Here is a 43,101-nt window from a genome sequence, read left to right on the forward strand (position 1 = left end):
CGGCCGACCCCAACCGCCCGTTGTCATACCGTCTGACCCTCACGAATCGAAGACAAACGAGGGCCGGCGTGTGTTTTTGCCCGAAGACCTCCCGCCACGGGAGGTCTTCGGTATGCAAAAACCATGACGGCCCGGCAGGCGGGATTTAAACCCCCGCCGCTCAACGTATGCCTCTCGCTAGAAATCCGTCGCGCTGGTGAAGTGGAAGTCATTGATCTTGACCGGCGGCACCCGGATGGCCGAGAAGTCGCCGGTGATCAGCTCGGTGTCGGCGCCGATGGCTTCCATTCGGCTGAAGGCCCGCACCATCGACTCGGTGAAGCGCAGGTTCTTGACCGGGCGCGAGATCTTGCCGTCCTCGATCAGGAAGGTTCCGTCCCGGGTCATCCCGGTGAAGACCAGCTCGAGGGGGTTGAGGAAGGGGTTGATGTAGTGGAAGTGGGTGACGAGCAATCCGCGCTTCGTCGAGGTGATCATCTCCTCGAGGGTGCTCGAGCCGGGGGCCATGAACAGGTTCAGCGGGATGGAGCCGAAGGTGGCTCCGGCGGGCAGGCCGTGGCCCGTCGACTCGCCGTCGACCAGCTTGGCGCTCACCAGATCGTGCACGACGTTCTTGAAGACGCCGTTCTCGACCAGAACCACCCGCTGCTTGGGCATCCCCTGGAAATCGAAGGGGGTGGGTTTGCCCGCGGGATCGTGGGCGTCATCGACGAGGGTGAAGTTATCGCCGAAGATCTTCTGGCCCAGCTTCTGGGCGGCGATCGAACGCCCCTCGGCGTAGGCCAGGCCGTTGAAGGCCATGAAGGAAATGGTCCGGATCAGGTCGGCGACCCCGTGGGGCTCGACGACGATGTCGTAGGCCCCGGGCTCCAGCTCACTGGGATGTTGGCCACGGAAGGCCTTGTCCACGGCGCGACGTCCGACGGCGGCGGCGTCGAGCTTGCCGGCGTCCTTGTCGTCGGCGGCGGCGAAACCCGCCGAAGTCTCACTGAGAATGGTGGTGTTGACCGCGGCGTGGGTGTAGCTGTGGTAGGCCCGCAGCCCATGGGAGTTGGCCAGGCCGAACTCGCCGGTGGTCGTGGAGTAGGCGCCCGAGGCGTCGAAGCCGTGCTCGTCGGCGGCGGCGATGATCCGCCCGACAGCGGCGGCCCGCTCCAGGGGCTCGCAGCGGTGGGTCCGCTCGACGAAGGCCTCGACCTCCGGATACTCCCGGGGTCCGGGCATCCCCGGGTAGCGTTCGCTCTTGGGGATCAGGCGTGAAGCGGCAACGGCATCCTCGACGGCGCGCTCCAGCCCCTCCGAAGACAGGTCGTTGGTCGTCGCCAGGCCGATGCGGCTGTCGTCGGTAACGGCGCGCACGGTCAGCGCGACCTCGTCCTTGTTGATGCTCTGATGGATGTAGGAGTTGGCGAAGCGGGTGAGGTTGGTCGAGTTCGAGAACAGGGTGGCCTCGAGCTCGTCGGCGCCACCGTGGGAGACGACGCGCTCCATCAGTGCCAGCGCTTTGTCCTTGCCGATCATCATTTGGCAACACCTACCTTGACGCCGCGGAAGCGGGCCGGCGGGGTTCCGTGGCTGATGCGCATCACCTGCATCGGCTCGCCCTTGCCGCAGTTGGGGGTGCCCCAGAGCTTCCAGCTCGCTGCGTTGCCGATACCGTCGCAGGAGCCCCAGAAGCGCGGGGTCTTGTCGGCGTAGAAGATGTTCTTGACCACGGCGCCCAGCTTGCCGTTCTCGATCCGCCGGGCGTACTCGACGCCGAACTGGAAGTTGAGCCGCTTGTCGTCGATCGACCAGCTCTTGTTGGTCACCAGGTAATAGCCCTTGTCGACACCGGCGATCAGCTCCTCGGGTGAGTGCTCGCCCGGCTCCAGACAGATGTTGGTCATCCGGCAGATGGGGAAGTCGCTCCAGCTCTGCGCCCGGGCGGCGCCGTGGGAGCGCCCGCCGTAGACGTGCGCCGTGTCCCTGGTCGACAGGTAGTCGCAGAAGACGCCGTCCTTGACAACGTAGAACTTCTGCGCCGGGACGCCCTCGTCGTCGAAGGCGCAGTAGCCCAGGGAGTGGGGGATGCTGGCGTCGGCGTAGATATTGACCAGGGGCGAGCCGTAGATGAAACTGCCGCGCTTGTCCGTGGTCAGGAAGCTGGTGCCGGCGAAGCTGGCCTCCTGGCCCAGCACCCGGTCGAGCTCGACGGCGTGGCCGCAGCTCTCGTGGATCTGCAGCATCATCTGCGAGCCGTCGATGACCAGGTCCGCCTCGCCCTCGTCGGGCTCATCGGCGTCCAGCAGCTCCAGGACCTCCTTGGCGCACCGGGGCGCGTTCTCGACCAGCTTCATCTCCAGAACGTGCTCCCAGCCGCGGGACTGGTGGAAGCCGCGGGCCGAGTCCGGGTAGCTGCGGCGTTGCATCTCGTTGCCGCGTACCGCCGTACAACTGATCCCGGCGCCGCATTCGACCTTGCGCTGCTCGATCTCCGAACCGATCGAACTGACGAATACCTTGTGCGTCTCTCTGGCGTGAATAAAACCCTCAGCGATCTTGATCTCGTCGGCGATGCGCAGGGCCTCGGTGGCCTCCAGCAACAGGTCGACCTTCTTGTCGAGGGGGACGTCGAAGGGCTGGATCTCGTAGGGCGCCGGCCAGTAACCGACGTAGGCCTCGAGCTCATCGAGGATCAGCCCGCCGCGCTGCACCGTGGACGCCGCCTTGGCGATTCCCAGGGCCCGGGCCGCCGTGCGGCGCAGCTCCTCGGGCGTCAGCAGGTTCGTCGAGGCGAAGCCGTAGGCTCCATCCCAGACCACCCGCACGCCGACGCCGCGGTCACGGCCGCGGTCCGCGTTGTTGACCGCGCCGTTCTTGACCGAGACGTCCTCGGTGCGCAGGTCCTGGTAACGGGCCTCCGCGTACGGGGCGCCGAAGCGGACCGCATGGTCCACCGCGACCTTCAACAGGGCCTTGATCAAGGCGCCTCCTTTCCGTGGGATGATGATTGCCAAACCGCCGCCGATGATAGGACGGCGGACGGGGGTTGTCAATGATAGAGTATCTTAGAGATACATAAAAGGCCGACACACCGTCGACCCTGGATGGGCTGGTCTGGGGGAACCCGGGGCGGCTTCGCTAAGCCGTGTGCTCGATAGACGCCCCTATAATCTTGCTTCTTAGCTCGTTACGCCATTGATGTCTTAGCAGTTTTTCGTGCTGCAACCTGCCGACAACAATCCCGGGGTGAACGTTAATCATACCCGCAAACGCTCTGATCTCGGTAGCTGAGTAATACTCGGTCTGCTCGGTGAACGAACTGTACTCCTCCGGCGGGATCAAGGTGTCGGCGGCAAACCGATCCGCTTCGTGTTCCAACTCCGCGGAGTGCGAGACCTCCTGTTCGAAATCCAGATAGGTCTCCCGGGACTGATGAAGCACCAAATGCCCCAGCTCATGCAACAGGCTGAACCATAAAATATCAGCCCAGCGATAACGCAGCGAGAGCATGACGATTCTCTTCGCGGATGACAGGGCAAATGTCGCCCCCTGGACGTAGGTTTTCGGTAGGTGGGGGACGATCACCAGCACAACGCCGACCTCGGCCAGTAGCTCTTTTAACTGTGGTAAGAAAGAGTCGGGAGTTTGTCTGGAGAGGGGGGGCAGCTTGGGTATCAGACGCTCCAGCTTGCGCTTATTGTATGACGGTGTATCAACTCCTTCGGCTTGCAATACTCCCAGTTGAAGCCAGGCGGCGGTCGCCTCAGCTGAGCGTTTCCCTCCCGATGCGCCAAGGCGGAAAGCCGGCGCATAGCGGTCGATTGAAGATACCAGCATCAGTGAGCTGACATTGAAGAAACGGCGCAGGGCCTTGACTTTGTCTATCGCCCTGGTCACCTTATCAAGCACTCCGCGCTTGAGCAGTTCGGCATAGCAGAAGCGTGTAATGAGCTTTTGTTCCTGTTCAAGCTGTGCTCTTTCCGCATTCCGTGCGAGAACGAGACGATACTCATCTTCGAGCCTCAACCATATGTGAGCGGGCACGCCGACGACATCTTCCAGTTGAAGAGCAGTCTGCGGAGTAATTGCCTTCTTGCCGTTGAATATCTGGCTCAGTTTGGGTGCCGGTCGTTCGAGGCGCTGCGACAACTCCTTCTTCGTCCAACCCAGCTCTTCCAGGACCTCTTCGAGGTACTCGCCGGGCGGGACAGCCAAATCGGAATGCAGCTCATTGCTAATCCCCATAATGCTTGCTCACCTCCTCGATACGGACGATCTCTAGTCCTTCTCCCTGCAAAGTGAAAACAAGACGATAGCGGCCGATCAGGGTTATGGCCCACTGGCCTTGTCGATCACCCTTGAGTTGATGGCAGTGGAGAACCGGCATCCTTTTCAACTCTTCGATGTCCTTGGCGACCTTAATGATATTGATGCGTAAGACATACCTTCCGGCAGCCTTCTCTCCATAGGCACGTATTGCTTTTTTTGATTGCTGGTATTGTTTTTGAAGTTTCTTCGTCCTGAACTCTACCTGCACTTCATAAGCCTCCTTTGCTTGTTTGCTCAATCTTATACTGCCATCATAATGTAAAACTCCCGACCTGTCAAGAATGTTTTACCCAAAGGGTAAATTATATCCTGCGCCCAGTTGTTGGTTGCCCCGTCGTTAACAGCATCGGCGGTGGCGCGGTTCTTGCCCGAGGTTTTCGCTCCCCGAAAACCTCGGCTCGCAAGAACCGTGACGCCGCCGGGGGCGGAGACACAGCGCACCCGCCGGACCCGGCACGGTTCTTGCATTCGCGGCGGACCTGTCGGTCCGCCGCGGCAAGAACGCGCGCCGGGCCCGTCCCATGTCCGCGCGTGCACGGACGGTTGCCGGTGGTATGCAAAGGGGCCGCCCCGCGGGTCGGCCCCTTTTTGGGGTGGGTTCGCAGCTGGGGCGTTCGCCGGCGACTAGTGCCGGCGGTTCGTTACAGCGGTTAGTCCTCGAAGCTGGGCCAGTCGTCGTCGGACATCGAGCCCTCGAGGTAGTCGTGGATGCCCCGGGCGGCCACCTTACCGGCGCCCATGGCTTCGATGACGGTGGCGGCGCCGGTGACGATGTCCCCGCCGGCGAAGACGCCGGGGATGCTGGTGCGCCCGGCCTGGTCGGCCTTGATGTTGCCCCATTTGTTGACCCTGAGCTCCGGGGTGGCGTCGGGCAGCAGGGGGTTTGGTCCGTTGCCGATGGCCACGATGAAGCAATCGATGTCGAGGACGAATTCGGAGCCCTCGATGGGCACGGGGCGGCGGCGGCCCGAGGAGTCGGGTTCGCCGAGCTCCATCTTGATGCACTTGAGGCCCTTGACCCAGCCCTTGTCGTCTCCGAGGATGGCGATCGGGTTCTGCAGGAGGCGGAAATCGACGCCCTCTTCCTTGGCGTGCTCCATCTCCTCGTCGCGGGCGGGCATCTGTTCCCAGGAGCGGCGGTAGACGATGTAGACGTTGTCGGCGCCGAGGCGCAGGGCGGTGCGGGCCGAGTCCATGGCCACGTTACCGCCGCCGACGACGGCGGTGTTGGTGCCGACCCAGGTCGGGGTGTCGTAGTGGTCGGGATCGTAGGCGCGCATCAGGTTGGCCCGGGTGAGGAACTCATTGGCGGAGTAGACGCCGTTGAGGTTCTCGCCCTCGATCTTCATGAACCAGGGCAGCCCGGCGCCGGTGCCGATGTAGAAGGCTTCGAAGTCTTCCTCTTCGCGCATCTCGGCCAGTGTCCAGACGTTGCCGATAACCATGTTGTAGTGGAAGTGGACGCCCAGCTTCTCGAGGTAGCGGGTCTCGCGATCGAGGATGGCTTTGGGCAGGCGGAACTCGGGGATGCCGTAGCGCAGCACGCCGCCGGAGGCGTGGAAGGCCTCGTAGACGTGGACCTCATAGCCCAGCAGGGCCAGGTCTCCGGCGCAGGTCATCCCGCCGGGGCCGCAGCCGATGACGGCGACCTTGTGGCCGTTGGGCGGGGCGGTCTGGGGGATCGGTGGTTCACCCTGTTCGGCCTCCCAGTCGGCGACGAAGCGCTCGAGGCGGCCGATGGCCACGGGTTGGCCCTTCTTGCTGCGGACGCAGAGCTCCTCGCACTGGGTTTCCTGGGGGCAGACGCGGCCGCAGACCGCGGGCAGGGCGTTGGTTTTCTTGATGGTGCTGACAGCGGTCTGGAAGTCGTTCTCCTGGACGGCCTTGATGAACCCTGGGATATCGATCTCGACGGGGCAGCCCTTGACGCAGGGAGCGGTCTTGCACTGCAGACAGCGCCAGGCTTCCTTGACGGCCATCTCGGCGGTGTAGCCGTAGGGGACTTCCTTGAAGTTGCGGGCGCGCTCCTCGGGCTCCTGCTCGGGCATGGGCGTCTTATCGAGCTGCTTGACGCCGGCGAGTTTGCGTTGTTTGCGTTCCTCGTCGGTCATTTTCCGGCCTCCTCCTTGAGGTAACGCTCGAGGGCGCATTGCTCTTCCTCGACGTAGCGGCGTTGCCGCGCCATCATCTCGTTGAAGTCGATCTCTTCACCGCGCATCTCGGGGCCGTCGACGCAGGCGAACTTGACCTCGTCGCCGACGCTGACCCGGCAGGAACCGCACATCCCGGTGCCGTCGACCATGATCGTGTTGAGGCTGACGTAGCAGGGGACGCCGTAGGGTTTGACGAGGTCGCGGCAGACTTTCATCATGATCGGCGGACCGATGGCCAGCACCAGGTCGTAGTCGGTGGATTCGTCGAGGACCTGCGTGAGGACGTCGGAGACGAAGCCGTGGTGCCCGTAGGAGCCGTCGTCGGTGCAGATGTGCAGCTTGTCCGAGGCCTGGCGGATCTCGTCCTCGAGGATCAGGATGTCCTTGGAGCGGGCGCCGATGATGCTGGTGACCTCGAGGCCGGCGTCGTGGAATTCGCGCACCTTGGGCAGCAGCGGCGCGTTGCCGATCCCGCCGCCGACGCCGATCACGCGGCCGTGCCCGCCGTCGGTCATCTCGTTGTGATAGGCGCCCAGGGGGCCGATGAAGTCGATCAGCTCGTCGCCCTCTTTGAGCTTACCGAGCTGGATGGTGGTCTTGCCCACCTCCTCGAAGATGATAGTCACGGTGCCGGCCTCGGCGTCGTGATCGACCATCGTCAAGGGGATGCGCTCGCCGGTCTCGTCGATGCGCAACATGATGAACTGACCGGGTTTGATTTTACGGGCCACCAGCGGCGCCTCGATGACGTAGCGCTTGATGTCCGGTCCCAGGACCTCGGTACTGACGATCTTGAACAAGGTCTACCCCCGGGGGTTGGGTTGGTGGAAGTCCGGCGACGGGACCTAGGTGGGGTCCTCGCCGAAGATGATCTCGATCTCGCGGATGGCCGACTCCTCGGAGTCACTGCCGTGGACGGTGTTGCGGCGGATGGTCTCGCCGTAGGCGAAGCGGATGGTTCCCGGGGCGGCCTCGTTGGGGTCTGTGTCTCCCATCACGCGGCGGGAGCGGCGGATGGCGCCGACGCCCTCCAGGATCCCGGCGACGATGGGCCCCGAGGTGATGTAGGTGATCAGTTCGTTGTAGAAGGGCCGCTCGTGGTGGACAGCGTAGAACACCTCGGCCAGCTCCCGGCTCATGGTCATCATCTTCAGGGCGGTGATGTGCAGACCGGCCTTCTCGAAGGAGGCCAGGCACTCACCGACGAGATTGCGCGCCACGCCGTCGGGCTTGATCAGGATCAGGGTCCGGTGCACGGGATCCTCCAGTGCGGGGCGGGAGCCCGCCGGAACGGCGGCCCCGGAGATTATCGACTTACGTGCGTTGCGATGGAGGCGGGGCAAGCTCGACGGCGGCCGGGTCGCCCGGACCGTCAAAGGACGCCCCCGTGGCGGCGGGCGTCGTTTTCGCCGGGAAGCCCATTGCCGCGGCATCGTCGTCGGGGTTGTGCAGGGCGTGGAGGCCCGTGGGCACCTCCCCGCGAATGTGCGGCTATTCTAACATCCACCGCGGCCGTCGGCAACGGAGCCCCTTCTTGGCGGTTTCACCAGCCGCGGCCGTCGGCAACGGAGCCCCTTCTTGGCGGCTTCGCCAGCCGCGGCCGTCGGCAACGGAGCCCCTTCTTGGCGGCTTCGCCAGCCGCGGCCGTCGGCCATGCAACTGCGGCGAACCCCTAGAGGGTCGGACTGATGAAACCGTCGCGGCGGCGATGCTCCTCCAGAGCCGCCCGGCCCTCCTCGTAACCCATCTTGAGTGCCCGCTCGTTGAGCCGCAGGAAGCGCCGGGGCAGGTTCTCCTCGACGGCGGTCTCCAGGGCCTTGCGCTCGATGATTTCGGTCACCGCGACCATATAGGCCAGGGCCATGATATTGGCGACGACGGGATTGCCCAGCTTGTCGCGGCAGGCGAAGGTGAAGGGCAGGCTGTAGAAATCATCGGTGGGGCGCTCGTTGACGTAGCTGGAATCGACGATCAGCGTGCCCTCGGGCTTGAGGTCCGGGAAGTATTTGTCGCAGGAGTCCTGATTGAGAGCCACCAACACGTCGATGCGCTGGGGCTTGAGATTGTTGATCGGCTCGTCGGCGATGCAGACCTGGCTGCGGGCCGAGCCGCCGCGGGCCTCGGGACCGTAGCTTTGGGTCTGGAGGACGATCTTGTCCTCGTAGACACCGGCGGCCAGGGCCAGGATGCGACCCGAGGTCATCAGCCCCTGACCGCCCGAACCGGCGAAACGGATGACGGTCATCTGGGTGCCGTGGGTGATGGTGCCGTTGCCGTACATGAAGGTCTCCTCTTCCTGAAACGCTTACTCGGCGGAACCGACGCGGCGCTGAAGGTCGGCATAGACAGCGCTGAACTCGGGTCGCTCGTCGTCGACGAACAGGCCGGTGAGGAACTGGCCTTCCTCGAGCTCGTGGGCCGGATCGGCGGCTTTCTTCTTCTCGTAACCCGCCAGGGGAACGGAAAGCTCCTTCTCCCGGCGCATCATCTCGACGGGGCCCTTGAAGCCGTTGCGCCGTCCGGCGGTGGTGTAGCAGTGGCTGACCACCTCGACGACGCTGAAGCCCGGCTTCTCGATGGCCCGGGTGAAATACTTGGTCATCTGGGCGGCGTGGTAGCTGGTGGTGCGGGCCACGTAGGTCGCCCCGGCTCCCCGGGAGAGTTCGCAGATGTCGAAGGGCGGCTCGACCATGCCGTAGGGCGCCGTGGTGGCCTTCATCCCGGGATGGGTAGTCGGCGAATACTGGCCGCCGGTCATGCCGTAGATGTTGTTGTTGGCGATGACCGCCGTGATGTCCAGGTTGCGTCGGGCGGTGTGGATGAAGTGGTTGCCGCCGATGGCCGTGGCGTCACCGTCGCCCATCGCCGCGATCACGTGGAGCTCGGGGTTGGCCAGCTTGATCCCCGTGGCGAAGGCCAGGGCGCGGCCGTGGGTGCCGTGGAGGGTGTTGAAATCGGCATAGACCGGCATCCGCCCCGTACAGCCGATGCCGGAGACCAGGACCACCTCGTCCTGGTCCAGACCGAGCTGATCGACGGCGCGGATCAGCGAGCCCATGATGATCCCCAGGCTGCACCCCGGGCACCAGACGCTGGGGAATTTCTTCCTGGTTCGCAGGTAGGACAGGGTCTGTGCTTTGCGAGGCATGGAATCGGCTCCGCTGTTATCCCGACGGCGGTCCTGACGCGAGGCGCACGGTTCGGGGTTGGCTGAAATGTCACTGCACGCACGGGGTTCGGTGGCGGCCTTGAGGGCTCCCGCCGGCGGGCTAGATGATCAACTGATCGTCGTCGTCCTTCAAGTCCAGGCTGTGGGCGATGATCTGCTCGGCCACCCGGTAGGGGTTGAACAGCTCACCGTCGATGCGGTTGATGGGGAAGACGTTGGCCCGTCCGCGGTTGACCCGCTCGACCTCCCGGCCGATCTGGCCCATGTTCAGTTCGGGGACGACGACGAGGTCGGCCTGGTCGCAGACCTCGTCGATGGTCTTGACGGGCAGGGGCCAGAGGGTCTTGAGGCGCAGCATGCCGCAGCGGATACCCTCCTGGCGCACGGCGTAGAGGGTGCGCTTGCAGACCCGGGCGGTGCAGCCGTAGGCGATGATGACCACTTCGGCGTCTTCGAGATAGATACTCTCGGTCAGGCAGACGTCGTCGGCGTGGAGCAGTTTGGTGCCCAGGTGGGTGAGCATCTTCTCGCTCTCGTCGGTCCGGCTGGTGGGGAAGCCGCTCTCGTCGTGGGTCAGCCCGGTGACGTGGTAGCGGTAGCCGCGGCCGAAGGGTATCAGCGGGGCGAAGTTGTGGACGCCGAAGTCGTAGGGCTTGTACCAGTCGGGGGGGATCTCGGCGACCTCCTCCCGGGCGATCACGGGCAGATCGCCGGGCAGGGGCAGCTCGATGACCTCGTGCATGTGGCCGATGGTCTCGTCGGAGAGCAGCACCACGGGGGTGCGGTACTTCTCGGACAGGTTGAAGGCCTCGATGGTCAGCAGGAAGCACTCCTGGACCGAGTCCGGCGAGAGGACGATGATCGGATGGTCGCCGTGGGTGCCCCAGCGGGCCTGCATGACGTCGGCCTGGGAGACCTTGGTGGGCAGACCGGTGGAGGGTCCGCCGCGCATGACGTCGGCGATGACGCAGGGGATCTCGGTGATGGCGGCGTAGCCCAGGTTCTCCTGCATCAGGGAAAAGCCGGGTCCCGAGGTGGCGGTCATCGACTTGGCGCCGGCGATGGAGGCGCCGATGATCGAAGCCATCGAGGCGATCTCGTCCTCCATCTGGATGAAGGTTCCGCCGCGCTTGGGCAGCTCCCGGGACATCAGCTCGGCGATCTCCGTAGACGGGGTGATCGGGTAGCCGCCGAAGAAGTTGCAACCGGCGTAGAGCGCGCCGTGGGCCACGGCCTCGTTGCCCGAGGTGAACAGCAGACGCTCGTTGTTAGCCTTGGTCTTCTTGTTGGCCACGGTCGGACTCCTTGTCGGCGTTGGCGGCTTCTTTCTTCTCGTCGGGGTCGGGTTTCCCGTCGGCCGGGGGACTGTCGGCCGCGCCATCCTCGGCGGGTTTGCGCTCCTTGTCCTTCCCGCCCTGCTTAGCCTTCTCCTTGGGCTTGACCGAGACGGCGAAGTCGGGGCAGAGCTGCTCGCACAATCGGCACTGGATGCAGCGCTGCGGGTGGGCGACGTAGGCCTTGCCGTGGTGGCTTAGGGCCAGAACGTCCTTGGGGCAGAAGCTGACGCAGATGCCGCAGCCCTTGCACCACTCTTCGAAAACGCGAACGGGACGGGTCTCCAGTTCCTGTTTGGTCATCTCAACCCTTCCGGCGGTAGCCGAACTCGCGCAGGGCGTTCTCGTCCTTGCGCCACTTCGGTTTGACCTTGACACGCAGGTCCAGATAGACTTTGGTGTCCAGCAGCTTTTCCAGGCGCTTGCGGGCCTGGAAGCCGATCTTGCGCAACTGCGCCCCGCCACGGCCGACGACGATGCCGACCTGGCTGGCCCGCTCGACGTAGAGCCGGGCGGAGATGTAGGTCAGCTCGGGGCTGCGGGGCTTGAAGTTCTCGATAACGGCCTCCAGGGCGTAGGGCACCTCCTGGTGCAGCAGCCCCAGGGCGGCCTCGCGGATGAACTCGGCGGCCAGCTCGCGCAGGGGTTCGGCGGTGACCTGCTCGGCGTCGTAATACAGCGGCCCCGCGGGCATCAGCTCGGCCAAGCGCTTGACGAACTCGGCCAGGCCGCTGCCGGTCAGGGCGCTGGTGAACAGGTAGCCGCCGCCTTCGAGCTCGGGCAGGCCGCTGGGCGGTGCGGCGCCGGCGGCGAGGAGATCCGCCTTGTTGAGCAGGCCCAGGGCCGGCTTGCCGGCTTCACGGACGGTCTCCAGCAGCTCGAGATCGACGGGTCGCAGGTCACCGGCGTCGAGAATGACCACGACGGCGTCGGCCTGGGCCACGGCACCCTTGGCCGTCTGGACCAGGTAACGGCCCAGGTTGTCCTTGGGAACGTGGTAGCCCGGGGTGTCGATGAACACGAGCTGATAGCTCTGGGTGGTGAGGATGCCGCGCAGCCGGCGACGGGTGGTCTGGGGCTTGGGATTGGTGGGGGCGACCCGCTCGCCCAACAGGGCGTTGAGCAGGGTGGATTTGCCAACGTTCGGCCGACCCAGCAAAGCGGCGAAGCCGCTGCGGAAGACGTCGGAGGGCGCCTGTTCACCTGGGGCTGGAGCCTGTTCCATGCCTGATAGCCGGCAGCGCCGTAGGGATGCGCGGGCGTTGGACGCCCGCGTTGCGGAGGCGGGGCGGTTAAAATAAAGGAACGGCGGGGTACCCACCGGCTGTCCGACGGGTTCCCGTGCCGCGCTGGGGCCGAGCCTGAGCAAGACGCTTCGCCCGGTTGTTATGCCTGCCTTCCGGCCTGACTTTTCGGTTTGGACAATAGCAGCGAAAAGGTCGTCGCAGTGGAGGGGGCGGCGAGTGCGCCGGACGCGCATCACCTTCGGTGTAATCCGCCGGTTCAATCCGCCGGTTCAATCCGCCGGTTTAATCCGCCCCGTCCCGCTGGTTCGGTAGGCGCCAAACCGCCGGGAAGTGTAGCATCACGCCTTGTTTTAGTCAACCCGGAGCGGGATTGACTGGACGACGGCCGCAGTGTAGAGTTGCCGAGACCCCGCTCGCCCGGAGCCGTCGATGAGCGACTATCCACCCAGTGTCGACACCGTGCGCCGCCGCCTGCTCGGGCGCCTCGGTCACCTCGCCGACCAATTGAGACCCGGTTTCCTTACCGGGGTGTGCCGCTTATCACTGCGTCCGGGCGCCGTGGACGAGATCGCCGCCGCCGCTGAGTCCTGGTGCCGCGCCTTCATCGAAGATCCCGCCGACGACGAACTCACCCCCCTGCTGGAGCTGTCGGCCGCCGAGCTTTACGGCTCGGGCGTCGACGACTGGCACCCCGCCGCCGACCCCCCGGCGGCCCTGGCGCGCCGCCTGCGCGAAACCGGCGCCCGACGGGTCTGGCTCTGCCGCGGCCAGACGCTGACCCTGAGCGACGGCCGCCGCCTGGTCGAGGTGCTGTCCGCGGCGGGGCTCGAAGCCCGACCCTACGGCACCACCAACCGCTGCCGACCGGCCGAGATCCGCGCCGGTTTCCAGCGCGGCGACGCCCTGCTCTGGGCCGCCGCCGGCGACTTCGCCCTGGGCGGCTTCGTCCACCACCCCGACCCCGGCGAACTCGCCGCCCTGGCCGCCGAACTGCAGGCGCCTCTCGGTCTGCTCTACGACGCCTGGAAGCACCCGCTACCCGGCATCGTCGACGCCCCGACGGCCCTCAATCCGGCCGCCGGGCCCGGCCTGATCAGCGGCTGCGCGGCCCCGCCGCCGGAGACGACCGACCTGCGCCGCCTGTTCATCCACCTCAGACAGCGCCTCGCCGACCTGGAGATGCCGTGAACGATTTCCTGCTCCAGTTGCTGTTCCTGGTGATCATCATCAACCCGGTCAGCCAGGTGATGCTGATCGTCGGCATCGCCGACGAGCACCCGGAACGCGATGTCTCGCGGTTGATCTACTTCGGCAATCTATGGGCCTTCCTGATTACCGCCCTGATAGCCGTCTCCGGAGCCTTTCTCTTTCGCAGCATCTTCCAGGTGGAACTGGCCACCCTGCGCCTGGTCGGAGGGTTGATCCTGGCCGGCATCGGTTACAACCGCATCTCCAAGGGCGTCACCTTCCAGATGTCCAAAGAGCAAAGCCTGCGCGAGGTCGGCGTCGTTCCCTTCGCCGTACCCATGGTCGTCGGTCCGGCCGCCTTCTCCCACGCCGTCACCGTCTCCGCTGAGTTCGGGACCTGGATCGCTCTGGCCGTGGTCTTCGCCGCACTGGCCCTCAACCTCGGCCTGATGCGCCTGACCCTGTTGCTCAAGCGCTGGATCAGCCGCAACGTCGTCAGCGTCAGCATCCGCCTCTCCGGTCTGGTGACGATGACCGTCGGTTTGCAGATGGTCTACGAATCCGTTGTCCAACTGGTGAAAATGGCCCGCTAGGGTTGCCTAAGCCCCTTGTTTTAGCTAAAATATAGAATGGTAGCATTCATTGACGCCCCCGATCCTTCTCCGGCCGTTTTAGGGACGGCAACCCGGCCATCGAGCGACGCCCGACAAGCACACACGAATCGCAACCTGTTAAGCGTGCCCGGAACGGTCGTCTCTCGTCTCCCTGGAGGACCAGATGCTCGAGGGTTCACTCAGCTCCATCGCCCTGGGCTCCGTGTTCCAGCACATCATCGATCAGGGCCTCACCGGCCGCCTGACCATCGAGGCGCCCGACGAGACGCTGAACTACTATTTCGACCGCGGCAAACTGCTCAACGCCACCGAAGACCCCGAAGAAAACGACTCCCGGGGCCTCTTCGACCGCATCAAAGGCTCCTTTCACTTCGACAGCGCCCAGGACGTCGACGTCAAGAACAAAGCCGAGCTGAGCACCTTCCGCTGGGTGATGGATCGCGCCGGTGAAACCACCAACGTCCGGGCCATGCAGTGGGTCCTGCTCTCGCCCTTCGCCATCCCCGTGAACACCGCCGTACCGATCGCCGAACTCAACGACGAGGAGATGCAGATCTCCGCCCTGATCGATGACGAACGCACCATCGCCGACATCATCAAGGTCTCACCCCGCGACGAACTCAGCACCCTGCGCATCCTCTTCGGCTTCACCGTTGCCAACACCATCCGCCTGATCCGCACCTTCGAGGTCGTACGCATCCTCTGCGGGATAATCGACGATTTCGTCACCGCCCTGGGCGGAACACGGATGACCGTCAACGGGGCCGAACGGATGTTCGGCAAGGTCTTGAGCGAAATGATCGTCGTCCACCCCCAACTCGAGTACCTTGAACTCGGCGGCAGCGAAGAAGCCCTCGGCCGCCTGCGCAGCCAGTTCAACCGCGCCGCCGTGGCGATGAAGATCATGGGCGACCTCCTCGAACGCTATTACAAGGCGATCATCGTCTTCCTCGACCCGCGCAAAGTCGAGGACATCCTGCGCAATATCGCCGATAACTACTTCTCCAAGCACCGCAGCCTGGTCAGCGAACTGCGACTCGACGACATGCTCGACCACATTATCAGCGAAAGCACTGAACGCGACCGCGAACAGCTCTGGGCCGATATCGACATGGCAGAGAACCGCAGCACGCTGATCCGCTGGAGCTAGACCCAAGCGACAGCCCGAGCTGAGCGGATTATGGGGAAGGAAGTCCAAACCAGCAGTCAATCCCAACCGGCCGAGGGCCGGTTGTTCTGTTAACCTCGCCCGGGCCGACCGTTGAAAAATACCGGCCGCCGACGAGCCTACCGCCGACGACAGGCCGGAACCGGCACGGTTTTTGCGGAGGCGAACCGTTGCCCGTGCTCCAAGGGTCGCCGAGATGCAAAAACCGTGCCGGTTCCGGCCGCCGAGCCCCCGGGACGGGCCAAACCGCCGTTGACCTTTTTCAACGGTCGGCCGACCCGGACCCACCCGCCCGTCTGCAAAAAAAGGGAACGACACCACGATGACCCCGACCGACCCATCCCGCCTCAGCGGCCCCCTCAATCAGGCCGAGCTGCGCCGCCTGCTGACCGCCGAGCCGCCCCTGGTCGAGGGTCTCCTCGATCCCGAGCGTCAACTGACCCCCAACGGCGTCGACCTCTCCATCACCGAGGTCGCTTGGCCGGCCGACGACGCGCCCGCCGTACTGGACTTCACCAACGCCGAGCGGCGCCTGCCCACCGGCGAGATCATCCCCTGGCGCGAGGACCGCCTGCTGCTGCCGCCGGGACCCTACCTCGTACGCTACGCCGAGCGGGTCAACCTGCCCGACGACGTCATCGCCCTGGGCAAGCCGCGCTCCAGCCTCTTCCGCTGCGGGGCCGAGCTGGTCAGCGCCGTCTGGGACGCCGGCTACTCCGGCCGCGGCCAGGGCCTGCTCATCGTTCACTACCCCGGCGGTCTGATCCTGACCCGACGGGCCCGGGTGCTGCAACTGGTCTTCTTCCGCCTGACCGGCCGAACAACGGGCTACGACGGTGAATATCAGAACGAGGATTCCTCGCACGCATAAACGGTGTAGACAACATCGTGAGCGATCAGCACTTCCAGCCCCACACCTCGCGCACTCTGCGCGTTTTGCTCATCGTCGCCGGTGCGCTCAGCCTGGGCCTGGGCATCCTCGGCGTTTTCCTGCCCGTTTTACCCACCACCCCCTTCCTGCTGCTCAGCGCGGCCTGTTGGCTGCAATCCTCACGCCGCCTCTACGATTGGCTGCTCAACACCCGCTTCCCCGGCAACTACATCCGCGACTGGCGCGCCGGTCGCGGCCTGCCCCGGGCGCTCAAGTGGAGCATGCTGGCCCTGCTCGTCATCACCATCGGCATTTCCGGCGTCTTCTTTGTCGAGGCCCTCTGGGCGCGGATCCTCCTCGGCGTGGTCCTCGTCGCCGTCGGGACCCACATCGTGTGCCTGCCCACGCGCCGCTCCGATCCGCCTCCCAGCCCCGGCGATACCGTCAAAGCGACCGACATAGCGACCGAGGATTAGCCCCTCACCGCCCGGCGGCGTCACGGTTCTTGCAGGCCGAGTTTGACGGGTCAAACTCGGCGCAAGAACCGCGCCCCCGCCTGGCGCCGAGCCGGCGCGGCCGCACCTTTTCCGGCGGAGGCTCGGCCGCTTATCGATGTCGTTCAAAAGGCGTATCGCCATTGGCTTCGATGCACTCATGGCGCTCAACCGCAGCCCCCACTCATCCAACACCGTTGACCCGAGAACTACGCGAACGAACAAAACCGGCGCCGCGGCGCCGGTTTTGTGAACAGCGGAACTGGTCGGGGCGAGAGGATTTGAACCTCCGGCTTCCTGCTCCCAAAGCAGGCGCGCTACCAAGCTGCGCCACGCCCCGTGGCTACTCGCAGAGGCTGACCCAGTTGGCCAGACCGCGCTCCCCGGGCTCGAACTCGACCTTGGCGCCGATGAAGACGCCCCTGTAGTGGGGTCCGGCCAGCTGGGAGCGGTGAAAGAAGAACTCACCCAAGGGCCGAGTGATACGCCGGGCTTCCCCGCCGTCGCACTCGGTGACCACGGGCTCCTCGCCGGCGGCCTCCATCAGGGGCCGGACGAAGGCGTAGCCCTTGTTCGCATCGTAATAGGTAACCACACCGAGCAGTTTCATGGCGGTTCCGGTAGTCCTTGGCGTCGTGGATCGCTTCCAGGGTGGGAATGATACGCCGGGGGTCGGCGACTGTCAAGGCGGCGGGGCGCTGTGGTACAATTATCATCCCGTTTTGGAGCAGCAAGGAGAGGCATGGATCAACGCACCACCAGGCACATCGCCCGCCTGGCGCGTCTCGGCCTGAGCGCCGAGGAGCTGGAGCGCTTCGGCGAGCAGTTGACCGATATCCTGGAGTACGTCGAAGCACTGAAGGCGGTGGACGTCGCGGGCGTCCCCCCCTTCAACGCCCTGGAGCCGCCCCGGGTTCCCCGGCGCCGGGACGAGGTGACCAACGCGCCCAGCGACCACGGCGAGCTGGAGCAGGCCCCGGAGGTTCGCGGGCGGCAGATCGCGGCGCCCAGCCCCCTGGCGGAGGTAGAGTGAGGGAACTCGTCGGCCGGCGCGCCTTGGTGATGGGCCTCGGATTATTCGGCGGCGGCGTCGGCCTGACCCGCTACCTGGCGGCCCACGGCGCCCGGGTGACGGTGACCGATCTCCGGCCGGCCGCGGAGCTCAAGCCCTCGCTGGAGCTGATCGCCGACCTGGACGTCGAGCTGCACCTGGGCGGCCACCTGGAGGAGGATTTCCGCTCCGCCGACGTCGTCTACGTCAACCCCGCCGTGCCGAAGAGCTCGCCGTATCTGGAGTTCGCCCGTGAAGCCGGTGTCGAGCTTTCCTCGGAGATCAACCTGTTTCTGGAGCGTTTCCGCGGACCGGTCCTCGGGGTGACGGGCTCCAACGGCAAGACAACGACGACGGAGATGCTGGGCGCCGTGGTGCGGGCCTACGACATGCGGGCCCTGGTCGGCGGCAACATGGGCGTCAGCCTGCTGGACCGGGTGGACGACTCTCGCCCCGAGCACCCGGCGGTACTCGAGCTGTCGAGCTTCCAGCTCGAGGATCTGGGCCTCGTCGGCTGGTCGCCGCACATCGCCGTGGTGACCAACCTGACGCCCAACCATCTGGACCGCCACGGCACCTTCGCCGCCTACATCGAGGCCAAGAGTCAGATCCTGCGTCACCAAACGCCGCGGGACGTCACCGTGCTCAATTGCGGGGACCCCCAGGTGGAGAAACTGGCCGAGTTGACGGCGGGAACGGTACTGCGCTTCGGCCTGGAGGACACGCCGGACTGCAACTTCTTCCTGCGCCGCAACCCCGACCGCCTGGCGCTGCGCTTCGGCCCGGCGGCGGAAGACTTCTTCTCCCTGGCGGAATTCGGCCTGCGCGGCGAGCACAACGTGGCCAACGCCCTGGCGGCGGCGGGGGCCGCCTACGCCTTCGGCATCCCGACGGAGATAATCGCCCGGGAGCTGGCCCGTTTCCGGGCCCTGCCCCACCGGCTGGAGCTGCTGGGCGAGGTCGGCGGCGTCGAGTACTACAACGATTCGATCGCCACCACGCCGGAATCGACCATCGCCGCCCTGCGCAGCTTCGCGGAGCCGCTCTGGCTGATCGCCGGGGGCTACGACAAGGGCACCAGCTTCCGCGAGCTGGGCCGGGAGATCGCCTTACGCGCCAGGGGCTGCCTGTTGATCGGCGCCACGGCGTCCTCGATCCGTCACGATGTCGAAGCGGGCCGGGAACGCCTCGTCGCCGACGGTTACACGCCGCGCCTGGAGACGATCGAGGAGCTCGGCGAGCTGGAGGCGGCCGTCGAATTCGCCCACGCCCGGGCCGTCACCGGCGAGATCGTCGTACTCTCCCCGGCCTGCGCCAGTTACGATCAGTTTCGCAACTTCGCCGAGCGCGGCGACGCCTTCCGCCGCCTGGTGGCCAAACTACCGCCGGCGGCGGCGAAGACACCGGACAAGCGGCTGCGTCGCAAGCGGCGTTGAGAAAGATGATTGAGACTTGACCCCGCCGGGAGGCGGGGTTATCATCTTCGCCGTTGATGAAACCGTAGACAGCGCAACCGCCGGAGGCAGCTATGGGCATCTTCGCACCGCTGGGCGAGAAGCAGATCACCCGGGCCATCGTCGATGAATGGGCCCGGTTCGTTCAGGAGTACGCCGACAGCGAGGTCATCATCGTCGGCAGCGGTCCGGCGGGGCTGATCTGCGCCCACGACCTGGCCCAGGCCGGGGTCAAGGTGCTGGTCATCGAACGCAACCCCCACCTGGGCGGCGGCTTCTGGACCGGCGGATACTTCATGACCCCGCTGACCTACCGCTCACCGGCCGAGAAGATCCTCGACGAGTTCGGCATCCGCCACAGCGAGGTCGAGCCCGGTCTCCACGTCTCGCCGGCGCCGCTCAACGTGGCCCGCTTCATCGGCGCGGCCTACGACGCCGGGGCCCGCTTCCTCAACTGCACCAGCGTCTTCGACATCGTCCTGCGCGGGCGCAAGCCGGGCACCGACGGCGACCTGTCCGACGCCCGCATGGGCGGCGTGGTCATCAACTGGACGGCCCTCGAGCACCTGCCCCGGGGGCTCAACACCCTGGACCCGGTCTGCCTGGAGGCCAAGGTGATCGTCGACGACACCGGTCACGAGGCCGGGGTGATGCACATGCTGGCCCGGCGCGACCTGCTGACCCTCAAAAAGGAGCAGCCGATGTGGATCGAGCGCTCCGAGGACGAGATCGTCGAGCACACCGGCGAGGTCTACCCCGGTCTGGTGGCCATCGGGATGAGCGTGGCCAGCTTCCACGGTCTGACCCGGATGGGGCCGACCTTCGGCGCCATGCTGCACTCGGGCCGCCGCGGGGCCGCGGTATGTCTGGAGCTGCTGGGCGGGGCCTGACCATCCGCTTCCGCTATCAACCAGGGAGCCGGCCTTCGAGCCGGCTCCCATTTCACTGCTTGGGGAAGGGAACTCCGGGATTTGGCTCCCGTCCGGACAATTACTATACTTAAGGGATTATCACCTAATTATGAACAAGCGTGAAGTATTCTCCTGAGGTAGTTTAGCGCGTTTTCGTCGTCGCGATGCTTGAATCTGAACCCCATCTCCCTGATAAACAGCCTGAAGTTGCGTTTGAAGCCGCCGTGGTAGGCTTTTAGCCGGCGCTTGGCCTAGCCCCGGAAGTTCTCGAGGCCGTTGATATGCACCTTGCCGTTGGCGAACTCATCCTGGTGCTTGACCCTCTTGTGGTGGAAGCCGTTGAGTGAGAGCTTGTTATAGGCCTTCCGGCCGTCGGAGTAGACGCTCGAGTCCAGCTCGACGTTCTCCAGGCGCGCGCCCAGCAGGTGCTTCTCGCTGCAGTTGGACGGTAGGCTGACGCGGACCTCGCCACCCCGCTCGAGCAGCCCGAAGACGGGGATCTTGCCGCCGCCCCTCCCCCGACCCCGCTTGCCCTTGTGATGGCCGCCGAAGTAGGACTCATCGACTTCTATGTGCTTGTCGAATGTGCCCTTCGAGCTTTTCCAGCTCGGCCGCGCGAGCGGCGGCGCTGCGCTATCTCATTGCGTTTTCCGGCGGCGGCTCGTTGCGGCGACCCTCTGGTGGGGACGATGGTTGAACAGCTTACCGCAGCGCTTGCACTTATGACGCTCGTCGGCCCAGCGGTAGTGATAGCGCTAGTTGCACCTTGGACACTTGATGTGCCGGTCTCTAGTCCTGCTCTTCCCTGCCACATTGCCCCCTTTGTTGGTGGCAGGATAACAGACTTGTTCACGCCGAGATAAGTACTCAACTGTAATACCTGATGTTCATCTTCTGTGTTGATCCCTTACTTGATTAAACGCTGACCTGATCCCTGAAAGGAGGACAACGATGCACCCGGTCAAGCCACTCGTCATCATCCTGCTGCTGGCTGGTACGGTTTGGGCCCAGGCGGCGGCCCGGAACGCACCCGTGGTCGAGAAAACCCCGGAGGTCGTCGCCGCCGAGAAGGTCGATATCCTGCTCGCCGCCGTTGAGGAGGGCAACGAGGAACCGATCCAGCGCCTGTGTTTCTTCGAGCTGGAACCCTTCCTCGCAGCCAACGACTTCGCCGGCGAGGAGGCTGAGGAGTCACGCGCTCTGCGCGAGGAGCTGCGGGCCTCTTACGAGAGTTTCTGGACCGATATGATCGAGTCCGAAGCCTACGTCATCAACGGTTGGAGTGATCCCGAGCTGATCCAGACCCTCGAGTACCCCGGCCATCCCTCGATCACCGTCTACGTTTTCTCCACCGACGTGGATTACGAACTCAACGGCATGGAGCTTACCGAGGCGGACAAGCAGATTCTGGTTTACCAGGACGCCGACGGCTGGTATGTCAAGTGGCCTTTCTAGCGTTGTCAGGTCGTGTGGCGGGCGACCGGCCCCGGGGCCGGTCGCTTCGTCTTAGCGCCCCGCACCGCTCGTCCGGCCCGTCACGGTTCCCGCCTTCCGTGGTCGTCCGGCTCGTTGATCGGGCGACCGCGGACAGTCTCCCCTGCGGGAGACGACGCCATAGCCGTCGGGCGGGGCTTCGTATCCCGCCGGGCGCTTGCGAAAGGGGCGACTGAGGGCAACCCCCCGACGCCGCTGCCACGACCCGGCTCTGCTCACCAATCGACGGCGCTGTCCTGGACGTAGTAGCCCCGGACGCCAAAGAACAGCCGCAGCTCGAGGCGGGCGCGATCGTCGGGGTCGCCCGTCTCGACGAAGTGCACGGCCAGGGTCTCGGCGACGGAGTCGATCTCGCAGTAGCCGTCGACGGTGAAACCCGCGGCGCGCAGCTCGGCCAGATGGGCGTCGAAGGCCTCGTAGTCCTGCTCGTACTTGAAGAAGCCACGCAGGGCGTCATTGTCCCCGGCCTCGAGAACGGCGACGAGGTCGTCGGCGAAGTCGTCCAGGTAATAGTGGTCGGCGCCACAGGCCGTCAGCAGCAGAACGACCGGGCAGAGGAGTAGCAGCCGGCGAATGGAGGATCGGTTCATAACGACCTCGTGGGATTGGAGGTTTGCAGCACCGCTCAGTCCACCCGCCGCTTCAACTGCTGTGCGGATGTCGGCTCAGCAACGGCAAGGGGCGCCGGGGCGCTGACGGCTCAGGCGAGCAGGGAGATGACGGGGTGTTCAGGCTGACACCCTTGGTGCCGGCCCGTCGATCGGGGCGCGGTGGAGGCTGCGCGGCAGGCGCGGGTTGAATCTCCCGCTGGGCGGGTTTGCGGCGCGTTTAGTCGGCCGGGGGATCCGGCGCCCCTTTTTCAGGGCGTCCTCGAACCAGGCCCGGTTAAAGCCGTCGAGGTCGGCCAGGGCCGCGGCGGGAGTATCGCCGTAGCCGTCGCAACCGAGCAACTCGTCGATGCCGGCGATGTAACCCTCATCGGCGGAACCGTAGAGACGGAGCGGATAGTCCAGGCTCAGGTGGTAGTCGAGGCTGTTGGTCTTCTCACTCACTGTCTTCACACTCCTGGATGTCACTTTCTGCGAGCCAGTCGCTGATGATCTCATTTACTTGGAGCAAAATTCCAACCACTCACTCGACGTATATTTCTTTGGGATCATCACAGAAGATGAACAGCAGCTATTGCAGTGGGGTTCTTCCCGCGGCGTGGACGGGTCTGTCATCCCGCCACCGACGAAGGGGGCAATGTGACGGGGAAGAGCGGGACGAGGGAGCGGCACGTCAACTGTCCCACCTGCAACTACCGCTACCACTACCGCTACGCCGAGGGACGTTAAAAAAAAGCAAGCGTCGCGGCAAGCCGTTCAAGCGTCGTCCCCGGGGCGCCGCAACGCACCGCCGCCGGAAAAACGCGGCGAGACAGCGCGTCTGTTCCGGCTCGGTGTTCCGACCGTCCGAGCCGCCGGGGATTTGGGCAGCCGGCGCAATACGGCATATCGCTACTGCAAGCCAATCCGCCGGCGCCGCGCCGTCGCTCGCCAGGCGGCGCTGGATTCGATCGTCTACACCGACGGCCGGCGGGCCTATAAGCAACTGTCGCTCAACGGCTTCCACCACAGGCGCATCGACCTCCAACAGGATTTCGCCAACGGCGGGATAAACATAAACGGCAGCTAGCAGTTCCGGGGCTACGCCGAGCGCCGCCAAAAAGCCGATCACGGCGGCTTCAAACGCAACTTCAGGCGCTTTATCAGAGAAATGGAATTCCGCTTCAATCACAGAAACGACGAAAGCACTCTCGACTACCTGCAGGATACATTGCTCAATTGGTCCGATCAGGTTACATGATGCCTATTTCTTTTACCTTCCGCCCCTTCACCGGCTAGTGGATCATTGGTACATCATGGTGCGGATGCTCGAACCCGTGGTGACTACCGCCCTTCGGCTGCAATTCGTAACCGCAGCGCTTCTCCGGCAGATGCTGCAGGCTGTCGGCGTGGACTTCCCGTTTGGGCTTTTTGCGGAGGCGTTTCCACAGGCCGGCCCTCTTTGACCCTCATGGTACTGGATTTGTTACTAAGAAATCAGTTTCTTTTCATCCACCTCGATGATAGCTTTCGATGATAACCGATGGATTACGCCGGGGCAAACCCGTTCTCAATTGGCCCCTTTGTCTGGCGACGAGGACTGCGTCTGCGATGTCGAAACCGGCGAGTGCTCCCACTCTGAAGAAAACGGCGGGAAGAACGCCGCCGACTACGATCTCGACGATCCCTGTCCCTGCGGCCGCGGCCACACCCTGGAAAGCTGCACCTGCCCCGCCGGGCACTGTGGCAGCGAAATGCCCTGAACCCGGGGCAATATGCCCCCACCGGGAACCGCCGCGGCGGATCCCGGTTTTCAGTCGGCGTCTCAACAAGACAGAACTATTGACACATCCGTCGGCGGCTGGTAACCTGCACTCCATCATCAACCACGCATGAACCCCAACCGGGAGCGACGATGAACAAGCCGACCATCCTGGCCGTCCTGCTGCTGACCCTGCTGCTGGCGGTTCCCATCCTGGCCGACGCCACCGGCGACTGCACCGGCGATTGCGCAGACTGCACCGGCGACTGCGCAGACTGCACCGGCAACTGCGCAGACTGCACCGGGGATTGCGAAGATTGCACCGGTAACTGCGACGACGCGGCCAAAGAAAACGCCGACGCCGACGACTGCCCCCCCGAGGACTGCCACGACTGTCCCCACCGCGGCTGAACTAACCCGACTGAACCAACGGCGGGCCGCGGCCCGCCGTTTTTGCATTCAAGCAATCATCGTTAAGCGACTGTACCCAGTCGCCCGTTTAATCATCCTGAAGACGGCCGGGTCGCCGACCCCGCCACCCCGACGACGTCTCAATCAGCGCCAGATAATTCCAACCCCCCCGGCGCGAAGGCATAATACCCGAATAGCTCGCACCTTACCGACCTGCCGCCGCAGACGGCCGTCGTCACGTGATAAAGATAACAACCGCCGGGCCCGGCGCGGTTGTTGCCCGCCGAACTCCCGACCGGGAGGTCGGCGGTGAGCAAGAACCGTGACGGGCCCGGCGGCAGGATTGGATCAACCGCGCTCGCCGTCGGCCACGCCCCAACGCTCCGGCCACCAACGGGCCAAACGCGCCGCCAGCTCGGCCTCGCAGCCCCGATCGCTGGGCCGGTAGAGCGGCGGATGCTCCCCGCCCAGGTAGTCCTGGGGCACGAAGGCCCCGGGGAAGGCGTGGGGATACCGGTAGTGCTCGCTCGGGGCCTCGGCGTCCCCCGTCCACTTCGTCGTCCCGCGCAGATGCGGCGGCACGGGGCGCGGGGGCTCCTCGGCGATCAACTCCCGCGCCGCCGTCATCGCCGAACCGAGGGCGTTGCTCTTCGGTGCGCAGGCCACGTAGACCGCAGCCTGCACCAGATTGTAGCTCGCCTCGGGGTAGCCCACCAACTCGAGGGCCTGGGCCGCGGCGACGGCCACGCCCAGCGCCCGCGGGTCGGCGTTGCCGACGTCCTCGGAGGCGCAGATGACGATCCGCCGGGCGATGAAGCGCGGGTCCTCACCGCCCTCCAGCATCAACAGCATCCAGTAGACCGCGGCGTCGGGATCCCCGCCACGCATGCTCTTGATGAAGGCCGAGGCCCGATCGTAGTGGTAATCCCCGGCCCGGTCGTGCAGCGGCTGCTGCTCGTCGAGAACCCGCCGGGCCGCCGCCTCGTCCAGTCGAACGACGCCGTCTTCGGCCGCCGGGGTGGAATCCGCCGCCAGCTCCAGGGCCTGCAACGCCCGCCGGGCGTCGCCGCCGCTGAAGGCCGCCAGATGATCGAGGAAGCCCTCCGCCACCGCCAGCTTCCGCCCGCCCAGGCCACGCTCCCCATCAGCCAGCGCCCGCTCCAGCAGCTCGCCGATGTCCGCCGGCTCCAGCGGTTGCAGCTCCAACACCAGCGAACGCGACAGCAGGGCTTTGATCACCCCGCTATAGGGGTTGTGCACCGTGGCGCCGATGAAGCGCACCACCCCCGACTCGACCGCCGGCAACAGGGCGTCCTGCTGGGCGCGGTTGAAGCGATGGATCTCGTCGATGAACAGCACCACCGGCCGGGCCAGCCGCGCCCTGCGCGCCTGCTTGGCCTCGCCCACCACCCGCCGCACGTCCTTGACCGAGGCCGTCACCGCGTTGAGCCGGTGAACCCGCCCGCCGACCTGCGCCGCCGCCGCCAGGGCGATCGTCGTCTTGCCGCAACCCGGCGGTCCCCAAAGGATCACGCTGGGCAGCCGGCCGTTCTCGACGGAGGCCCGCAACGGCGTCCCCGGACCGACGACGGCCTCCTGGCCGACGACCTCGCCCAGGCTCCGCGGACGCATCCGATAGGGCAACGGCTCACCGCCGGGTGGCAACTGGTCGAAGATCTCGTCCAAGAGTACCTCGGTTGGAGCGGGTTCGTTAAAGGCGCCGGCGGGACGCTTGCCCGCGGTCCGCCGGCCCGGCGGACCGCGGCTTGCAAGCGGCGTGACGGCGCCGCGGCTCAGGATTCCGGAGTGTCGCCCGCGGCTGCCGCCTGCGTTTCGCCGGCACCGGCGCCCAGCTCCCGGTAGAGGATCCGGGTCAGGGTGCGGATGACCAGGGGCTTGAGCCGCACCTCGACACTGTAGCTGTCGTCGCCGCTGCGGTGCTCGGAACGGACGACGTAGAGTCCGCTCCGCACCAGGGCCTCGACGGCCAGGGCCGTCCGCTCGGGCAGCAGTTCGCTCAAGTACAGCCGGGCCTCGAGCTCGGCGAGAAAGTCCTCGACGGCGCCGTGGTAGGCGTCCTGGGCGGCGCGGATCCGCCCGGGTTCCGGGGCCAGTTCGCCCCGGGGGCGGGCCGTGCCGTAACCCCGCGCCTCGCCCAGCTCCCGGCTGATCCGCTCCACGGAGGGCCGGAATTTTTCCTCACCGAGGGAACCGTTTTCCGTGGGTGGAGCCTCGACCTTCTCCCAGAGCGACAATACGGCCTGACGCAGGCTGGCGGTGTCCGAGGTGGTGTAGATCGTCCCCAGGTCGCGGTCGTAACCGCCGGATCCGATCACCCGGCCGCTGACCGCCGCTCCGGTCGGGGCGGGACCGACCTCGAGCAGGTAGACGGCGGACTCGTCGCCCAGCAGCTCGCGTAACCGGGGATAGGGATCCGTCGGGCGGTAACCGGTGGGCAGGACGCTGACTCTCTCCCAGTCCTCGGCCAGGGCGGCGAGGAGTTCGTCGTCGGCGCCGGTAACCAGCAGGGGCGCACCGACGGCAGCGGTGATTCCGGTTAGTAATAGCAGGCTGACAACGAGGGGTTTCAACGGTGTTTGACCTCGCCGACGGTCCGGCCGCTCTCCACACCTTCGACCAGCGACTCCGCCGCGGTGTCCGGGGAGATGCAGACGTGGCGGCCCACGGTGACGCCGTCGGGCAGCTCGACGTTCTTGCCCACCACGGTAATGCCGCCGGTGACCCAGTCCGGATGGCTCTCGTTGGGACCGCCGATCTCACCGTGACCCAGGCGGACCCCGGCGCCGAGAACGCAGTGCTTGTCGACGATCGAGCGGTCGACGGCGGCGCCGCCCCGGACCTTGATGTCCCCCAGCAGGATCGAGTCGCGCACCAGGGCACCTTCTTCGACGTAAACCCCGCGGCTGATGATCGAATTGATGACCTTGCCGTTGACGATCGAGCCGTTGGCCACCAGGCTGCGCACGACGTGGCTGTCGGGACCGAACTTGGCCGGCGGCATCTCGTCCGTCGGCGTCATCACCGGAAAGCGCGCGTCCTCGATATCCAGCCGCGGCCGGGCCGACAGCAGCTCCATGTTGGCCTTGTAGTAGTTGTACAACTCACCGACGTCGCTCCAGTAACCATTGAAGGGATATTGGTGGACCACACCCTCCCGAACGGCGGGGATGATTATGTCGCGCACCAGATCATTCTGCTCCGGGCCCAGCTCCTCGAGATGATGGCGCAGGTAGTTGGCGTCGAACAGGTAGACGGCCATACTGGCCACGGTGCCCTCGGAAGCCGTGGGTTTCTCCTTGAAGCTGACGATGCGGTCGTCCTCGGCCACCTCGACGATGCCGTAGCGCTCGGCGTCGCGAAAGTCGATGATCGCCGTGGCGATGGTCAGCGCGGCGCGGCGGCGGCGGTGCTGACGAATCAGGCCCCGGTAGTCCATCTTGTAGACGATATCTCCCGGCAGTACCAGAACGTAGTCGTGGTCGCGAAAGACCGCGATATTCTGCTTGAGGGCGTTGGCCGTGCCCCGGTACCAGGTATTGTCGGCGTCGGTCTGCACCGGTTGCAGCAGGCGCAGCCCCGTGTACTTACGGTCCAGGTCCCAGGCCCGCCCCGAACCCAGATGGTCCATCAGGCTGATCGGGTGGTACTGGGCCAGGATGCCGATATCGAAGAGACCGGAGTTGACGCAGTTGGAGAGCGGGAAGTCGATCAACCGGTAACGGGCGGCGAAGGGCACCGCGGCGATGGCGCGATGCGTCGTCAGCACGGTCAGACCCTCGCCCATGCCGCCGGCCATGATCAACACCTTGGTTTTCTCGTCGCGCAACACTGTCCTCCCCCGGTTGTTTCGTATTCCAAGGCCGACACCTCGCCGGCCGCCAACGGCGCCTCATCGATAGCGCAGCACCAAGCCGTCGTCGCCGGCCAGCCAGGCGTCGTTGAAGCCCAGAACCTCGACGGCGCGCAGGTGGCCCGTCGTCGGACTCTCGGCGGACCAGAGGGCGTCGCCCTCGCCGATAACCACGGTTCCGTGGCGACCGACGGCGATGAAGTAGCCGGCCAGGCCGTCGACGTCGTAGAGGCGGTTGGTCGTCGGGCTGCCCAGCATTCGCCAGCCGGAGGCGGATCGCCGCAACACGACGCCATCGGCGCCGACGGCCACGTGGTTGACCTCGTCCAACTGGACGACGGCCTCGAGGTCGGCGTCGGTGCCGGTATCCTCGCTGGTCCAGTCAGAACCGTCGAAGCTGAGGGCCAGCCCGTCGTCACCCACGACGAGACAGCCGTCGACCGCGGGAGCGACGCCGCTCAGATGGTCGTCGACCCCGGGATCGAGCAGGCTCCAGGCGCCCGCCGTACGCCGCAATACGGCGCCGTCGCGACCGACGACCCACAGGTCGTCGCCCTCGACGCAGACGTCGCTCAGGTCGGCGCTGGTCAGGTTGGGCAGGCGCTTCCAATCGGTCCCGTCGTAAACGGTCACCAGTCCGGCGGCGCCCACGGCGGTACAGCCGCCGGCGCCGTCGCCCTGGATATCGGCCAGATCACCGGTGGGCCCGACGATGCCGTCCCATTGATCGTTGGTCTGATAGTAAACGACGGCCTCGGCGTCCTGATAGGGCGAGGGTCCGCAGAGCCAGCCCGCGCTCTCGACGAGGTCGATGCCGCGCAGGTCCTCGACGGCGCCGATATCGATCACCTCGAGATCGGCGGGACGTCCGAGTTCGACGATGGTGCAGCCGCAGGCGATTGCGATCAGTATCGCTGCGGTCAAAACTAAACGGGGCATGGCATCTCTCCGGCTCCGGTTCTTCGTCGGTTTTCGGGGCTGCTGGAAAGCTGGCCCCCGGCCCGGCGAGTCGTCGTCCCACCCGCCAATCCACTCATCAAGCATTATAACCCCCGCCGCGGTCCAGGGCAACCGGGTCTGCGGTTGACTCGGCCGGCCCGTTGGCGTAAGATATACTTGTCCGGTTGGGCCTTATGGTCAAATCGGGCCGGGAGCCAACGCTGCTCCCTATCAACGGTCTTAATATTCTGTATTTTCCAAGGGGGGCTCGAGATGCTTTTCCCCGCCGAGGATAGAGCGGGCATCCGCGCCGGCAGGATTACCGTGGTCTTCCGACAATGGAGCAAGCCCAAGGTAACCGCCGGCAAGGTCTACGATGCGCCCTACCTCGGGCGGATCAAGATCCGCAGCGTCTCGGTCATCCCCCTGGGCGAAGTCACCGCCGCCGATGCCCGCGCCGCCGGCGCCGCCTCCCTGTTCGACTTCTTCGAAAAGTTCCGCAGCCGCTTCCCCGACTGCGACCTCGACACCACCCAGGTCGTCCGCATCCGCTTCCGCTACCTGGGTAAGAGCGACAAGGAAGAGGAAAAGCCGCCCCATCCGGCCCTGGTGTTGGCCCGAGCCAAACTGATGGAAGAAACGGACCGCCGGGCCCGAACCGGACCCTGGACCCAACGCTACCTCGAAACCCTCGGCCTCTACGGCGAGCTGTTCTCCTCCGAACTGGCGGACTGTCTCGAACACACCCCGGATCGGATCAAGAAACGCATGGGCGTACTGCGTAAGCAGGGCCTGGTCACCAGCACCCCCGAAGGCTACTCCCTGACCCGCCTGGGCGAGATGGTCTGGAAATTCCTCGACGACCTCAAGGTCCGTCAGGGCGCCTGAAGCCGGACGGCGAGCCTCCTGAGCCCGCCTGAACCTCGAGCCCGTCTGACCCCGGCATACCGCCGGGGTTTGCGCGACCCGGGGTTTTCCGTCGAGACCACGCCGTCGACGTTCACCTAGTTAACGCACCCACCGCCCAGTCCGTTCCCGGGCCTCAACTCCCTGCTGCGCAAAACAGCCGCCGATGACGGGTGCCACTCACGCCAACCCCGCCGCCGGAACCGGCACGGTTTTTGCATCTCGGCGACCGTTGGAACGTTGGCAACGGTCCGCCTCCGCAAAAACCGTGCCGGTTCCGGCGGCGCCTGGGTGCGACTATCGCCTATCCTCAGGTGGCTGTTTTGCGCAGCGCGTTGCTCCGTTCCGGCGGGCGACGTTATCGTCAACGTCGCCGAGCGAAAAACGGCCCCGAGGGGCCGTTTTCGTTTCGCCGGCGTCCAGTCGTCCTTATGTTCCGGGTTCCCAGCGCCAGACGTTGTAGCCGGCGATTTCTTCCCCCCGCCAGATGAAGCCCGTGGAAGATCGATCAGCCGGGTGTTGAGGGGCGACCGTTTTGCTGATAACCTGGCGTTCGATCTCCAGCTCGAGCTCATCCAGGGAACCGACGGGCTGGTTTTGCTGTAGTGCGATCTCAGCCCCCCAGTCCTTGGCGGTGGGGAAGATGATCAGACGGAAGTGATAGCGACCGTCCAGTTCGTAATAATCGTCGATCGGGATGGTGACACTGTGGTCGCCGTCGACCAGCAGGCAGCTCAGGTAGCCGTCGGCCGCCGTCGAACCCTCGATGATCCATAGGGGCCGGCCGTCGTTTTCCAGCTCTTCGGTCAGCTCTTCGATGCCGACGATCTCCACCTCGAAGGTGTCCCGGGCCTGGGCCTGGGAATCGCCGAAGTTGAGCCAACTGGCGGCCAGCACCAGGGCGGTCAATGAGAAAACGATGATGACGGACTTGGGTTTCACCGCGAAGCCTTTGTTGTCGCGTGTTCACAGCTAATAGTAGCAAAAAGTGTGCCAAACACCAACAAATAATCGTAAGACCCGTCATATCAGCAAGATAGGGAACAAGGCGTTCCGAGGTAAGGAGTCTCGACACGCAGCATACGGGGAATAATGTAACAAATCCGGACTTGGCAGGTGAACTTTTATGTGCTAGCCTACTTGCCGTCCAAGGCCAACCACCCCGCTTACTGGTAAGGAGGGCGCTATGGCCCGCGCCACCGTCGCCGTCGTCAAGACCAAGCCCGAAACCGTCATCGAGGACACCGCCCGGGCGATGCGCCTCGCCGAGTACGAACAGGCCCTGCCGCCGGGTAAGACGACCATCCTCAAAGACAACATCTCCTGGCACCTGCCGATGCCCTCGGCCAACACCACCCCCTGGCAGCTCGAGGGCGTCGTCAAGGCCATGCGGTCCAGCGAGGGCCGCGGCGACCTGGTGGCCGTCGAGAACAAGACCGTGGTCACCGTCGCCGAGAAGGGCGACGTCTACAACAAGTACCGCCCGCTGTACGAGAAGTACGATATCCCCCTGCTGTTCAACTTCCGCAGCGACCACATGACCTGGAAGATCTACGAGCCCAAGGCCGAGATGCTGGTCCTCGACCGCATCTTCCCCGAGGGCATCCGTATCCCCGATTACTTCCACGGCAAGAACATCATCCACCTGCCCACGGTCAAGTGCCACATCTACACCACCACCACCGGGGCGATGAAGAACGCCTTCGGCGGCCTGTTGGCCACCCGGCGCCACTACACTCACTCCTGGATCCACAAGACCCTCGTCGATCTCCTGGCCATTCAGCGGGAAATCCACCCCGGCCTGTTCTGCGTGATGGACGGCACCACCGTCGGTAACGGTCCCGGGCCGCGGACCCTGATCCCCGTGCGCAAGGACCTGATGCTGGCCTCGGCCGACCAGACCGCCATCGACGCCGTGGCCGCCAAGATGATGGGCTTCGAGCCCCTCGAGCTCGAGTACATCCGCCTGGCCCACGAGCGCGGCCTGGGCACCGGCCGCCTCGACGAGATGAACATCGTCGGCGACGTCGACGTCGAACAGGAAAGCTGGGGCTTCCAGGTCGGCGACAACCTGGCCTCGACCGCCGGGGACTTCATCTGGTTCGGACCGCTGCGCCCGATCCAGAAGCTGTTCTTCCACACACCCCTGGTGTCGGTCTTCGTCGCCGCCAGCGATTTCTACCACGACACCTTCTGGTGGAACCTCAAGGGCGCCAAGGTGTATCGCAACTGGCTCGACGAGTCCCCCTGGGGTCATTTGTTCGAGAAGTACGAACCGCACTTCGCGAGGGAGAGGTAACACTCATCTAATACTCCTGTATATATCTCTATGCAATATCGAAGCGGGGAGACCTTAATCTCCCTGCTTCTACTCAGTTTGATACTGTACAACTATGTCGACTGTACAAGGATCCAGTTGGTTTGTCTCATCTCGCTGCGTCTGCATGGAGGAAAGGTCTCTCCCTTCGAAAGGGCTATCCTCTCTCCACAACAACTGCAGCTATAAAGACCCGAGATTGGGCACTTTTGTCCAGGTTTGTAACTCATATTCACCTCCTTTTACAAAAAAATAGATTGTCACTTCTACTTGTTAGATTAGTCAACAGACTATTGTCTTCATCATATGAATAACATCGTCCCATTGTAGCCCCTGAAAAACAGCCCCCGGCATTCCCGCTACAATGCAGCCTGCAACAGCGCCGGAACTGGCACGGTTTTTGCGGAGGCGGACCGTTATCTTAGTTCTAACGGTCGCCGAGATGCAAAAACCGTGCCAGTTCCGGCGTCCGTTAACTATGACTCCCCGGTGGAGCTCGGGGGGTGGGGGGGCTGTTTTTCAAAGGCTGGGGGATCCAGTTCCGGCAATCGTGATCATTTGAGGCAGTAGCTGTCTTGCTTCCTACTCACCTGCCTGCCGTAATCCCCCGCGAGACACCACCGCGGGGGTTTTTGTAACTATGACCAAGCGCGACACCAGCCATCTGCGGAACCTCTTTTAGGATCCGAAGCGCGCCCGGGCCTACGGCCGGCGCCCGGCCAGGCGCAACGCCCGCCTGGGGCGCTACTACGCCGAGTACCTGAAAACGAGGGTGGACTACCGGGGCGGGCCCATTCTGGACGCCGGCTGCTGCGGCGGCGAGACCCTGATCGAGCTGGTTAAGGCCTTCCCACGGAGCAAGCTGGCGGGGGTGGACCTTTCCGAAGAGCTGCTGGAGCTGGCCCGGAGTCGGGCGGAGGAGGAGGGGTTGGCGCAGCGGATCGACTTCCGCCGGGCCGACGTCACCGCGCTGCCCTTCCCCGACGACCAGTTCGAGTTCGTCCTCAGCCAGGACATGCTCCAGGTGGTGCTGGACGCCGCGGCCCTGGTCGACGAGCTGGCGCGGGTCAGCCGGTCGGAGGGTTTCTTCTACATCCGGGCGATCAAGCGTTCCTGGCTGGCGGCGCTGGTGCCGATCCTCAAGATCGCCTTTTCGGCGGCGGAAGCCCGGGAACTGCTAAACGAAACCCGGCTGCGCCCCTGGCGGCTTGTCGAAAACACCTGGTACTACACGATCCTGCCGCAGGGCGCGCCGGAGTAGGGTAATAAAGACCCCCTTCGAGGGTATTGCCAATTTTGATTTCAAGTAATATGGTTGACGCCCCGTCAATCTCATGCTATATTGACTGTACGTTTAATGACTAAACTACTGATTTATAATGAGGAGTCATATGCAAGAAGAGCTTTCCCCCGCGGAAGCGGAAACCGAATTACAACTATGTCTCGATAACGGATTGATACCAACATCGCATTTCCGGAAGGAACTTAAAAAAGAACAACGAACAATGGGTTCTATCAGATACGTACTAATTAATGGTTCAATAACCAAGAAAGCTGTCTGGGATACCAAACGTGAAAACTGGAAATACCGGATTGAAGGCCTTGAACCTGATGGAAAATGGCTGGTTATCATCTTCTGTTTTTCTGAAGAGAACGAGGTGATCCTGATAACCGTTTACTCCGAGAAGAATCCGAACAAACAGGTCACACGAAAACGAAAGAGGCCATGAGACATCTGTGCAGCATCTGCGAAACACCGATGGAACGTGCCCGGGGCGATTACCCCTTTCCCGAGAGCGGGTTATCAGGGGTGGTGCTGAGAGACATTCAGTTACTCAAGTGTCCAAAGTGCGGAGCCATCGATCCCATCATCCCAAGGTTTAAACATCTGTTCTATTTCCTGGCCCGAATATTGTTGAAGAAAGAGAGCATACTCTGTGGCGAGGAGATACATTTTCTCAGATTGCATTTGGGGATGAATGCCAAGGAGTTCGCCGACCTGGTGGGGGTGGATAAATCAACCCTCTCCCGCTGGGAACACGACCGACAGCGGATTAGTCCGACCAACGATCGCCTGATCCGGTTGATTGTATACAGCTTGATGAAACAACAGCCGCTAAATGAGCTCAAGCGATTGATCCACATTGAGCACCCCGATGATCACACCTGCGCCAAGTTCATCGTCGAGGAGCGCGACGGCGAGTACCACGCCGAGATTGCCTGAGTCCAACCTGACCCGACCAGCTATAAAAACGCCCCCGACGGGGCGTTTTCTCGACGAGCGGCTTGCCTGGGGGCCTACTCCCCCGGGGTCTCGCACTGGTAGAGGGGCGGCGCCGGCGGCTGGATCAGGCACTGCTCCTTCTTGCGCGGCGGGGCGAAGCCCAGCTCCAGGGAGACGGGGCCGAAGATCAGTCCGGCCAGGGCGACGAGGCCGCCGACGATCATCCCGGTCAGACCCCAGCCGCGGCGTTTGCGCCCCAGCGACAGGGCCCGCCCGCCCTCGACAACGATGCGCTCGAAGTTCGAGCCGGGGGGGCCGATGGTCTTGGCCCGGCCGCGCTTGAGGTTGCAGCGGCCGATCAGGAACCACAGCAGGCCGTTGGCGGCCAGGGAGGCGCCGATCAGAACCAGGTCGAGCATATATTAGAGGGGTCGCGGTGACCCCTCGATTGTAGTATCAGCTCGCGGGGATGGCCAGGCTCAATACTTGTCGCCCATGATCAGGAACATCTCGTCGGAGTCGATACGCACGCTGACGTGGAGGCCGGCCTGCTCCATCGAGCGGGCGATCTCGTCCATCTCGGGCAGGTAGCCCTCTTCTTCACCGTGGAGCTGGTTGATGGTCTCGCGGGAATCGGCATGGGCCACGATCAGGCGCCCGCCCTCCTTGAGCCCGGCCGCCAGTTTATGCATAATCCGCCCGTGGTGGGCGAAATGGGGAAAGGACGAATAGCACAGGATGGCGTCGTACTGGCCGTCGAAGGTGAAACGGCTGATGTCGTCATTGTAGTAGCGCAGCTCGGGATGCTGATCGACGGGGTATTTGCGCCGGGCCACCTCGATCATCCGCGCCGAGAAATCCAGGGCGTGGATGACGCCGCCGGGGCGCAGGTCCCGCAACAGGTAGGGCAGCATCACCCCGGTGCCGCAACCGACGTCGAGAACCCGCTGGCCCGGGGCCAGCTCCATCATCCCGGCGATGAAGCCCAGCTTGTCCGGCCGATGGCTGACGATCCGATCCCACTCCTCGGCGATGTTGTCGAAGAAGATGCGTTGATCGGTGTCTTCAAGCATGCTGCCAGCCGCCTCGGGTTAAGGGTTCATCCAGTGATCGATCTCGGAGCCGGCGAGCGGTTGTTCACTAAACATAGGGTATCGCTGCCGACATCAATATAAGCAATATATAATAAGCTCTTCGTTATAGTACCTTTCGCGTGCTATTCAGAATTTTGGTTCACTAGCAAAGATGCAGTCGATGCGAGAGCCTGATGCGTTGATGATACATCTTCGAATAAGCTTTACGATCGGGATGCGCCTGACGATAGAGCTGTGTGATGGAAGTGTGAAGGATTAATAAAAGCTGAAGTATGAGGAAGTATACTAAAAGCCTGGTATGCTGTCCAGCACAATTTTGCTGATAAACCACAAGTCCGCTGAGCGGCGACGGCGCGGCGGCGTCACCGGAAACAATCGACCGATGCGACAGCGACACGAAAAAGACGATAAAGCAAAAGCCCGCCGCAGCGGACTGGCGGCCTTCGCCGCCCAACCGTTGATGGGCCTGTTGCTGTTGCTGGTGATCGCCGGAGCCCTGACCGTGGTTTTCGCCGTTCGGCCCCTGGTGGGCTGGCTGGCCCTGGGCGTCGTCGTCGCCTTCATCGTCGTCCGCCTGCTGCGTTACCTGCGGTGGCGGCGGCGCGAGGGCGGCTCCGCCGACGGCTCCTCCCCCTCCTGAGCACCCTCCTCGAAGTCGCCCCCCTCACCGCGCAGCCGCCGGCGCGTCTCCAACACGAAGCGCAGCACCGCCGTCCCCGAAACCTGCTCCGGAAACCTCAGATCCAGCTTGCCACCCAGTTCGAGCAGCACCTCCAGACGGTAGGCGACGCGGTCCGTGTCCTTGCGCAGATAGAGCACCAACAGCGAGACCACCACCGTCACCACGCCGAGCACGAAACCCCAGCGACCCGGCAGCTCCACCAGCCAACTGAAGGCCAGCAGGCCGATCAGCACCAGCATCGCCGCCACCAGGCGCCAGGGACCGAAGACCAGCCGCGAGCGCATCCGCACGCTGCGCACCTGGGACAGCAACAGCACCCGCCATCCCGTCTCCAGGCCGAAAAGGTGCAGCTCCTCGCCGGCCAAAACAGCGTCGGGCTCCGCGGTGTCCAGGTTGACCTCGCCGCCGTAATCCCGCCGCAGGCTGCGCGCCGACGGCGGAAAATCAGCGGGAAAACGGGGCGGACTGTCGAACTGCGGGTTCATTCAACCTCGACTCGCCGACGGGGTTTTGGCTTAGGGATCATCACCGCAGATGAGCATCGGTGTTGCAGTTGGGTACTTTTCTTAGCATGAACAAGTATCTTCTCCAGCCACCAACCAAGGAGGCAATGGGGCGGGGAAGGGCGGGACGAGGGATCGGCACGTCAAGTGACCAAGGTGTAACCACCGCTGTCACTACCGATGCGCCGACGGGCGGCGAATGTGCATATGCAGTCGCAAGCGCTTTACCTGCAAACCCGCTCGCCGGGGGCTGTCGGCGTAAATCGGCGAGTTGACAGCCGAGCTGGTTTGGTTTGAGGTAACCGCGGCCCGAGCGGCCAAGTTTTTTTCGTACCATTCGTGAGCGTATAGCCGCCGACCGTGAAGACGAGCTGGAGAAGCTCGACGGGCCCCTCGAGGTCGACGAGTCCTGCTTCGGCGGCCACCACAACGGCAAGCGCGGACGGGGCGCCGACGGCTGGGAGGCCTATAACAAGCTGTCGCTCAACGGTTTCCACCACAGTCGCATCAACCACGACAAGACACTGGTTGACGGCAAGCTGCCTATCAACGGCCTCGAGAACTTGCGGGGCTAGGCCAAACTCCGTCTAAAGGCCTACCGCGGCGGCGTCAAACGCAACCTTAGACTCATTATCATCCATGAAAGATCGTTCGGATTTAACCAACCCGACGACGAAAACGGCGACGACGAAAACGCGCTAAACTACCTCAGGAGCAGTCTTTGCGCTTGTTCATGATTCGGTGATCATTCCTTAGCCTATTCCTCAACAACCTCCAAAGCGTGCGGGCGTAGGTCAACAGGAAGGCCCCGACTCCGCCGAGCAGTCCGGCGCCGGCGGCACCCACCGGACAACCCGGTTGGCCGCAGATCGGACAAACACTGAAGGCGGCATAGAGACCGCTCAGGCCCAACCAGAAACCCAGAAAGCGCAGCAACCGCGCCCACCAACCGTTGCTTCGGCGCCGACGGCCGATGCCGGCCCGACGCAGATCCTCCTCGCTCAGCGACTCCAGCGGACCACTGAAACGGTGCTCGTGACGGTGACCGGATTCACAGCTCCAGACAACGCCGATGCCCTCCTCGTTTTCCACGACCTCGACGGGCGCGTCATCAGCCAGACCCGCCAGGCGACGCACCCTTACCGCTAGCTCCGTCCTCTCCATCAAGACTGCCTCCTGCTGCGCACGACCGTTGAAAAACAGTCCCCCGGCGACGGCGACCCGCGCGACGAGATCGGGCCGCCGGAACCGGCACGGTTTTTGCGGAGGCGAACCGTTGTCATCGCTCTCAACGGTCGCCGAGATGCAAAAACCGTGCCGGTTCCGGCGCCGCGAGCTTGGGCGGGAACGCTTTTTGGGGACTGTTTTTAAACGGTCGCCCCGCCGTGACATGGAGTAATTACCATCTTGAATGAGTAGTATAACACCCCGACGCTCGCTTTACCGGGATGGACTAATGTGCTAGCATCGCCGCCGTTATGCCGAAAAGCGACAAACAGCCCTCGCGTCTGGCGGCCCTGGCGGTCATGGCCGGAGTGACCCTGGTCTGGAGCGGGGCCTTCGCCGCGCTCAAATTCGGTCTGGGAACGCTGAGCCCCGGTGCCGCCCTGCTGTTGCGCTTCCTGCCGGTCTGGCTGCTCAGCGGGCTCTACCTGCTCAAGCGCCGTCGGGACTTCGCCGCCCTGGTCAAGGCCCGACCGCTGACGGTCATCGCCGCTTGTGTGTTGGGCACGGCGGGCTACCACATGTTCCTGACCTTCGGCCTGCAGGGGGTCAGTTCGGCGACCTCGGCGCTGATCGTCTCCTGCGGGGCCCTGTTCACCTACATCATCTCGGTGTCGGTCAAGCTGGAGAAGCCGGTCCTGCGGCGCTTCATCGGTATCGTCCTGGCCTTGGGCGGGCTGTATCTGGTGCTGCGCTACGGTTCGGGCGCCGAGTTCGACGCCCGCTACCTGGGCTTCGTCCTGCTGGTTTTCGGCGCCCCGCTTTCCTGGTCCAGCTACACGATCCTGGTCAAGAAGCTGACCGCCCGCGAGGAGACCGCCGACGTCAACCTGCTAACGGCGGCGACCTTCTTCATCGGCTCGCTGCCCTTCTTCGCCCTGATCGACGAAACCTTTTTCGCCGCTTTCAGCCAGCCGCTGACCCTGGTGCTGCTGCCGGGCTACCTCGGTCTGGCGGCCTCCCTGGGCGGCTACCTGGGCTGGAACTGGTCTCTCAAACGGGCCCACCCCAGCCAGGTGGCGGCATTTTTGACTTTGGTGCCCGTGCTGGCCCATCTGTGGGGCTACCTGTTCCTCGACGAGACGCTGACCTGGATGGCCGCCGTCGGCGGAACCTTCGTCCTGGCGGGCATCACCGTGGTCAATCTACGCAAGCGCAAGCAGCGGGCGGTGGTCGAGGGATGAGCGCAGGACGCGGTAAAGCGCTGGCCTACGCCGGGGTCATCGCCCAGACCCTGATCTCCGCCGGGACCTACCTGCTGGGCAAGGTGGCCGTCGACCAGCTCGAACCCCTGGCGCTGTGCTACCTGCGCTTCGGCTCGGCCGGGCTGCTACTGTTCGCCGTCGCCAAACTCAGCGGCGCCGACCTGCGCGTCCGCCGCGAGGAGTTGCCCCTGCTGGCCGGCCTGGGCCTGCTGGTGGTGATGGCCGATCCGCTGCTGTTCCTCTACGGTCTGCGCCTTTCCAGCGCCAGCCAGATCAGCCTGCTCTACCCGATGAGCCCGATCTTCGTCCTGCTGATCGCCCGGGCCCGCAAAGTCGAGTACCCGGGCTGGAAACGCTGGCTGGGGGTGATCCTCAGCTTCGTCGGCGTGGCCGTCTTCGTCACCGAAAGCGGGCTGTCCTACTCCCTGGACAACCTGTTCGGCAACCTGCTGGTGCTGGGCGCCGTCTTCAGTTGGGCCCTCTACACCACCTTCTCCAAGACCCTCGTCGAGCGGCGCGGCACCCTGGCCGCCCTGACCCTCTCCGTCGTCGCCGGGATGGTCATCTTCACCCCCGTCGGCCTGACCGCCGCCCTGAGCGCCGACTACTCCGCGGTCACCTGGGACGGCTGGCTGGGGCTGGGCTACCTGAGCGTGGTCACCGTGGTGATCGGCTACTTCTGCTACAACTTCGCCCTCTCGCGCCTGGACGCCAGCCAGGTGGCGGTGATGGCCAACGGCCAGCCCATCGCCACGGTCATCCTGGCGGCCCTGATCCTGGGCGAGAAGATCACCACCCTGTTCATCATCGGCGGCGCGGTGGCCCTGACCGGGGTGACGCTGACCCAGCTCTCCGGCAACCGTCTGCCCCGCCGCGGGCCCCTGCCGCCGGGCGCCCTCGAGCAGAACGCCGAATAGCTGCAATCCAGTAAAAACAAGCGGTGGGGGCAACTCTCCCACCGCTTGTGTTTAGGGACGCCTTAGTCTGAGATTACGACACGTTCACGGACTAGCTCATCCCCCGAGTCGATGACCAGGCTGTAAACGCCCGGCTCCAGGTTGGAGCGCTCGTTGAGGTTTAGCCTCAGGGAGTTAGCACCGGCCCTTATCTGAGTGGTCGGCAACTCACTGACCCGACGCCCCGCCAGATCGTAGAGCACCGGCCGCACTTCGGTATCCTCGGGACAGTCGAGGCAGACGGTCAGCATCCCCCGACTGGGATTGGGATAGAGACCACTGCAGCGCAGGGCGTTGCTTGAGGCGGTGTCGGTATCTCCCGAGGCAACGAGCCCGCCGGGGAAGGAAGGGGTGTTATAAACGTAGTAAACGTCAGTACCGGCAGAGAAGGATGCCCCCATGGGCTGATTGCCGGGCGAGGCGGCGAAATGATCGTAGTTGACACTGAAACCTAGATCATTCAGATAGAAGTGGTTGAAACTACCGCCGTCCTTAGTGGCAATGACGGGATGGTTGTAAAAGTTTTCACCGATTCCGCTTGGATAGATGATCACGGGCTGATCATGGCTGGAGTAATGAATTGCAACGTTAGGGGCAGCCGATGAGCTGATGGTAATGCTGTCAATGCATTCCTCGGCCGACCAACTCGCCCCTCCATCGGACGAGTAGCGGTAACAGATCGCCCAGTTCGCTCCTCCCAGGGGGCGTGAGTAGACAACGCCGTAGTGCTGACCGTCGTAGGTGTCAATCCAGACATCGCCGGCGGTGTTGTTTAGAACGACATCGCCTTCGATGTTCCAATCACCGTCATTGGAGTAGAGAACGTGAGTGCTGTCGGGGTTGCTCCCGCTCCAGCAAACACAGTAATTCGTATGGATAAATGGACCGATCGCCATGTTGAGCGAGATATCCTCGTAAGGATCAAGGTTGACATCAATCCCACCGAAACCCTTTTTGGACCAGGTTACAGTATTTTCAAGACTCGTTCCGACCTGCATCCCGAACATGAAAGTATAGTCGTTCATACCGATATACATGTCGTGTATATAGGCAACGACAGGCAGATAAGCGTCCTGGGTATCATCGTAGACGATTTCACAGCAACTGGTCAGGATCGGATCGGTGATCCATTCCTCGATAAGGTCGCTGTAATGCTGCTCTGTTACGCAAAAACTCTTCGTTGTCGTCTGTTGGGTGTCGGCGTCGTAGTAGCGGTAATGCCCGTAGACCTCATTGTGCCAGCTACAAGAAATCCCGTTGACGGTATCGTCGTAATAGTTGCTGGAAAAATGACTCAGGGTTGGTTGCCCTTCGTAGTGAGGCGGCTCGAGAAAACCATATGCTCCCGTAGTGCTGAAAACCGGAGCACCTGATGGGTTGAAGATAAAGGCATTCGAGAGGTAACCGTCATAATTCGTGTCATTTAATGCGCCCACGGACGGCAACTGGTTATAGAGGTTCACCCCCACATCACAGAACGGACCCTTGTCGTTGACGTAGAAAACCTCGTATTCAGCGAAAGCGGCGAAGGTCATGATCAGGACCAGGAGTGTGACGGTGATCAACTTCCGCATCGTTTCTCCTTTCGGGGCTTGACAGGACTTGGATTGCCAGCATAACGGAGTTTGAACGCCTTGCAGTAGTCTAGTAAACCTCAAATTTAGTGTCAATACGCTTGTCGATATGTTTATGTCCTTATGAGTAGCATCGTGAAAAGTACACCCCGGAACTACCCCTGGTAAACCATGTCTTGTTATCATGAGCACTGTTTTTGCCTGCAGCGACAACATCACCCTCAGCGGTTAAATAAGGCTTCGCGCATCAGGAACAAGTCATTCATGGCTTCCTCCCTCCTGCCCCATTCACTTCAATTAGAATACGGCCGCGTAACCGGCCGCGTAACGTTGATCTAAACCAGAGGAACCTCCCTTCGTAACAGAGATTAACACAGCCTTGGAAGACGACCAGGCGACTGCTATAATCAAGCAACCCTCAAGACGAAGGAGGAACGAGTGAATCGTCTAATCAACGCCCTCGTCACCCTGGGCGTACTGCTGCCGCTGGCAGCCGCCGCCCTGACCGGCGACGAAATCCTGGCCAAGATCGACGAGACCTTCTCCACCGACAGCATGTGGAGCGTGGCCCAGGAGACCATCGTCACCCCGGAGGGCGAGAGCCGCAGCTTCACCATCGAAAGCTACGCCAAGGACGGCTCCCGGCTCCAACTGACCAAATACGTCAAACCGGCCAGCGTCGCCGGAACGACCTTCCTGATGCTGGACTACGGCGACGACATCTGGACCTACTTCCCCGACACCGGCCGCACCCGGCAGATCGCCGCCAACGCCCGCCATCGCTCGGTGATGGGCTCCAACATGACCTACGAGGACATGGCCATCGCCGGCAACTACCAGGACAACTACGACGCCCAGGCCCTGGGCCGGGAGGATTACGCCGGCGTCGAGTGCCAGAAACTCCAACTCACCCCGAGCTACGCCTACAGCTCCTATTCCCGACTCATCGCCTGGGTCGACCCCGGCACCTGGGTGCCCCTGCGCATCGACTACTACGACGAAACCGGCGAGCTGCTCAAACGGATGCTGATGCGCGACATCCGCAGCGTCTCCGGCATCCCCACCCCCTACTATACCGAGGTCCGCGGCCTGCAGGACAATTCGCTGACCAAGATGACCCTGGTCAACGTGCGCTACGACCTCGACCTGTCCGAGGACCTCTTCTCCACCTCCCAGTTGGGCGACTGAACGCCGATCCGGTCGTCCCGCAGCAAACACCGCGGGCGCGGGTCTCGAACCCGCGCCCGTTTCCACAACCCCCGACACCGGGCGAAAAACGACCCCGAAACACCGCGCAACGGCCGTTACCCGCCGCCGGAACCGGCACGGTTTTTGCGGAGGCGGACCGTTGCCAATGCTCCAACGGTCGCCGAGATGCAAAAAC

General features: G+C 63.9%; 46 protein-coding genes and 1 tRNA gene. 20 read left to right on the forward strand and 27 right to left on the reverse strand.

The annotated features are described in order from the left end of the window. Window positions 1–177: 177 nt before the first annotated feature. The 12 genes from GF399_08190 to GF399_08245 all read right to left on the reverse strand — a co-directional run bounded on the left by GF399_08190 (window position 178) and on the right by GF399_08245 (window position 12,450). Window positions 178–1,524, reverse strand: a complete 1,347-nt coding sequence (locus GF399_08190; GenBank protein MBD3400297.1) for a hypothetical protein — start codon at window positions 1,522–1,524, stop codon at window positions 178–180. Then, complete coding sequence (locus tag GF399_08195; GenBank protein MBD3400298.1) at window positions 1,521–2,954, reverse strand: TldD/PmbA family protein; 1,434 nt, start codon at window positions 2,952–2,954, stop codon at window positions 1,521–1,523. The genes GF399_08190 and GF399_08195 overlap by 4 nt, the downstream gene beginning before the upstream one ends. 169 nt (window positions 2,955–3,123) lie before the next feature. Further along, entirely contained in the window at window positions 3,124–4,230 is a 1,107-nt protein-coding gene (locus tag GF399_08200; protein ID MBD3400299.1) for a HigA family addiction module antidote protein, read from the reverse strand. Next, the gene (locus tag GF399_08205) at window positions 4,220–4,522 is read right to left on the reverse strand and encodes a plasmid maintenance system killer (GenBank protein ID MBD3400300.1); all 303 of its coding nucleotides are present in this window, start codon (window positions 4,520–4,522) and stop codon (window positions 4,220–4,222) included. The genes GF399_08200 and GF399_08205 overlap by 11 nt, the downstream gene beginning before the upstream one ends. Before the next feature lie 442 nt (window positions 4,523–4,964). Then, window positions 4,965–6,425, reverse strand: coding sequence for an NADPH-dependent glutamate synthase (gene gltA, locus GF399_08210; protein MBD3400301.1), 1,461 nt, complete (start codon window positions 6,423–6,425; stop codon window positions 4,965–4,967). Continuing rightward, on the reverse strand, window positions 6,422–7,267 hold the full coding sequence (locus GF399_08215; protein ID MBD3400302.1) for a sulfide/dihydroorotate dehydrogenase-like FAD/NAD-binding protein: 846 nt from the start codon (window positions 7,265–7,267) through the stop codon (window positions 6,422–6,424). Before GF399_08215 ends, gltA begins: the two co-directional genes overlap by 4 nt. A 45-nt stretch (window positions 7,268–7,312) precedes the next feature. Beyond that, the gene (locus tag GF399_08220) at window positions 7,313–7,900 is read right to left on the reverse strand and encodes a nucleoside-diphosphate kinase (protein ID MBD3400303.1); all 588 of its coding nucleotides are present in this window, start codon (window positions 7,898–7,900) and stop codon (window positions 7,313–7,315) included. 239 nt (window positions 7,901–8,139) lie between these two features. Then, entirely contained in the window at window positions 8,140–8,748 is a 609-nt protein-coding gene (locus GF399_08225; protein ID MBD3400304.1) for a 2-oxoacid:ferredoxin oxidoreductase subunit gamma, read from the reverse strand. Between the two features lie 24 nt (window positions 8,749–8,772). Further along, window positions 8,773–9,615 (reverse strand): 2-oxoacid:ferredoxin oxidoreductase subunit beta, encoded by an 843-nt coding sequence (locus GF399_08230; protein MBD3400305.1) that lies wholly within the window; start codon window positions 9,613–9,615, stop codon window positions 8,773–8,775. 121 nt (window positions 9,616–9,736) lie between these two features. Beyond that, the gene (locus GF399_08235) at window positions 9,737–11,017 is read right to left on the reverse strand and encodes a 2-oxoacid:acceptor oxidoreductase subunit alpha (GenBank protein ID MBD3400306.1); all 1,281 of its coding nucleotides are present in this window, start codon (window positions 11,015–11,017) and stop codon (window positions 9,737–9,739) included. After that, entirely contained in the window at window positions 10,905–11,273 is a 369-nt protein-coding gene (locus GF399_08240; protein MBD3400307.1) for a 4Fe-4S dicluster domain-containing protein, read from the reverse strand. The genes GF399_08235 and GF399_08240 overlap by 113 nt, the downstream gene beginning before the upstream one ends. Before the next feature lies 1 nt (window position 11,274). Further along, the gene (locus GF399_08245; protein ID MBD3400308.1) at window positions 11,275–12,450 is read right to left on the reverse strand and encodes a GTPase Era; all 1,176 of its coding nucleotides are present in this window, start codon (window positions 12,448–12,450) and stop codon (window positions 11,275–11,277) included. A 354-nt stretch (window positions 12,451–12,804) separates the two neighbouring features. Between GF399_08245 and GF399_08250 the strand changes: the two genes are divergently transcribed. The 4 genes from GF399_08250 to GF399_08265 all read left to right on the forward strand — a co-directional run bounded on the left by GF399_08250 (window position 12,805) and on the right by GF399_08265 (window position 16,534). Then, on the forward strand, window positions 12,805–13,998 hold the full coding sequence (locus GF399_08250; protein MBD3400309.1) for a hypothetical protein: 1,194 nt from the start codon (window positions 12,805–12,807) through the stop codon (window positions 13,996–13,998). Window positions 13,999–14,182: 184 nt separating this feature from the next. Continuing rightward, on the forward strand, window positions 14,183–15,169 hold the full coding sequence (locus GF399_08255) for a DUF4388 domain-containing protein (GenBank protein ID MBD3400310.1): 987 nt from the start codon (window positions 14,183–14,185) through the stop codon (window positions 15,167–15,169). A gap of 340 nt (window positions 15,170–15,509) precedes the next feature. Continuing rightward, window positions 15,510–16,058, forward strand: coding sequence for a deoxyuridine 5'-triphosphate nucleotidohydrolase (locus GF399_08260; GenBank protein ID MBD3400311.1), 549 nt, complete (start codon window positions 15,510–15,512; stop codon window positions 16,056–16,058). Then, entirely contained in the window at window positions 16,028–16,534 is a 507-nt protein-coding gene (locus GF399_08265; GenBank protein MBD3400312.1) for a DUF454 family protein, read from the forward strand. The genes GF399_08260 and GF399_08265 overlap by 31 nt, the downstream gene beginning before the upstream one ends. 281 nt (window positions 16,535–16,815) lie before the next feature. Here GF399_08265 and GF399_08270 read toward each other — a convergent pair. Further along, window positions 16,816–16,892: transfer RNA gene (locus tag GF399_08270), tRNA-Pro, on the reverse strand. A gap of 3 nt (window positions 16,893–16,895) precedes the next feature. Then, window positions 16,896–17,162 carry a hypothetical protein gene (locus tag GF399_08275; GenBank protein MBD3400313.1) on the reverse strand — a complete coding sequence of 89 codons (267 nt, stop codon included), beginning with the start codon at window positions 17,160–17,162 and terminating at the stop codon, window positions 16,896–16,898. A gap of 132 nt (window positions 17,163–17,294) precedes the next feature. Between GF399_08275 and gatC the strand changes: the two genes are divergently transcribed. From gatC to GF399_08290, 3 genes are all read left to right on the forward strand, one after another. After that, entirely contained in the window at window positions 17,295–17,585 is a 291-nt protein-coding gene (gatC, locus tag GF399_08280) for an Asp-tRNA(Asn)/Glu-tRNA(Gln) amidotransferase subunit GatC (GenBank protein ID MBD3400314.1), read from the forward strand. Beyond that, window positions 17,582–19,039, forward strand: coding sequence for a UDP-N-acetylmuramoyl-L-alanine--D-glutamate ligase (gene murD, locus GF399_08285; GenBank protein MBD3400315.1), 1,458 nt, complete (start codon window positions 17,582–17,584; stop codon window positions 19,037–19,039). Before gatC ends, murD begins: the two co-directional genes overlap by 4 nt. Window positions 19,040–19,131: 92 nt before the next feature. Continuing rightward, entirely contained in the window at window positions 19,132–19,947 is an 816-nt protein-coding gene (locus GF399_08290) for a thiazole biosynthesis protein (protein ID MBD3400316.1), read from the forward strand. Between the two features lie 272 nt (window positions 19,948–20,219). On the opposite strand, the gene GF399_08295 is transcribed toward GF399_08290, so the two are convergent. Then, window positions 20,220–20,540 carry an IS1595 family transposase gene (locus GF399_08295; GenBank protein MBD3400317.1) on the reverse strand — a complete coding sequence of 107 codons (321 nt, stop codon included), beginning with the start codon at window positions 20,538–20,540 and terminating at the stop codon, window positions 20,220–20,222. A gap of 379 nt (window positions 20,541–20,919) precedes the next feature. On the opposite strand from GF399_08295, the gene GF399_08300 reads away from it, so the two are divergent. Continuing rightward, a complete protein-coding gene (locus GF399_08300) occupies window positions 20,920–21,423 on the forward strand; it encodes a hypothetical protein (protein ID MBD3400318.1) in 504 nt (167 codons plus the stop codon). A gap of 254 nt (window positions 21,424–21,677) precedes the next feature. Here the strand turns inward: GF399_08300 and GF399_08305 are convergent, their stop codons facing one another. Both GF399_08305 and GF399_08310 read right to left on the reverse strand, forming a co-directional pair. Then, a complete protein-coding gene (locus tag GF399_08305) occupies window positions 21,678–22,052 on the reverse strand; it encodes a hypothetical protein (GenBank protein ID MBD3400319.1) in 375 nt (124 codons plus the stop codon). Between the two features lie 138 nt (window positions 22,053–22,190). Further along, complete coding sequence (locus tag GF399_08310) at window positions 22,191–22,514, reverse strand: toxin-antitoxin system HicB family antitoxin (GenBank protein MBD3400320.1); 324 nt, start codon at window positions 22,512–22,514, stop codon at window positions 22,191–22,193. Window positions 22,515–22,932: 418 nt separating this feature from the next. On the opposite strand from GF399_08310, the gene GF399_08315 reads away from it, so the two are divergent. The 3 genes from GF399_08315 (at window position 22,933) to GF399_08325 (ending at window position 24,222) form a co-directional block, all read left to right on the forward strand. Continuing rightward, window positions 22,933–23,139, forward strand: a complete 207-nt coding sequence (locus GF399_08315) for a hypothetical protein (GenBank protein MBD3400321.1) — start codon at window positions 22,933–22,935, stop codon at window positions 23,137–23,139. 484 nt (window positions 23,140–23,623) lie between these two features. Next, complete coding sequence (locus GF399_08320) at window positions 23,624–23,812, forward strand: hypothetical protein (protein ID MBD3400322.1); 189 nt, start codon at window positions 23,624–23,626, stop codon at window positions 23,810–23,812. 152 nt (window positions 23,813–23,964) lie between these two features. Beyond that, complete coding sequence (locus tag GF399_08325) at window positions 23,965–24,222, forward strand: hypothetical protein (GenBank protein ID MBD3400323.1); 258 nt, start codon at window positions 23,965–23,967, stop codon at window positions 24,220–24,222. 348 nt (window positions 24,223–24,570) lie between these two features. On the opposite strand, the gene GF399_08330 is transcribed toward GF399_08325, so the two are convergent. From GF399_08330 to GF399_08345, 4 genes are all read right to left on the reverse strand, one after another. Next, entirely contained in the window at window positions 24,571–25,854 is a 1,284-nt protein-coding gene (locus GF399_08330) for an AAA family ATPase (GenBank protein ID MBD3400324.1), read from the reverse strand. 161 nt (window positions 25,855–26,015) lie between these two features. Then, window positions 26,016–26,813: a hypothetical protein gene (locus GF399_08335; GenBank protein ID MBD3400325.1), complete on the reverse strand. Its 798-nt coding sequence runs from the start codon at window positions 26,811–26,813 to the stop codon at window positions 26,016–26,018. Further along, a complete protein-coding gene (glgD, locus tag GF399_08340; GenBank protein ID MBD3400326.1) occupies window positions 26,810–28,069 on the reverse strand; it encodes a glucose-1-phosphate adenylyltransferase subunit GlgD in 1,260 nt (419 codons plus the stop codon). Before glgD ends, GF399_08335 begins: the two co-directional genes overlap by 4 nt. A 63-nt stretch (window positions 28,070–28,132) precedes the next feature. Further along, complete coding sequence (locus GF399_08345) at window positions 28,133–29,032, reverse strand: hypothetical protein (protein MBD3400327.1); 900 nt, start codon at window positions 29,030–29,032, stop codon at window positions 28,133–28,135. 273 nt (window positions 29,033–29,305) lie between these two features. On the opposite strand from GF399_08345, the gene GF399_08350 reads away from it, so the two are divergent. Then, complete coding sequence (locus GF399_08350) at window positions 29,306–29,920, forward strand: hypothetical protein (GenBank protein MBD3400328.1); 615 nt, start codon at window positions 29,306–29,308, stop codon at window positions 29,918–29,920. 447 nt (window positions 29,921–30,367) lie between these two features. On the opposite strand, the gene GF399_08355 is transcribed toward GF399_08350, so the two are convergent. After that, entirely contained in the window at window positions 30,368–30,880 is a 513-nt protein-coding gene (locus tag GF399_08355; GenBank protein MBD3400329.1) for a hypothetical protein, read from the reverse strand. A gap of 244 nt (window positions 30,881–31,124) precedes the next feature. Here GF399_08355 and GF399_08360 point away from each other — a divergent pair, with 244 nt between their 5' ends. From GF399_08360 to GF399_08375, 4 genes are all read left to right on the forward strand, one after another. After that, window positions 31,125–32,237, forward strand: coding sequence for a DUF362 domain-containing protein (locus tag GF399_08360; GenBank protein ID MBD3400330.1), 1,113 nt, complete (start codon window positions 31,125–31,127; stop codon window positions 32,235–32,237). 754 nt (window positions 32,238–32,991) lie between these two features. Further along, entirely contained in the window at window positions 32,992–33,516 is a 525-nt protein-coding gene (locus tag GF399_08365; GenBank protein MBD3400331.1) for a methyltransferase domain-containing protein, read from the forward strand. A gap of 130 nt (window positions 33,517–33,646) precedes the next feature. After that, window positions 33,647–33,985: a hypothetical protein gene (locus tag GF399_08370; protein ID MBD3400332.1), complete on the forward strand. Its 339-nt coding sequence runs from the start codon at window positions 33,647–33,649 to the stop codon at window positions 33,983–33,985. Then, window positions 33,982–34,479 (forward strand): helix-turn-helix domain-containing protein, encoded by a 498-nt coding sequence (locus GF399_08375; GenBank protein MBD3400333.1) that lies wholly within the window; start codon window positions 33,982–33,984, stop codon window positions 34,477–34,479. Before GF399_08370 ends, GF399_08375 begins: the two co-directional genes overlap by 4 nt. A gap of 74 nt (window positions 34,480–34,553) precedes the next feature. Here GF399_08375 and GF399_08380 read toward each other — a convergent pair whose 3' ends face one another. Both GF399_08380 and GF399_08385 read right to left on the reverse strand, forming a co-directional pair. Beyond that, window positions 34,554–34,898, reverse strand: coding sequence for a hypothetical protein (locus tag GF399_08380; protein MBD3400334.1), 345 nt, complete (start codon window positions 34,896–34,898; stop codon window positions 34,554–34,556). Between the two features lie 60 nt (window positions 34,899–34,958). Continuing rightward, window positions 34,959–35,552 carry a methyltransferase domain-containing protein gene (locus tag GF399_08385; GenBank protein ID MBD3400335.1) on the reverse strand — a complete coding sequence of 198 codons (594 nt, stop codon included), beginning with the start codon at window positions 35,550–35,552 and terminating at the stop codon, window positions 34,959–34,961. A gap of 403 nt (window positions 35,553–35,955) precedes the next feature. Between GF399_08385 and GF399_08390 the strand changes: the two genes are divergently transcribed. Continuing rightward, on the forward strand, window positions 35,956–36,213 hold the full coding sequence (locus tag GF399_08390) for a hypothetical protein (GenBank protein MBD3400336.1): 258 nt from the start codon (window positions 35,956–35,958) through the stop codon (window positions 36,211–36,213). On the opposite strand, the gene GF399_08395 is transcribed toward GF399_08390, so the two are convergent. Together GF399_08395 and GF399_08400 are read right to left on the reverse strand one after the other, a co-directional pair. Continuing rightward, the gene (locus tag GF399_08395; protein ID MBD3400337.1) at window positions 36,156–36,740 is read right to left on the reverse strand and encodes a hypothetical protein; all 585 of its coding nucleotides are present in this window, start codon (window positions 36,738–36,740) and stop codon (window positions 36,156–36,158) included. The genes GF399_08390 and GF399_08395 overlap by 58 nt on opposite strands. A gap of 726 nt (window positions 36,741–37,466) precedes the next feature. Next, window positions 37,467–37,922 (reverse strand): hypothetical protein, encoded by a 456-nt coding sequence (locus tag GF399_08400; GenBank protein MBD3400338.1) that lies wholly within the window; start codon window positions 37,920–37,922, stop codon window positions 37,467–37,469. A 314-nt stretch (window positions 37,923–38,236) separates the two neighbouring features. On the opposite strand from GF399_08400, the gene GF399_08405 reads away from it, so the two are divergent. Further along, a complete protein-coding gene (locus GF399_08405) occupies window positions 38,237–39,166 on the forward strand; it encodes an EamA family transporter (protein ID MBD3400339.1) in 930 nt (309 codons plus the stop codon). Then, window positions 39,163–40,104: an EamA family transporter gene (locus tag GF399_08410; protein ID MBD3400340.1), complete on the forward strand. Its 942-nt coding sequence runs from the start codon at window positions 39,163–39,165 to the stop codon at window positions 40,102–40,104. The genes GF399_08405 and GF399_08410 overlap by 4 nt, the downstream gene beginning before the upstream one ends. 62 nt (window positions 40,105–40,166) lie before the next feature. Here GF399_08410 and GF399_08415 read toward each other — a convergent pair whose 3' ends face one another. Next, entirely contained in the window at window positions 40,167–41,933 is a 1,767-nt protein-coding gene (locus GF399_08415; GenBank protein MBD3400341.1) for a T9SS type A sorting domain-containing protein, read from the reverse strand. Window positions 41,934–42,155: 222 nt separating this feature from the next. Here GF399_08415 and GF399_08420 point away from each other — a divergent pair, with 222 nt between their 5' ends. Next, complete coding sequence (locus GF399_08420) at window positions 42,156–42,905, forward strand: outer membrane lipoprotein-sorting protein (GenBank protein ID MBD3400342.1); 750 nt, start codon at window positions 42,156–42,158, stop codon at window positions 42,903–42,905. Window positions 42,906–43,101 lie beyond the last annotated feature (196 nt).

It is taken from the genome of Candidatus Coatesbacteria bacterium (assembly GCA_014728225.1).
In the GTDB taxonomy this organism is placed as follows: domain Bacteria; phylum RBG-13-66-14; class RBG-13-66-14; order RBG-13-66-14; family RBG-13-66-14; genus WJLX01.

Excerpts from the sequence above, each read along its gene's own strand:
- GF399_08345 (MBD3400327.1), bottom strand. The coding sequence starts at position 29,032 with ATGCCCCGTTTAGTTTTGACCGCAGCGATACTGATCGCAATCGCCTGC.
- gatC (MBD3400314.1), top strand. The coding sequence starts at position 17,295 with ATGGATCAACGCACCACCAGGCACATCGCCCGCCTGGCGCGTCTCGGC.
- GF399_08405 (MBD3400339.1), top strand. The coding sequence starts at position 38,237 with ATGCCGAAAAGCGACAAACAGCCCTCGCGTCTGGCGGCCCTGGCGGTC.
- GF399_08390 (MBD3400336.1), top strand. The coding sequence starts at position 35,956 with ATGCGACAGCGACACGAAAAAGACGATAAAGCAAAAGCCCGCCGCAGC.
- GF399_08395 (MBD3400337.1), bottom strand. The coding sequence starts at position 36,740 with ATGAACCCGCAGTTCGACAGTCCGCCCCGTTTTCCCGCTGATTTTCCG.
- GF399_08225 (MBD3400304.1), bottom strand. The coding sequence starts at position 8,748 with ATGTACGGCAACGGCACCATCACCCACGGCACCCAGATGACCGTCATC.
- GF399_08235 (MBD3400306.1), bottom strand. The coding sequence starts at position 11,017 with ATGGCGCGGCCGACAGTCCCCCGGCCGACGGGAAACCCGACCCCGACG.
- GF399_08400 (MBD3400338.1), bottom strand. The coding sequence starts at position 37,922 with ATGGAGAGGACGGAGCTAGCGGTAAGGGTGCGTCGCCTGGCGGGTCTG.
- GF399_08330 (MBD3400324.1), bottom strand. The coding sequence starts at position 25,854 with ATGCGTCCGCGGAGCCTGGGCGAGGTCGTCGGCCAGGAGGCCGTCGTC.
- GF399_08375 (MBD3400333.1), top strand. The coding sequence starts at position 33,982 with ATGAGACATCTGTGCAGCATCTGCGAAACACCGATGGAACGTGCCCGG.
- GF399_08275 (MBD3400313.1), bottom strand. The coding sequence starts at position 17,162 with ATGAAACTGCTCGGTGTGGTTACCTATTACGATGCGAACAAGGGCTAC.
- GF399_08240 (MBD3400307.1), bottom strand. The coding sequence starts at position 11,273 with ATGACCAAACAGGAACTGGAGACCCGTCCCGTTCGCGTTTTCGAAGAG.
- GF399_08290 (MBD3400316.1), top strand. The coding sequence starts at position 19,132 with ATGGGCATCTTCGCACCGCTGGGCGAGAAGCAGATCACCCGGGCCATC.
- GF399_08380 (MBD3400334.1), bottom strand. The coding sequence starts at position 34,898 with ATGCTCGACCTGGTTCTGATCGGCGCCTCCCTGGCCGCCAACGGCCTG.
- GF399_08260 (MBD3400311.1), top strand. The coding sequence starts at position 15,510 with ATGACCCCGACCGACCCATCCCGCCTCAGCGGCCCCCTCAATCAGGCC.
- GF399_08305 (MBD3400319.1), bottom strand. The coding sequence starts at position 22,052 with ATGAACCGATCCTCCATTCGCCGGCTGCTACTCCTCTGCCCGGTCGTT.
- GF399_08300 (MBD3400318.1), top strand. The coding sequence starts at position 20,920 with ATGCACCCGGTCAAGCCACTCGTCATCATCCTGCTGCTGGCTGGTACG.
- GF399_08200 (MBD3400299.1), bottom strand. The coding sequence starts at position 4,230 with ATGGGGATTAGCAATGAGCTGCATTCCGATTTGGCTGTCCCGCCCGGC.
- GF399_08245 (MBD3400308.1), bottom strand. The coding sequence starts at position 12,450 with ATGCGCGTCCGGCGCACTCGCCGCCCCCTCCACTGCGACGACCTTTTC.
- GF399_08360 (MBD3400330.1), top strand. The coding sequence starts at position 31,125 with ATGGCCCGCGCCACCGTCGCCGTCGTCAAGACCAAGCCCGAAACCGTC.
- GF399_08325 (MBD3400323.1), top strand. The coding sequence starts at position 23,965 with ATGAACAAGCCGACCATCCTGGCCGTCCTGCTGCTGACCCTGCTGCTG.
- GF399_08230 (MBD3400305.1), bottom strand. The coding sequence starts at position 9,615 with ATGCCTCGCAAAGCACAGACCCTGTCCTACCTGCGAACCAGGAAGAAA.
- GF399_08220 (MBD3400303.1), bottom strand. The coding sequence starts at position 7,900 with ATGCCGCGGCAATGGGCTTCCCGGCGAAAACGACGCCCGCCGCCACGG.
- GF399_08370 (MBD3400332.1), top strand. The coding sequence starts at position 33,647 with ATGCAAGAAGAGCTTTCCCCCGCGGAAGCGGAAACCGAATTACAACTA.
- GF399_08350 (MBD3400328.1), top strand. The coding sequence starts at position 29,306 with ATGCTTTTCCCCGCCGAGGATAGAGCGGGCATCCGCGCCGGCAGGATT.
- GF399_08385 (MBD3400335.1), bottom strand. The coding sequence starts at position 35,552 with ATGCTTGAAGACACCGATCAACGCATCTTCTTCGACAACATCGCCGAG.
- GF399_08415 (MBD3400341.1), bottom strand. The coding sequence starts at position 41,933 with ATGTTGTCGCTGCAGGCAAAAACAGTGCTCATGATAACAAGACATGGT.
- GF399_08255 (MBD3400310.1), top strand. The coding sequence starts at position 14,183 with ATGCTCGAGGGTTCACTCAGCTCCATCGCCCTGGGCTCCGTGTTCCAG.
- gltA (MBD3400301.1), bottom strand. The coding sequence starts at position 6,425 with ATGACCGACGAGGAACGCAAACAACGCAAACTCGCCGGCGTCAAGCAG.
- GF399_08410 (MBD3400340.1), top strand. The coding sequence starts at position 39,163 with ATGAGCGCAGGACGCGGTAAAGCGCTGGCCTACGCCGGGGTCATCGCC.
- GF399_08190 (MBD3400297.1), bottom strand. The coding sequence starts at position 1,524 with ATGATGATCGGCAAGGACAAAGCGCTGGCACTGATGGAGCGCGTCGTC.